The organism is Bacillus inaquosorum KCTC 13429 (genome assembly GCF_000332645.1).
Lineage (GTDB): Bacteria > Bacillota > Bacilli > Bacillales > Bacillaceae > Bacillus > Bacillus inaquosorum.
Genome location: NZ_AMXN01000008.1, coordinates 1 through 57,671, shown reverse-complemented (window position 1 = coordinate 57,671; position 57,671 = coordinate 1). Strand labels below are relative to the sequence as shown.

The window sequence follows — 57,671 nt, the reverse complement described above, 5'->3', positions numbered from 1 at the left end:
CGCATGATACGTATGCCAATGATGATCAAGAGTCTACATGGATGAGTGATGACGATATTCGTTTAGGCTGGGCAGTCATTGCTTCTCGCTCAGGCAGTACGCCTCTCTTCTTTTCCAGACCTGAGGGCGGCGGAAATGGTGTGAGATTCCCAGGGAAAAGCCAAATAGGCGACCGCGGAAGTGCTTTATTTGAAGATCAGGCTATCGCTGCGGTCAATACATTTCACAATGTAATGGCTGGACAGCCTGAGGAACTCTCGAATCCGAATGGAAATAACCAGATATTCATGAATCAGCGCGGCTCACATGGCGTTGTGTTGGCAAATGCAGGTTCATCTTCTGTCACCATCAATGCTTTAACGAAATTACCTGATGGCAGCTATGCTAATAAAGCTGGGGATGGTTCATTTCAAGTAACGGACGGTAAACTGACAGGCACGATCAATGCCAGATCAGTGGTTGTTCTTTATCCTGACAATATTGAAAATGTACCTCATGTCTTCCTTGAGAATGTCAAAACAGGAGTAACCCATTCTTTCAATGATCAATTGACGATCACCCTGCGTGCAGATGCGAATACAGCAAAAGCCGTGTATCAAATCAATAATGGGCAAGAGACAGCGTTTAAGGATGGAGACCAATTAACGATCGGAAAAGGAGATCCATTTGGCACAACATACAACATCACGTTAACAGGAACGAACAGTGATGGTGTAACGAGGGCCCAAGAGTACAGCTTTGTAAAACGAGACCCGTCTGCGGCCAAAACAATTGGCTATCAAAATCCGAATCATTGGGGCCAAGTAAATGCTTATATCTATAAACATGATGGAGGCCGAGCGATAGAATTGACCGGATCTTGGCCGGGAAAAGCAATGACTAAGAATGCAGATGGAATTTACACGCTGACGCTGCCGGCGGATACGGATACAACCAACGCCAAAGTGATTTTTAATAATGGCAGCGCCCAAGTGCCTGGACAGAACCAGCCTGGCTTTGATTACGTGCAAAATGGTTTATATAACGACTCTGGCTTAAGCGGTTCTCTGCCTCATTAAGGGCAAGCGATCAGAGGAAAAATCCCCAAGAAACCATCCTAGATGGTTTCTTTTTTTGTTCATAAATCAGACAAAACTTTTCTCTTGCAATAGTTTGTGAAATGTTGCACAATATAAATGTGAAATACTTCACAAACAGACATCAAAGAAAAACATACCCTGGAAGGATGATTAATGATGAATAAACATGTAAATAAAGTAGCTTTAATCGGAGCGGGTTTTGTTGGTAGCAGTTATGCATTTGCGTTAATTAACCAAGCGATCACAGATGAGCTTGTGGTCATTGATTTAAATAAAGAAAAAGCAATGGGCGATGTAATGGATTTAAACCACGGAAAGGCGTTTGCGCCGCAACCGGTCAAAACATCTTACGGAACATATGAAGACTGCAAGGATGCTGATATTGTCTGCATCTGCGCCGGAGCAAACCAAAAACCTGGTGAGACGCGCCTTGAATTAGTAGAAAAGAACTTAAAGATTTTCAAAGGCATCGTCAGTGAAGTCATGGCGAGCGGATTTGACGGCATCTTCTTAATCGCGACAAATCCGGTTGATATTCTGACTTACGCTACATGGAAATTCAGCGGCCTGCCAAAAGAGCGGGTGATCGGAAGCGGTACAACACTAGATTCTGCGAGATTCCGTTACATGCTGAGCGAATACTTTGGTGCAGCTCCTCAAAACGTGCACGCGCATATTATCGGAGAGCACGGCGACACAGAGCTTCCTGTCTGGAGCCACGCGAATGTCGGCGGAGTGCCAGTCAGTGAACTCCTTGAGAAAAACGATGCGTACAAACAAGAGGAGCTTGACCAGATCGTAGATGACGTGAAAAACGCCGCTTACCATATCATTGAGAAAAAAGGTGCGACTTATTACGGCGTTGCGATGAGCCTTGCCCGCATTACAAAAGCCATTCTTCATAATGAAAACAGCATTTTAACTGTCAGCACATATTTGGACGGACAATACGGCGCAGATGACGTGTACATCGGCGTTCCGGCTGTCGTAAACCGCGGAGGAGTTGCAGGCATCACTGAGCTGAACTTAAATGAGAAAGAAAAAGAACAGTTCCTTCACAGCGCCGGCGTCCTTAAAAACATCTTAAAACCGCATTTTGCAGAACAAAAGATCAACTAATCGCAACTATAGAGTAAAGGGCTGATTGTCAATGTGGGAGCAGTTGTATGATCCGTTTGGAAACGAGTATGTGAGCGCACTTGTGGCGCTCACTCCGATTCTCTTTTTTCTCTTGGCTTTAACTGTTTTTAAAATGAAAGGCATTCTTGCGGCATTTCTTACCCTAGCCGTCAGTTTCTTCGTCTCCGTTTTGGCATTTCATATGCCGGTTGAAAAAGCAATTTTTTCTGTTTTACTAGGAATCGGGAGCGGTTTGTGGCCGATTGGCTACATCGTTCTGATGGCGGTGTGGCTGTATAAAATTGCAGTGAAAACCGGGAAATTTACCATTATTCGTTCCAGCATAGCCGGCATTTCGCCTGACCAAAGAATACAGCTATTATTAATTGGTTTTTGTTTTAACGCGTTTTTGGAAGGCGCGGCCGGTTTTGGTGTTCCGATTGCGATTAGTGCGGCGCTGCTCGTCGAACTTGGTTTTAAACCGTTAAAAGCGGCGGCGCTCTGTTTGATTGCGAACGCAGCCTCTGGAGCCTTTGGTGCGATTGGAATTCCTGTAATCACAGGGGCACAGATTGGTGATTTGTCTGCTCTTGAGCTGTCACGGACATTGATGTGGACACTGCCGATGATCTCATTTTTGATTCCGTTTCTGCTTGTATTCCTATTAAACCGAATGAAGGGAATCAAACAGACATGGCCTGCCCTGTTGGTTGTGAGCGGTGTGTATACAGCGGTTCAGACACTGACAATGGCGGTGCTTGGACCGGAATTAGCAAACATTTTGGCGGCTTTATTCAGCATGGGCGGGCTTGCGCTCTTCCTCCGCAAATGGCAGCCGAAAGAGATTTACCGGGAGGAAGGAGCCGGCGAGACTGGTGAGAAAAAGGCATACAGTGCCGCTGACATTGCGAAAGCATGGTCCCCTTTCTACATTTTAACTGCGGCGATCACAATCTGGAGCCTTCCTGCCTTCAAAGCGCTATTCCAAGAAGGCGGACTGTTATACCAGACAACCCTGCTATTGAAAATGCCTTTTCTGCATCAGCAAATTATGAAAATGCCGCCGATTGCGCCATCTGCCATGCCGTTAGATGCAGTCTTTAAAGTCGATCTGCTGTCAGCGACTGGTACAGCGATTTTAGCGGCAGTCATCGTGACAGGGCTGTTCAGCAAAAATTTCTCTTATCGGGATGCCTTTGCTTCCTTGAAGGAGACAGGAAAAGAGCTGTGGGTGCCGATTATCACGATCTGCTTCGTAATGGGGTTTGCCAATCTGGCCAACTTCGCAGGGCTCAGCTCTTCAATTGGGTTGGCACTGGCGAAAACAGGAGATTTGTTCCCGTTTGTCAGTCCTGTTCTCGGCTGGATCGGCGTGTTCATTACCGGTTCTGTTGTCAGCAATAACGCTCTGTTCGGGCATTTGCAGGTTGTCACCGGAGCACAGATCGGTGCGGGTTCTGATTTGCTGTTAGCTGCAAATACGGCGGGCGGGGTGATGGCGAAACTCGTTTCTCCTCAGTCTATCGCCATTGCCGCCGCAGCGGTCGGCCAGACTGGCAAGGAATCTAAACTGTTTAAGCGTACAGTGGCGTACAGTCTGATTCTGTTATTGATCATTTGTATATGGACGTTTATTCTTGCAAGATTAGGATTGTAATCGAAAAAAGCAGTACATGTCAGCCATGTACTGCTTTTTTGTTAATTTGCTTTCTTCGCCATTTCCGCTGTTGTTTTCACTCTGGCTTTTCCCATAAACAAAACGGTAACCGCCGCGAGGACAATTGGAATCAAAGCGAGCAAAAAGACATATGTGATACTTGATGACATCGCGTCAATAATGCGATTCAGAATCGCCTCAGGAATTTGGGAACGTGTTCCTGCTTGGAAAATCTCCTGCGGGTCGCCGATATTTTGCGCGGCGCCTGAGCCCGCTGAGCCTTTCATGCCGCTGAAGCCGTCGCTCAGCTTGTTTGTGAATACGTTTGTTTGCACCGTTCCGAAAATGGTGACGCCCAAGGTCATGCCGAATGACCGCAAAAATGAATTTGTAGAGTTGGCCGTTCCCCGAAAACGAGGTTCAAGATCATTCATAGAAGCCGCCGGCAGCAGGGAGAAGTTAAAGCCTACACCAAAACCTGAAATCATCATAAAGACTGTCAGCCATACCCGTGCTGTGTCAGGCGTCATGTTGGAAAGAAGCAGCATGCCGATAAAGAAAGCGATAACAGATATCAGCATCAAATTGCGGAAGCTGGCCTTCGTTTGGAAGATCCCGCCGATCATGCTCCCGATGACTGATCCAATCATCATCGGCGTCAGAATAAAGCCCGCGCTTGTCGCTGAGCTGCCGTATACCGCCTGAACGAAAATCGGAATAAATACCGCTAAAATAATGAATGTTCCGCCATACAGGAAAGCGAGAATCTGCGCTGTGGCAAACAAACGGTTTTTAAACATCCAGAAAGAAATGATCGGCTCTTCCGCTTTTCTCTCCACAATAAAAAAGGCAATGAAGAAAACAGCGAATACAATAAACAGGCCAATGATCTGAATGGAATTCCAATCGTATGTTTTGCCGCCAAGCTCAAGGGCGAACATCAGGCATACAATGGATACGACTAAGGTAACCGCGCCGCCCCAGTCAATTTTCTGCTTTCTGGGCTCCAGAGATTCTTTGTAGTAGCGAATAATGAAAAACAATGACAATGCGCCGATCGGCACATTGATGTAAAACACCCAGTGCCAGCTGATCGAATCTGTAATGATCGCGCCTAACAGCGGCCCAAGAACACTGGATAATCCGAATACAGCACCGAACATGCCGGACATTTTTCCGCGTTTTTCCGGCGGAAACAAATCAAAGATAATGGTAAAGGCAATCGGCAGGAGCGCGCCGCCTCCAATCCCTTGAATGGCCCGGTAGATGATCAGCTGATTCATCGTCTGTGCAATTCCGCATAAAGCCGACCCGATTAAGAAAAAAATAAGTCCAAACAGGAAAAAACGTTTTCGGCCGTACATATCGGAAAGCTTGCCGTAAATCGGCATTCCAGCCATGACCGCCACCATATAGGATGCCGTCACCCAAGCAAATTTATCAAAGCTCCCAAGATCGGCTACGATGCTGCCCATCGCGGTGGCAACAATCGTATTGTCCATTGCAGACATCAAGATGCCCAGCAGGAGACCGAGGACCACAAATTTGGTGGAAGCCTGTTTTGCTGATGTTGTGTCCATTTGTTCTACCTCCTCTTACTTTTCTATGTAAGTTCTGATATCATGATAATAGTTTGATCATTGAATATCTCGATTATCAAGATAAATTCGATTCTATAGGGAGGACTGTCAGTTGTCAACAAGAAATTCCAGAAGTGAGTTGGAAAAGACTGCCGTTCAGCTTTTTCGGAAATTGGGCACAAGAACGGTTCTGTTTCATCAGGCAGCCGCTCAGGCTCTCGGTCTGTTTCCCACCGATTTGAAATCAGCTGACATCTTAAATGAAGCGGGACCGATGACGGCCGGAGAGCTGGGGAAAAAGACAGGCCTCAGCACAGGTTCTGTCACAGCGCTTGTTGATCGGTTAGAAAAAGCGGGGTATGTGGCTCGTGAAAAGGACCCGAACGACCGCAGAAGAGTCATGATCGTCCCTTTGACCGCTTCGAAAAAACATGTAAAGGATTTGTTCCGCTCTCTGTCAGAGTCGACGATGGATTTGTGCCGCGAGTATACGGAAGAGGAACTGGAACTCATTTTCAGCTTCGTAGGCAAAGCTGCCGATATCATGGAGGAAGAGCTTGAACGTTTGAAACAGTAAGCGAAATTGTGCATAGCTTGGCCCGTTCCCGAATAAATTGTACAAGTTACGTAAGAGAAGGGAGTACGGGCCGGTGAACATTTTTTTGAGCTATATTGTGCTGGGACTGTCCTTGTCTGCGCCTGTGGGACCAGTAAATGCGGCGCAAATAGACAAAGGAATTAAAAACGGTTTTTGGCATGCATGGATTTTTGGTTTAGGCGCCATGACAGCGGACGGACTGTACATGCTTTTTATCTATTTCGGGCTGTCGCAGTTTTTGACTGCTCCGTTTGTGAAAACGTTTTTGTGGCTCTTCGGCTTTTTTGTTCTGACCTATACCGGAATTGAAACACTGAAAAATGTCAGAGAACCGATGAATGTGCGAAGCTCACGGGGAAAAGCGTCATACAGGAAAACGTTCGCTTCGGGTTTTCTCATTTCACTGTCAAATCCATTGAGCATCCTTTTTTGGCTTGGGATTTACGGAAGCATACTTGCGAAAACAGCAGAGGCCTACAATATGAATCAGCTTCTTATCTATAGCTCCGGCATCATGATCGGCATTTTAATCTGGGATTTTTGCATGGCTATCACAGCCAGTATGTTCAGAAATCTGCTTCATGAAAAGCTATTGAGGGGATTGACCGGAATCGCTGGTGTATCCCTCCTTGTATTTGGCTTTTACTTCGGTTATCAGGGCATCAAACAGTTACTGGGCTGATTCATGAAGGACAGTCACCTGCCGCCTCCAGTTTTAATATAGTATCCAGATGATACTGGAGGTGGATCAATGGTGAATGGGATTTACACCAAAAGTTTTCTGGAACGTAATCAAGAAGAGCTTCCTGAATGGCAAAGAATCGCTTTTGAGCTGCTGGCAGAAACTGTGGCGGATGACGCGGATACGTTTCCATGCATTCCCGGACGCCAGTCATTTCTGAATGATCAGCTTCGCATTGCTTTTGCCGGAGATCCGCGGGAAAACCGAACGGCGGAGGAACTGGCTCCATTGCTTGCGGAGTACGGAAAGATATCGCGGGACACTGGAAAGTATGCATCTCTCGTTGTGTTGTTTGATACACCGGAAGATTTGGCTGAGCACTATTCGATTGAAGCGTATGAAGAGCTGTTTTGGAGCTTTTTAAATAGACTGAGTCATCAAGATGAAAAAGAGTGGCCGGAAGACATTCCGGCCGATCCCGAGCATTATAAATGGGAGTTTTGTTTTGACGGTGAGCCATACTTTATTCTGTGCGCTACACCGGGGCATGAGGCGAGAAGAAGCCGGAGCTTTCCCTATTTTATGATCGCGTTTCAGCCAAGGTGGGTGTTTGATGACCTAAATGGTTCAACTGTATCCGGCCGGAACATGAGCAGGCTGATCCGATCCCGTTTAAAGGCCTACGATCAAGCTCCGATTCACCCGCAATTAGGCTGGTACGGAGGAAAGGATAATCGCGAATGGAAACAGTATTTCCTCCGTGACGACGAAAAACAGGTATCGAGGTGCCCGTTTTCTTATTTAAAGAACATGTTCAACAAAATGAAATAAATCACGAGCTGGCAGGGCGGTCTTTATGTCCCTGCTTTTTTTGATAGATCATGGTAACGACGGCAATAATCGCGAGAAAACCTATGCTCACAAAAAAACCGGGCCGGCTTGATTTTTCAAACAATGTACCTGACACAGCCGCAGCAATCAGAATCATCGCTAAATAAATTTGCGTTTTCCCCATTCCCTCAGGATCAGTCAGCTTTTTGCTGGAGAACAGGATAAACAGCCAAGTGTATAAAAGCATAAGCCCCGCTGCTGTCGTCATGTGCTCATAAATGTTTTTGGGCAGCACCAAGGACAGAATAATGGATAAGACAAGGCCCGCAAACGTCAACCCCAGTGCCGGCCAGCATATTTTTTTACCTTCCTTTAAGGTAAAGCATTTCGGCGCGTCGCCGTCATCAGCCATCGTACAAAGCAATGTCGTAACCGCAAATAGCGAAGCGACGAGGGTCGAGAACCCGGCGATAATGAAAATCCCGTTAAAAATATCGAGAATGATCTCAAGGTTGTATCCTTTTAACGACGTAATGAACGGGCTGTCCTGTTCTGTAAACTTGTGTAACGGAACCAAAAGCAAAGCCAGCCCGATTGAAATAATATAAATAATCGCAAGCGTCGCCAGCATCAGTTTTCCTGATTTAGACGCTTCCTCTGGTTTCTTTAAGTGAACCGCCATCAGCCCCATGACCTCAATTCCGCCAAAGGCGTAAAACGCGTAGATTAAGCCTGTCCACAGCCCCATGGCGCCGAAAGGGAAAAATTCACTCGTCTTATTTGGAACCTGTACATCAGGCCTTCCGCCGGACAGGATGCCGCATAATGCCAGGATGGCAATGACAATAAACATAAAAATAGCGGCTGTTTTGATAACTGCCAGTACATTTTCAGTCTTCTCAAAAACAGACAGTCCGGTGAAAATAATGAGAAGCCCAAGTACCGCGTAGATTGAAGCAAACACCCATAACGGCACCTGAGGAAACCAATGCTTCGTAAATAGTGAAATGGCTGTCAGCTGGCTTCCGGTAATCAGCATTTCTGATGTCCAGTACACCCAGCCGTTACTGAAGCCGGCCCATCTTCCGAATGCTTTCCTCGCATACGAACAAAACGAGCCTTTTTCAGGATGTTTTGCAGACAGCTTGGCAAGCTGTTCGAATACAAAATACGTACCGATCGCTCCAATTAGAAATGAAAGCAGAACGGAAAAACCGCTTTTCACTATTGCGATGCTGGAACCGAGAAAAAATCCAGTTCCGATTGTGCATCCTATCCCGATTAATGACAGCTGCCACCAAGCTAAATTTCCTTTTTGCTGATCTTGTTTTGTTTGACTCATAATCATTTCAACCCCTTTTATCTAAGGTTAGATTGCGACCCGCCCGAAGCTTATATACATCGGATTTTTGCCTCTTTTTACATGGAGAAGGCGGCGAACGCTTATACTAATGGAAAAAAGGAGCGAGCCGATGACACAGCGATATATCGTAGAGCCGAAGAAAGGGCTTGGGCTGAAGCTGAAAAAGGGGCAGATTTTGAAGGTGGTTGATGTTGAGGGCCAGCAGGTTGCTGATTTTGTCGCGTACCATGCCAAGGATTTTTATGAACACCTTGATCAGGGAGCGACGATTGATGCCAATCATTCCATTCATGTGAAGGTCAACGACCATCTCTATTCCAATCTGTACAAACCGATGCTGACGCTGATTGAGGATACGGTCGGCAAGCATGATCTGCTGCTTCCCGCCTGCCGTCCTGATATGAACAGGCTTTTATACGGCAAGCAAAAGGATGAGTTTCAGGATACGTGCTATGACAATATGAACCGTGCGCTTGAGCAATTTGGCGTGCCGAAGCCCCACATGCATTACCCGTTTGCGATTTTTATGAATACTGTCCTTGATCAGAAAGGGAACCTGTCTGTGGAAACGCCGCTTTCAAATGCCGGGGATTATGTAAGGCTGCGGGCGGAAATGGATTTGGTTGTCGCGTTTTCGTCCTGCCCGATAGAAAAAGGTAAGTGCAATGGAGATAGTGTAACGTCAATACGGGTGGAAGTCAGCTGATCTCTCTTGTTCACTGTGAATGAAGACCTGTGCTATATTTAATAGGGATACATAACTGTCATGATTCATTTTCATCAACTTGGGGAAATGATCAAATAAGAAACAGCGAAACTGTACAGGAGGAATGATTGGGATGAGCATGCAGGAAAAGATTATGCGTGAATTACATGTGAAGCCCTCAATTGATCCAAAGCAAGAAATTGAGGACCGAATCCATTTTTTAAAACAATATGTAAAGAAAACCGGCGCTAAAGGCTTTGTATTGGGAATCAGCGGCGGACAGGATTCAACTCTTGCGGGGCGCCTTGCCCAGCTGGCGGTGGAAAGCATTCGCGAGGAGGGCGGAGACGCTCAATTTATCGCGGTCCGTCTTCCGCATGGCACACAGCAGGATGAAGACGATGCACAGCTTGCTTTGAAGTTTATTAAGCCGGATAAATCATGGAAGTTCGACATTAAATCGACCGTCAGCGCTTTTTCTGATCAATATCAGCAGGAAACGGGCGATCAGCTGACTGACTTTAATAAAGGGAACGTAAAAGCAAGAACAAGAATGATCGCTCAATACGCGATCGGCGGACAAGAAGGCCTTCTTGTCATTGGCACTGACCACGCAGCTGAGGCTGTCACTGGTTTCTTTACGAAGTACGGTGACGGCGGAGCCGACCTCCTGCCGCTGACTGGATTGACGAAGCGTCAGGGAAGAAGCCTGCTGAAAGAGCTGGGTGCACCGGAACGCTTATACCTAAAAGAACCAACTGCCGATCTGCTCGACGAAAAACCGCAGCAGGCGGATGAGACAGAGCTTGGCATTTCCTATGAGGAGATTGACGATTATCTCGAAGGAAAAGAAGTATCAGCGAAAGTGTCAGAAGCGCTGGAAAAACGCTACAGCATAACTGAGCATAAACGTCAGGTTCCGGCGTCTATGTTTGATGACTGGTGGAAATAAATAAAGAAAGCCCGCTCCGAGAGCGGGCTTTTGTCATGTGCAGGGTCTTTATTTGATGCGGATATGATTCAGCTTTACCATCAATCTGTCGGTGAACCTTCGGAGGCTGCCTCTCGTATCAGGGTCTAATGTAAGCTTGGCTCTCGCGGCAATGGTTTCTGCCGCATCCTGAATCGACATGTTGTCTGTTTGGAGGTGATCCGCAAAGACTGGTGATGACAATCCTTCAATGCAGCGGTCGATTTGTTTGGCGGCCCATGAGTTTTGTCCTTCTGCTCTTGTGCGCAGCCGTTTTAACAAGGTTTTCTTTGAAGCCATTATTGTAAAGTGGTGAACCGTCTGGCCGTCATGTCTGAGCCTGCCGATGATCTCATTAAAGTATTCAGGGTGTACAATCGTCATAGGCACAATGATGATGCCGCGGTATGTATCGGTCAGGGAGGCAAGCAAGCTGTAATTGAACGCCCGCCACAAGGGATAGCTTTGAAAATCGTCCTCCGCGATCTCCGGAGGTATCATGGAGCGCATCGCAAATCCCATTTTTTCAGGATCATACACGTACGACGGTTTCAGCCTTCTGTGCAGTTCGAAGGCTGTTTGTGTTTTTCCGGAACCGAAAGCCCCGTTTATCCAAATGATCATCTCCATTTCTCCCTTCTCACTTATGATACAAAAAAAGACCCTTCGAACGAAGAGTCAGCAGGAAAAACAATAAAAGCAGTGAGCTTGAAAGGTTTTAATGCTTTTTTGCGTCGAAGTATTAAAATATCTGTGGAAATGTTGTACAATGAATGTCATTCAGGCAAAAACGTTTGAACGGAAAAGGACGGGCAAGCCGGTATCTATATAAATATTCGCAAAATAAGCATATAATGAATATAAAATTTCATTCCTTAGGAGGATTTCGCCGAAGATGAACGCTAAACGAGCCATCCCAGTAAGAGAAAGAAATATCGTCCTGATCGGATTCATGGGTGTAGGAAAAACGACAATCGGCCAATTGGTCGCTAAGAAATTATATAGAGATTTTATCGATATTGACCAAGAGATCGAAAAGGATTTCAAGATGACAATTCCTGAGATGTTTGAGGAAAAGGGAGAAGACTTTTTCCGGAAAACGGAGAAAGAATATATTTTAGACATCTGCCATCATAAACGATTCAAAATCGTATCTCTGGGCGGCGGGTCTTTTAAACAAGAGGAAATCAGAAAGTGCTGTCTGGAAAACTGTCTCGTGCTTCATCTGGACCTGTCATGGGAGAACTGGAAGCAGCGCGCGGACTTATTGATCGAGAGCCGCCCTGTGCTGCATAACCGTTCAATGGATGAAATGGAACAGCTGTTTAACGAAAGAAAAGTCATTTACGACAAACACAATTCAAAAGTGGCGACAGACAACCTTTCTCCTGAGGAGGTCGCCGATTATATTGTAGAGACATTAAAAATCGGCTGGGATCTTTATCAGCCAATGTAAAAAGCCGTGCGGTGCGCACGGCTTTTTTTATCATTTTACGCCTTGTATCAAAATGGCTTTTAAGCAAAAGGAGTCGGGCTGTCCGTTTTGTTTCAATTTGATGGAGAACGTATCACGTGCTTCTTCTGATGCCTGATGTAAATGGCTGATAATCTGTTTTTCCCGATCGGCGGGGGTTCCGCCACGTTTGATCCAGCTTTCGTATTGAATCGGCAAATTCCACTTTTGGATGTCTTGATAGCTCAGCTGATTGGCGGTGAACATTGACTGCCATTCTGATAATGAGTCTTCCCGAACATGGGAAGGGTCTCGGAGCTGGTTCAAATGATTGACAAACTCATCAAGAACGGGATCTTCAGGCGCGTAATGATCGACCAAGAGAAAACGTCCGTTCTTTTTCAGGACGCGTGCAACTTCGCTGACGGCTTTGCGGACATCTGAAAAATGGTGGGCCGCGTATCGGCAGGTGATGATATCAAATGAATCGTCGGGGAAGGGGAGTGACTCGGCCATTCCTTGCTGAAAGCGTACGTTTCCCGCTCCTTTTTCTTGCGCAAAGGAGGACGCAACCTCAACCATCTCTTTCGTCGCATCAATACCGATGCATTCCTGCACATATGGAGAAAATGCCAGCGCCGTATGGCCAGCACCCGCTCCGATATCCAGCATCCGCTGCTCCGCCCGGCATTCTGCCGTTTTGATCATCAACCCCAAATCTTCGCCTTCAGCAAATACCTTCTCATCCCGATACATCTCGGCGTTAATAGAAAACGGTGTTTCATTTGTCATGTGAACCAGCCCCTTTTTTTGTAAATGATGATATGGATTATGTTAGCAATTTCTGTTATGATTCGTCCAAGATATAAAAATGATAAAAACGATAGGATCAACCTATGGAGGCTGAAATGGATATTAAAGTGATGGAATACGCAGCGGAAATCGCCCGGCGCCAAAGCTTTACAAAGGCAGCAGAGCATCTTCATATCGCTCAGCCATCTCTCAGCCAGCAAATCAAAAAGCTTGAGACTGAGCTGGGGCTTACCCTTTTTCACAGATCCCACGGCTCTGTTACGCTGACACCCCACGGCCGGCGTTTCATTGAAAAAGCCGAGGACATTATTCGTTCCAGAGATGATTTGCTCCGGGAGATGCAGGAACGGTCGCAGGGGCTCGGACACAAGCTTTCCATTGGGATTCCCGCTGTAACGGGGAGATATATCTTTCCGCCTCTGCTGAAGCAGTTTTTGGCCCGTTATCCTCATGTGGAGGTTCAGCTTGTTGAAAAAGATCCGGTATCTTTAGAAGAGATGACGGCAAAGGGAGAGGTTGACCTTTCTGTTTTATCCTTGCCGATCGAGGATGAACGGCTCGCCATTACACCGTTGCTCACGGAACCGATTGTTCTCGCAGTGCCGAAGGAAAAACAAAGGTGGATGCCGCCGGAAATGATCGCGCTGATTGAGAAAGCGCTGGAGGGAGAGGAGGGCCGCAAGCCGTGCGTGCCGCTTGAAATGGTGAGGCACGTGCCTTTTATTCTGTTAAAAGAAGGCTTCGGTTTTCGCAGGACAGTTCTCGATCTCTGTGCGGAAAGCGGCTTTAAGCCGAATACAGCTTTTAAGACGAGCCATATTGAAACCGCCCAATCCCTTGTGGCCAATGGTTTAGGTGTGACAATGGCGCCGAATATGGTCAGAAGGGATAAAGATCCTGGTGTGATCTATTTATCTATTCAATCCGCGCCATCACGAACCCTCGTCTTTGTATTTTTAAAGAACCGCTACGTCAGCTTGACAGCTCAGGCCTTTATGGAACTGAGCCGGGAAAGTCTTAAACAAACGTTTGATGAAGGCAGTCTGGGAAACAAAAGTGAAAATATTTAGAAAACAGGTTCTGAACGTGGTAGTATAGGAATACAAACTAAATCTTATAAAACAAAGGAGAATAATCGGAAATGCAACTATTCGATATGCCGCTCGACCAATTGCAAACATATAAGCCTGAACAAACAGCACCGAAAGATTTTTCTGAGTTTTGGAAATCGTCTTTGGATGAACTTGCGAAAGTCCAAGCAGCACCTGATTTACAGCCGGTTGATTATCCTGCTGATGGAGTAAAGGTGTACCGCCTCACATATAAAAGCTTTGGAAATGCCCGCATTGCCGGATGGTACGCGGTGCCTGACAAGGAAGGCCCGCATCCGGCGATCGTTAAATATCACGGCTACAACGCAAGCTATGACGGTGAGATTCATGAAATGGTGAACTGGGCGCTCCACGGATACGCCGCATTCGGCATGCTTGTCCGCGGCCAGCAGAGCAGCGAGGATACGAGTATTTCTCCGCACGGTCACGCTTTGGGCTGGATGACGAAAGGAATTCTTGATAAAGATACATACTATTACCGGGGCGTTTATTTGGACGCCGTCCGGGCACTTGAAGTGATCAGCAGCTTTGACGAAGTTGACGAAACAAGAATCGGTGTGACAGGCGGAAGCCAAGGCGGAGGCTTGACCATTGCCGCAGCGGCTCTATCAGACATTCCGAAAGCCGCGGTTGCCGATTATCCTTACTTAAGCAACTTTGAACGGGCCATTGATGTGGCACTTGAACAGCCGTACCTTGAAATTAATTCCTTCTTCAGAAGAAATGGCAGCCCGGAAACGGAAGAACAGGCGATGAAGACACTTTCATATTTCGATATTATGAATCTCGCTGACCGAGTGAAGGTGCCTGTTTTGATGTCGATCGGTCTGATTGACAAGGTCACGCCGCCGTCCACCGTGTTTGCCGCATACAACCACTTGGAGACAGAGAAAGAGCTAAAGGTGTACCGCTACTTCGGGCATGAGTATATCCCTGCCTTTCAAACGGAAAAACTTGCTTTCTTTAAGCAGCACCTTAAAGGCTGATTAAACGGGAAAAGCCGCCGCGTATCATCAGGCGGTTTTTTTCTGCAAACTGCCGGAATGAGAACAGACTGGAGACGAATAGATATGAAACAAAGGATCATTGATGAATTAAAACGAATCGAGCAGTCATACGGAGTCAAAATCGTATATGCCGTTGAGTCAGGAAGCCGCGCATGGGGATTCCCGTCGCAGGACAGTGATTATGATGTCCGCTTTATTTATGTGCCGAAAAAGGAGTGGTATTTTTCAATTGAGCAGGAGCGGGATGTGATTGAGGAACCGATTCACGATTTGCTGGATATCAGCGGCTGGGAGCTGAGAAAGACGCTGCGCCTCTTCAAAAAATCAAACCCGCCGCTCCTTGAATGGCTGTCCTCAGACATTGTGTATTATGAAGCATTTACGACCGCAGAGCGGTTAAGAAAACTGCGGATGGAGGCATTTAAGCCTGAAGCAAGCGTGTATCACTATATCAATATGGCGAGAAGGAACGTCAAGGATTACCTTCAAGGGCAAGAGGTCAAAATCAAAAAATATTTCTACGTGCTTCGGCCTATTTTGGCTTGCAAATGGATTGAAAAGCACGGAACCATTCCGCCAATGGATTTTACGGTTTTGATGGATGAACTTGTTACTGAACCCGAACTGAAGGCAGAAATGGAAACCTTGCTTGAACGGAAAAAAAGAGGCGAAGAGCTTGATCTCGAAGCGAGAATTCATGTCATTCACCAATTCATTGAAACGGAAATCGAAAGAATCATGGAAGCAGCAAAATCGCTGAAAGCAGAAAAAAAGGATATGACACCTGAATTGAATCGTTTGCTTTTGAATACGGTTGAAGAAGTGTGGAAGGATGGAGGAAGCTGATGTTTTTTGTCGCTTCCTTTTCTCCTTTATTCGACAGAATGTCCCCCGACTTTCTAACTATCTGATTGTGGCAAACCCACAAAAATTATCAGAATCTTTGTATTTTGAGAATATTGTGAACCGCGGTTTTGTCCATTTACAATAAACTCATACAAATACTTCTTAGATTGCGGGGTGTTGAGGTTGGAAGTGATCACAAGAGATTTTTTCTTATTTTTATCCAAAAGCGGCTTTCTCAATAAAATGGCAAAGAACTGGGGAAGCCGGGTAGCAGCGGGTAAAATTATCGGCGGGAATGATTTTAACAGTTCAATCCCGACCATTCGACAGCTTAACAGTCAAGGCTTGTCAGTTACTGTCGATCATTTAGGTGAGTTTGTGAACAGTGCCGAGGTCGCACGGGAGCGTACGGAAGAGTGCATTCAAACCATTGCGACGATTGCTGATCAGCAGCTGAAATCACACGTTTCTTTAAAAATGACGTCTCTAGGTCTCGATATAGATATGGATTTGGTATATGAAAATATGACGAAAATCCTTCAGACGGCCGAGAAGCATAAAATCATGGTCACCATTGACATGGAAGATGAAGTCAGATGCCAGAAAACGCTTGATATTTTCAAAGATTTCAGAAAGAAATATGAGCATGTGAGCACAGTGCTGCAAGCCTATCTGTACCGGACGGAAAAAGACATTGACGATTTGGATTCTTTAAACCCGTTCCTTCGCCTTGTAAAAGGAGCTTATAAAGAATCAGAAAAAGTAGCTTACCCGGAGAAAAGCGATGTCGATGAAAATTACAAAAAAATCATCCGGAAGCAGCTCTTAAACGGTCACTATACAGCGATTGCCACACATGACGACAAAATGATCGACTACACAAAGCAGCTTGCCAAGGAAAATGGCATTGCCAATGACAAGTTTGAATTTCAGATGCTGTACGGCATGCGGTCGCAAACCCAGCTCAGCCTCGTAAAAGAAGGTTATAACATGAGAGTGTACCTGCCTTACGGCGAAGATTGGTACGGCTACTTTATGAGACGCCTTGCAGAACGTCCGTCGAACATTGCATTTGCTTTCAAAGGAATGACAAAGAAGTAAAAAAAGGAGAGATTATCATGACAACACCTTACAAACACGAGCCATTCACAAATTTCCAGGATCAAAACAACGTGGAAGCGTTTAAAAAAGCGCTTGCGACAGTAAGCGAATATTTAGGAAAAGACTATCCGCTTGTCATTAACGGCGAGAGAGTGGAAACAGAAGCAAAAATCGTTTCTATCAACCCGGCTGATAAAGAAGAAGTCGTCGGCAGAGTGTCAAAAGCTTCCCAAGAGCACGCTGAGCAAGCGATTGAAGCGGCTGCGAAAGCATTCGAAGAGTGGAGATACACATCTCCGGAAGAAAGAGCGGCTGTCCTGTTCCGCGCTGCTGCCAAAGTCCGCAGAAGAAAACATGAATTCTCCGCTTTGCTTGTAAAAGAAGCAGGAAAGCCGTGGAACGAGGCGGATGCTGATACGGCTGAAGCGATTGACTTCATGGAGTATTATGCGCGCCAAATGATCGAACTGGCAAAGGGAAAACCGGTCAACAGCCGTGAAGGCGAGAAAAACCAATATGTCTACACGCCAACTGGTGTAACAGTCGTCATCCCTCCTTGGAACTTCTTGTTCGCGATCATGGCAGGAACAACAGTGGCGCCGATCGTTACTGGAAACACAGTCGTTCTAAAACCTGCCAGCGCAACACCTGTCATCGCTGCGAAATTCGTTGAGGTGCTTGAAGAGTCCGGATTGCCGAAAGGCGTAGTCAACTTTGTTCCCGGCAGCGGAGCGGAAGTCGGCGACTACCTTGTTGACCATCCGAAAACAAGCCTTATCACATTTACGGGATCAAGAGAAGTGGGTACGAGAATTTTCGAACGCGCGGCGAAAGTTCAGCCAGGCCAGCAGCACTTAAAGCGTGTCATCGCTGAAATGGGCGGTAAAGATACGGTTGTTGTCGATGAGGATGCGGATATTGAATTGGCGGCTCAATCCATCTTTACATCAGCGTTCGGCTTTGCGGGACAAAAATGTTCTGCAGGTTCACGTGCAGTTGTCCATGAAAAAGTGTATGATCAAGTGTTAGAGCGTGTCATTGAAATTACGGAATCAAAAGTAACAGCAAAACCTGACAGTGCGGATGTTTATATGGGACCTGTCATTGACCAAGGTTCTTATGATAAAATTATGAGCTATATTGAGATCGGAAAACAGGAAGGGCGTTTAGTAAGCGGCGGTACTGGTGATGATTCGAAAGGATACTTCATCAAACCGACGATCTTCGCTGACCTTGATCCGAAAGCAAGACTCATGCAGGAAGAAATTTTCGGACCTGTCGTTGCATTTTCTAAAGTGTCAAACTTTGATGAAGCTTTAGAAGTGGCAAACAATACTGAATACGGTTTGACAGGCGCGGTTATCACAAACAACCGCAAGCACATCGAGCGTGCGAAACAGGAATTCCATGTCGGAAACCTGTACTTCAACCGCAACTGTACAGGCGCTATCGTCGGCTATCATCCGTTTGGCGGCTTCAAAATGTCCGGAACGGATTCAAAAGCAGGCGGGCCGGATTACTTGGCACTGCACATGCAGGCAAAAACAATCAGTGAAATGTTCTAAAGCGGGACTAAATGGGCATCCTCCCTGCGGGGATGTCCATTTCATCCATATACTATAAAAAAGAGGAGGAAGTGCCATAGAAAACACACAGCTGATTATCTCGATTTGTATTTATATGGCGTGGATGCTGCTGATCGGCTACTTTGCTTACAAGCGCACGTCGAATCTGACGGATTACATGCTGGGAGGACGTTCCTTAGGTCCTGCTGTAACCGCTCTCAGTGCGGGCGCTGCCGATATGAGCGGCTGGCTGCTGATGGGGCTCCCGGGCGCCATGTTTTCAACAGGTCTGAGCGGGGTTTGGATTGTGTTCGGACTTTGCCTTGGAGCATGGGCGAACTGGCTCTATGTTGCGCCGCGGCTGAGAACCTATACTGAAAAAGCGGGGAATTCCATTACAATTCCAGGATTCCTTGAAAATCGCTTTGGAGATCAAACAAAGCTTCTCAGACTGTTTTCAGGAATTGTGATTTTAGTCTTTTTTACGTTTTATGTATCGTCCGGAATGGTATCCGGCGGCGTCTTATTCAACAGTATTTTGGGGATGGATTATCACACCGGATTGTGGATTGTGACTGGTGTTGTTGTGGCATATACCCTGTTTGGCGGCTTTTTGGCAGTCAGCTGGACAGATTTTGTTCAGGGGATCATTATGTTTGCCGCACTCATTCTTGTTCCGATCGTTACGTTTTTCCACACGGGAGGAGCAGGTGATACAGTTGCTGAAATCCGCTCTGTGGATCCAGATATGTTTAATATTTTCAAAGGAACAAGTGTCCTTGGCATTATTTCTTTGTTTGCCTGGGGTTTGGGCTACTTTGGCCAGCCGCATATCATTGTGCGTTTTATGGCGATAACGTCTGTCAAAGAGATCAAAAGAGCGCGCAGAATCGGAATGGGCTGGATGATTTTGTCCGCAGTCGGCGCAGTGCTGACCGGTTTGGGCGGAATCGCTTATTACCATCAGCGCGGCATGACACTGAAGGACCCAGAGACGATTTTTATTCAATTAGGGAATATTTTGTTCCATCCGCTTATCACAGGTTTTCTGATTTCAGCTATTTTGGCTGCGATTATGAGTACAATTTCTTCCCAGCTGCTTGTGACATCAAGCTCTCTGGTAGAAGATTTGTATAAGTCGATGTTCAGACGTTCAGCTTCTGATAAAGAGCTTGTGTTTTTGGGCCGTTTGGCTGTTCTGGCTGTTTCAATCATCGCGTTACTGCTGGCTTGGGAGAAAAACAATACGATCCTTGGATTGGTCAGCTACGCGTGGGCGGGCTTCGGTGCGTCATTCGGGCCGGTTGTACTGCTCAGTCTGTTTTGGAAACGAATGACCAAATGGGGGGCACTCGCCGGCATGATTGTGGGAGCAGCAACTGTAATCATTTGGGCGAATGCCGGTCTTTCGGACTTTCTGTATGAAATGATACCTGGTTTTGCTGCGAGTCTATTATCTGTTTTTGTCGTCAGTGTATTGACGCAGGCTCCGTCACAAGCTGTCACAGACCAGTTCAACGACTACCACGATACAATGTCTCAATAAAGATCGAAAGGAGGAGGAAGGGGTTGTCCCTTTTTCCTCTTTTCTCCTTTTAAGCGGACGTTTTTTCTTTTGGAAACAAACGTATTTTTTTCTATACAAAAAGCCCCCGTATGGATATGATTAAAGTAAAAAAGTATAGGAGAAAAAGGTATGGAAGAGCTTTTAGAGAGAGTTTTTTCATTTTCAGATGTTGATAAGCTGATTGATTTTATCAGTTATGAACTGCAGAAACCAGTCATACTGGAAAGCGCGGATTTCTTTTTGTTAGCCTATAATTCTTACTATATTAACCATTTTGATTCTGCCAACCAGCAGACTATTTTTTCAAAAAAATGTCCGGTTCAGATTTTTGAGAGGTTTCTGAAGGACGGAATCATTGAAAAACTGAAAACAGAACCTGAGCCTTTTCGCGTCAATAAAATTGAAAGCATTGGGTTAAACCAGAGGGTGGTCGTGAGTGCGAAGCACAAAGGGGAAGTTATGGGCTACATCTGGGTTCAGGAGCTGGACCAAAACCTGACGGACGAAGAGCTCGACTTTTTGTATGAGACCTCTTTTCATGTCGGGAAAATCATTTATAAAACGAACAAGCTGAAACAGGAAAAGGAAGAAAAAGCAGAGGATCTCATCAAACGGGCCATCTATCAGCAATTTATCTCTGAGAAGGAACTTAGACGGGAAGCCGAAAGAATCAACACCGTGCTGCCTTCGATGTTTTCAGTTGTCATCCTGCACGCCGCAAATGGGGATGGGGAAGCGGTTGAGGATTTAAAGGAAAATATCAGGTCGTACCTGAATTTACGGGATAAAGTCAGTCATGTCTTAACGATCGAATCAAATATTGTCATCGTCGTAGCGAGTTTTTCCCAAAAAAGCTCCGTCTCCTCGGCAGCTTCAGAATTTATTAACAAGCTGTTAACACATTTTCACTTTCAAAAAATACCTACCCCTATTTATATCGGTATCGGAAACGAATATGATCACCTTTTAAAACTAGGCAAGAGCTACACAGAAGCACTTGAAGTCATCAAAGCCGCAGAAATCACCGGCAACCAGGAAAACATTCCATATGAATATGCCAAACTCGGCATTTACCGCTATTTAGAAAGCATTGAACAGAAAAATGAGTTTTTAGAATACGAGAATAAGGATTTGGCTTTATTAAAAGCAAAGGACCAAGAAAGCAGCACCGAGCTCCTGAAAACGCTGGAAGTCTATCTCCTCAACAACTGCAAAACAAAACCAGCAGCAGAACAGCTGTTTATTCACCAAAATACATTGAATTACCGCATCAAACAGATTACTGAAATGACGTCGATTGATTTAAGCGATTTCAGAACGCGATGCCAGCTCTATCTGGATTTGATGCTGATGAAAAAGAAATAAAAAAAGAAACCAGTACTTGTACTGGTTTCGTCTTCACTTAAAATCCTCTGTAAACGTACGGATCATCAGGCTTTTTAATGGTGTTCCAGTCAGTCACTTTCACAACAGGGAGCGTTGATTTGAATGGCTGATAATATTCTGAGGCCAGCGTGCCCTTAATTTGAATCCATTCATCATCCTTGATGTTGATGTCCTTCGGAAACTCCACAAGCATCCCGTACACGCCGGAATCAGCGATACAGTGAATGATGCCAAACCTCAATACGAAAAGCTGATTTTTGTTAATTGCGTTTCCTTTGTACGCAAATCCATGAAATTCAATCGTCCGCCCGAGAAATTCACCCGGATAGTTATATATCGTTTCCATTCCTTTTAGAAAATCATCATCGGTCAGAGAAATCTCTTTCTTGCTGGAATACTTATTAAACAGCTGTTTCATCTGTTTGTCATAGCTGTCTTGCGCGTAATAAAGGCTGGCATCAGGCCGCAAATACTGTGTTTGGGAGTAATGATCCCCGCTCTCCATCGCCTTAAACGAAAACCCTTTTGTTTTAACAATGGATGAGTCAAGCGTCGCAATCGGGAAGAAGATGCCCGACACTAAAGGGAAAATAAAAACAAGATAAATCAAATAACGCTGATAAAATGGTTTGTTTTGTTCATGTTCGTGATCATGGCCGCACCCGCAATCATGATCATGGTGATGCCCGCCTTTTTCAGGCGACTTGATAAATACATATGCTTGAACGACTGTCAGAATAGCCAGCAGGAAGATCGCAATAAAGGAAAGATAGGCATATTTCATATTGATATATTTTGTTAGATTTCCTGAGGCATGCAGATGATAAAAGAAAAACGTAAATCCCATCAGCACCAATAGACGAAACATCCAATCACCCCTTTACCAGTAGTGATCCCACTAAGACAATCACGACAATGTACGTAATCAGCAGGAAAACAAATCGTTTTTTGAAGGCTGCAAGCATCATCAATAGATTCTTAATATCCACCATCGCGCCAAAGACGAGAAAGGCGATTAACGATCCTAATGAAAATGTGCTGCTGAAGGAAGATGCAATGAACGCATCGACCTCTGAACAAAGCGACAAGACAAACGCCAGTCCCATCATCACGAGGGAAGAGGATACATCATTCTGCCCGATCGCAAGCAGAGTGGATGTTTTGACATACGTCTGCATAGCAGCAGCGATAAAGGCGCCGATGATTAAATATTTCCCAACGGAGAAAAATTCATCAATCGCGTGACGCAAGGTCCCTCCCAGCTTTTGAAGCAGGGTGTGGTGATGATGATGGTGATGCCCGGATTCATCAGGCTTTAAAAGCTGATTATCCTTAAATTGATAGGATAAGATGATCCCAATGATCACCGAAACGGCGAGCGCCAGTCCGCCCCGGTAAAAGACAACGCTCCATCTATTCCCAAACGCAATATAAGTGGAAAATAAAACGATAGGGTTAATGATAGGCGCGGTCAGCATGAAAGCGACGCCCGCATGCAGAGGAACCCCCTTTAACAGAAGCCGCCTCGTAATCGGGATGATACCGCATTCGCAGGCGGGAAATAAAACCCCGGCCAGCGCACCGAATAAAACGGCGAGAAAGCGGTTTTTCGGCATGATCCTCGCAATCATTTCTTCAGAAACAAATATTTGAATGATTCCGGAAAGTATGACGCCAATCAGAATAAACGGAATGGCTTCTATTAAAATGCTGATAAAAATAGAATTCAGCTGAAGAAAAGATGATTGTGCTGTCACAATAAAACCTCCGCTCATGTTAAGCTGCCTCTTATGTTACCAGAAAAAAGGCACTGCTTGTTTGACGGAGGAGGGGGAAGGATTGTTTCACCTTGTTTAGGATTCCAAAAATTCGAGTATGATTCTGTCTGTTTCAGCAGCTTCTTTCCCAAGCCAAATCAGGTGCCCCCATGAGTGAATCAAACAGAGAGCAGCGTCAGGAATGTGTTCTTTTGCATGATGTGCATGTGACAAGTCGACAAATCCATCGTAAACGCTTTGCATTATCAGTACGGGGCATGTGATGGCCTGCAGCTCTTTTGAAGAGACAGCGGCGGTTTGTGGCAAGTCGAGCAGAAATCCTTCACCTGAGCGCTGCCTGCTGTTCATTTTTCGAAATGCTTCTATGTCTTTTTCATCCATCATGGACTTGATTCGCTGAAACGAAAGCGTGCTGAATTGCGGACTCATAACTCGAAACATCAAACGCGGGAAGGCGTTATTCAGAGAAGAAGCCAGCTTCCACAGCCACTTTTCCACCGGAGGGCGGAAGAGGATTCTCCCAACTTTGTATTCCGTGTCTTGAGGGGTGAGCCATTCTTTGGTGATCGCGGATTGCAGGGTCAGAGTGTTTGTCCTTTCTGGATGATGTGAGGCAAAGCATATGCCGCTCGGGCCGCCTGCTGAGATGGCAATCACATGGACGCTGTCGATTTGTAAATGATCTAACAGCTTCACATAGAAACGGCAGGCGTCGGCAAGACTTTTTCCAATCTCTTTTGACGTTCGTCCGTAGCCGGGCCTTGAAGGCGTGATGATGGAGTACCCATGCTCGACCAGCGACGTGTACCCGAATTCCTCGTAGCAATTTGAATGCCCGCCATGCATGACCATAATGGGGGCTCCCTTGCCTGTCACAGAATATTCTAGTGTAAGTCCTTCGAAAGTGATCGTTCTGACTCGTCTTTTCATCTGTTTCTCCCATTTGTTTTTTGCCTATTATAGGGTTTTCAACAATTTACCACAAGAAGAAGAAATGAATAAACAAAGGCACGTAAAATATGATATACTTTGTATTGATATTCATTCTCAATTAAAATGATTTGATATAGATGTGTACGGGAGGCAGGACGGATGGCTGAGAATCAAGAGGTATATGACGTTACGATTATAGGCGGAGGGCCGATCGGGCTGTTTACGGCTTTTTACTGCGGGATGCGGGAGCTGAAAACGAAAGTGATCGAATTTTTGCCGCGGCTTGGAGGGAAGGTGTCTTTATTCTTTCCTGAGAAAATCATTCGCGATATCGGCGGAATACCGGGGATTGCGGGAAAGCAGCTGATCGAGCAGCTGAAGGAGCAGGCGGCGACGTTTGACCCTGACATCGTGCTGAATCAGCGCGTGATCGGTTTTGAACGTCTTGATGACGGCACTATTGTGCTGACAGGTTCTGAAGGAGAAAAGCATTATACACGAACCGTCATTTTAGCTGTCGGCATGGGGACACTTGAGGTCAATGAGTTTGACAGTGAGGATGCGACCCGGTACGCGGGCAAAAATCTTCATTATGGGGTGGAGAAGCTTGATGCGTTTAAAGGCAAGCGGGTCGTAATATCAGGCGGCGGAGATACTGCGGTCGATTGGGCTAATGAGCTGGAACCGATTGCAGCGTCTGTGACTGTCGTTCACCGGCGCGAGGAATTCGGCGGAATGGAAAGCAGCGTGACGAAAATGAAACAATCATCGGTACGGGTGCTTACTCCTTATAGGCTGGAGCAGCTGAGCGGCAATGATGAGCGAATCCAAAGTGTGACCGTTTGTCATACTGCGTCTGGCCATAGGGAAGACGTAGAGGTTGATGAGCTGATCATTAATCATGGGTTCAAAATTGATCTCGGGCCGATGAAGGAGTGGGGGCTGGAGATTGAAGAAGGCAGGGTGAAAGCTGACAGACATATGCGGACGAATCTTCCGGGCGTGTTTGTAGCGGGTGATGCGGCTTTTTATGAAAGCAAGCTGAGATTGATTGCCGGCGGCTTTACGGAAGGCCCGACAGCGGTCAACAGCGCGAAGGCTTATTTGGACCCTAAGGCCGAGAATATGGCGATGTATTCAACCCATCACAAAAAATTGGTGCATAAATAAAACAGCCCTTGAGAAAAGGGCTGCTTGCAATCAGCTGTGAAGGAGCTTTTTTTCCGCCTGTTGATTCTGAATGAGAGCAAACAATTCCTCCTGTTCTTGGACAGCTGTGAATCCATAAATGCCGGCAGCTGAGTCATCGCCTATGCAGACGATGGGAGGTCGGCTTGCTGACGGTTCCGGCGAGATGCTAATTTGTTCTCCTGCGCTGATCAATTGCTGAACGGATGGTTTGCTCGGACAAATGATCATGTGCAACGGAGATTCACTGATGGTTCGCTGAATCATGTGGGTGAACCGGTCATCTATAACATTTTCATGGGTGACATAAAGCGAACAGGGCTTCTGCGTCTGCATGTTTTCCACTGCATGGCGGCTCCCGACAACAAGACGTTTTTCAGATTCAGGCTGACTGGCGGAGACGCGAAAACCTCGTTTTTCAAGCTCTTGCTCTGCATGTTCAGATGCCGCACTCAGTCCGGCTGTCAGCTGGCGGATGTCGATTTTCTTGGAAGCAAGTGTTTGGAAAAATTCACAAACCGCACGGCGCGATGTGAAAAAAATGTCTTCAAAGGTGCCGATTCTTTGAAGAATCTCTTCATTGACAGGCATGTTCTCAGTCCGCCATTTCGGCCATTCGATGACATCGGCACCGGAATCGCGCAGCTTGTCTGCAAGCGGGTCTTCATCTTCGCCATGAGTGACAACCATCATGTGCTGTCCGATGAGTGGTTTGCTTTCAAACCAGCTGTGTGTTTGAAAGTTGACGATATCTCCGATGACGATAATCGCAGGGTTTGTGATCTGGTGTTCCTGAACTTTTTGCTGAATGTTCTCGAGCGATCCTTTCACACTCCGCTGTCGGCCCCACGTTCCCCATTGGACCACAATGACAGGGACGGAAGGAGATTTTCCGTACGCAATGAGCTGCTTGCAAATATAAGGTAAATTCTTGACGCCCATGTAAAAGACAAGGGTTTGAACGCTCCGGGCAAGTCCTTCCCAGTCAAGATTCGGCGTTCCTTTTAACGATTTATCATGCGCCGTAATCATGGCAAAAGACGATGCGAAATCCCGGTGCGTGACAGGGATGCCCGCATATAGCGGCGCTGCAATTCCAGAGGTGATTCCCGGAACCATTTCATAGCGGATGCCGTGCTCATGGAGAGCATCTGCTTCCTCGCCGACTCTGCCGAATACGCTCGGATCTCCGCCTTTTAAACGGACGACGGTTAACCCCTTTAATGCTTTTTCAACCAGCAGGGCGTTAATTTCTCTTTGTTTCATAAAATGGCGGTCTGGCAGTTTTCCGCAATAAATAAACTCGCAGTCCGGTGATGCAAATTCGAGCAGCTTCGGGTTGGCGAGCCGGTCATATAAAATGACATCTGCTTCCTCCAGCGCCTGTTTTCCTTTAATGGTGAGCAGCCCTGGATCGCCGGGGCCGGCTCCCACGAAATATACGATTCCGTTCTTCATGGTCATGTCATCCTTCCGTCACTGTAAAAAATGAAGGATCACTTGAAAAGTGATCCGGTCTTTTGATCAATATACGAGATAAACATGTTCTCCTTCGATCAGCGTGTCGTATGTTTTGACGCATCCGTGATCAGGTTCTTGGACAATTCCGTCTTCCAAGGAGATTTTCCAGTCGTGCATCGGGCAGAAAACATATTCGCCGCTGACGATGCCTTCTGCCAGAACGCCGCCCTTATGCGGACAGCGGTTTTCGATGGCGCGGATGCTTCCATTTGAAAGCTTGAAGACTGCAAGCTCCTTATCTTCAATATACACTGTTTTGCCTAATTGTTCAGGCAATTCTCCAATTTTTCCGATACATACTTTTGTTACGTCTTTGTTCACCATGTCCGTTCCTCCTCAATGTTTTTTTGTCATTATGATGTCGTCACGACATTTTCAAATAATTCTTTAGAGGTTTGTTTGTTTTCCAGGAAATTCTTCCACGGATCCTTGTGGACAGAGAGTGTTTCATTCATTCGGTCGTTCAGCTCCTGCCGTTTTTCCGGATCGTTTAACACGGATTGGACATGGGATAAACCGACGCGCTCAAGCCATGCGGAAGTACGCTCCAGATAGTTTGCGGTTTCCCGGTAATATTGCAGGTAAGCGCCTGCGTATTCTAAGACTTCTTCATTTGTTTTCACCTTCATCAGCAAATCACCGGCGCGCAAATGGGTTCCGCCGTTCCCGCCGACGTAAAGCTCCCAGCCTCCGTCAATGCCGACAACGCCAAGGTCCTTAATGCCGGATTCCGCACAGTTCCGCGGGCAGGCAGACACGGCCATTTTGACTTTATGAGGCGTGTTCAGCCCTTCGAATTTTTTCTCAAGCGCAATGCCCAGTGCCATGGAGTCTTGTGTGCCGAAACGGCAGAATTGCTCACCTACGCACGTTTTTACTGTGCGGAGTGTCTTTCCGTACGCGTAGCCTGACGGCATATCAAGATCTTCCCATACCTTCGGAAGGTCTTCTTTTTTCACGCCGATGAGATCAATTCGCTGGCCGCCGGTCATTTTCACGAGCGGGATCTCATATTTGTCGACGACATCTGCGATCTTGCGCAAATCTGTGGAGTTGGTCACGCCACCGTACATCCGGGGAACGACTGAGTATGTTCCGTCTTTTTGTATGTTGGCGTGCATTCGTTCATTAACAAAGCGGGATGTCCGTTCATCCTCGTATTTGGTTGGATTGATCATGCCTAAGTAGTAGTTCAGAGCAGGCCGGCATTTGGAACAGCCTTCTGGTGTTTTCCAGCCGAGCACATTCATGATTTCTCTGGTATGTGACAGCCCTTTGGCTTTGATTTCTTCTACGACTTCATCTCTCGACAATGTGGTGCAGCCGCAAATCGCTTCTTTTTGCGCTGACGCATCAAAGTCTGATCCGAGCGTATGCTGGAGGATTTCTTCTACGAGCGGCTTACAGCCTCCGCATGAGCGGGATGCACCGTTGCATGCTTTGATCTCGTCCGTTGACGAGCAGCCCTTTTCCTGTATGGCTTGAATAATGTCACCTTTTGACACGCCGTTGCAGCCGCAGATGATTTCATCGTCGCTCATCCCTGCGGTAATGCTTGTGCCTGCTTCTTGGTTGAGAGGCTGTAAGATTGATATTTTAGAGGTTTCAGAGATATCGGCTTCTTTTTGAATCATAGAAAACAGGCGGTTGCCCTCGCTGCTGTCGCCGAATAAAACAGCACCGACAATTTGGTTGCCTCTCAGGACGATTTTTTTATAGATGCCGTCCTGCTCATCGAATACTTTAATCGCTTTTTTGTCCTCTGATTCATCAAAGTCACCGGCAGAGAAGACCTCGACGCCTGATACCTTTAACTGAGTAGAGAGAACGGAGCCTTCATACGGTTTTGTTTCGATGCCGCACATATGCTTCGCCAGCACTTTGGCCTGTTCATAGAGCGGCGCCACGAGCCCGTATGCGATTCCCCGGTGCTCAGCACATTCACCGACTGCATAAATGTGCGGGATTTCAGTTTGCATATAATCGTTGACAATGATTCCGCGGTTAACCGGAATGCCGCTTTCGGCTCCAAGTACTGTATTCGGGCGGATGCCGACAGCCATGACGACTAAATCAGCTTCAATGCTTGTGCCGTCTTTGAATCGGACGCCTTCGACACGGTCATCACCGACAATTTCTTCGGTTTGCTTTTCAAGTAAAAAGGTCATTCCTTGTTTTTCTAACTCGTTTTGCAGCAGGCGTCCTGCTGTTGCATCAAGCTGGCGTTCCATCAGGAATGGTGCGAGATGGATGACGGATACCTCCATGCCGAGATTCAGCAGTCCGCGCGCGGCTTCCAAACCGAGCAGGCCTCCGCCGATGACGGCTGCTTTTTTATATTGTTTTGACGCGGCGAGCATCGTGTCTGTATCTTTGATGTCCCGGAAAGCCGTGACGCCTTTTTTGTCTGCGCCCGGAATCGGAAGGATAAAAGGGACAGAGCCTGTCGCCAGGATCAATTCGTCGTAAGGCTGGATTCGGTCCGCGTCTGTGATGACCGTTTTGTTTTCTGTGTCCACTTTGATGACTGTTTCATTTGTATACAATTGAATATTGTTTTCTTCGTACCAGTCCCAATCATTTAACGTAATATCTTTGATGTCGGTATCGCCTTGAAGCACTTTTGACAATAGGATTCGGTTGTAGTTGGGATGCGGTTCGGAACCGAAAATTGTGATCTGAAATTCATCTTTTGCAACACTCAATATCTCTTCAATGGCCCTTACCCCGGCCATTCCATTTCCAACAAGGACTAGCTGTTTTTTTCCCATCAGATGATCCGCTCCTTATCAATGTTTTTTCCAGCGTAGCACAGCAAAAAGGAATATTTAAGATACATGTTATAAAATGTAACAAAATATACGAAAAGTTCTAAAAATTTTATGAAAAATTAAATAGGTTTGATTCGGACCGCGCATATCTTAAAACCGGGCATTTTACAGGCTGGATCTAAGGCTTCTCCGATTAAATCATTCACGTTTTGAGCATCCGCCCAATGGATGGGAACAAAAACGGTGTCTTTTCTGATTTGTTCCGATAATTTGCTGCGGACAGTGATGCTTCCCCTCGGGGATTCTATTTTTACGAGAACACGGTCTTCAATATGGAAAGACGCCGCTGTTTGCGGATGGATTTCCATAAATGATTCAAAATGTCTCGCGGCAAGGGCGGCGCTTTTTCTCGTTTGGACGCCTGTTAAGTAGTGAGACATGACCCTGCCTGTCGTTAAATACAACGGATAATCGGCTGTCGGCTTCTCTTTTGGAACAGCCGGTTCGTTTGGAATCACACTTAATGCCGCTTTTTGGTCCGGATGTGCAAATGAGTCCGCAAACAAGCGCCCGGTTCCGGGGTGATCAGGTTCCGGACACGGCCAGTGAATGCCGCCTTCACGTCTGAGCCTGTCATATGTGATGCCTGAATAATCGGCAATTCCGCCTCGGCTTGCCTCTCTTAATTCATTAAAAATATCCTCTGCTGACGTGTAAGAAAAGTAACGGCCTTTCCCGAGAGCGGATGCGATCTTACAAATGATCTGCCAATCATGCTTTGCTTCTCCGGGACACGGCCGGCTTGCTTCTCTTAATGTCACGCGGCCTTCGACATTTGTCATGGTGCCCTCATCTTCTAAGTAAGAGGAGGCGGGCAAAATCACATCAGCGTATGTTGCAGTTTCAGAAATAAACAAATCGATTGCGACAAAGAAAGTCAGTTTTCTTAATGCTTTTTTCACGAGATTTGCATTTGGACTGGAGACAGCAGGATTGGAGCACATGAGGAACAGTCCTTTGATGTCGCCGTCATTGATTTTTTCCATCATTTCATAGGCTGAGACACCTTTTCGCGGGAGTTCATCCTGATGGATTCCCCACACTTTCGCAATATGCGCCCGGTGTTCTTCATTTTCGATAGAACGGTAGCCTGGAAGCTGATCGGCTTTTTGGCCATGCTCTCTGGCGCCTTGCCCGTTGCCTTGTCCGGTGATCGCCCCGTAGCCCGAGTAAGGTTTGCCGATTTTTCCTGTGATCAGCACCATGTTTAAGAAGCCTTTCACAGCCGCTGTTCCATCGGTTTGCTGTTCGATCCCGCGGGCTGTAAACAGCATGCCGGACGTCTCCTTGGCAAACTTCACGGCCGCTTTTCGCATGTGCGCCAGCGGGACACTCGTCTGTTCGGCGATATCATTCAGGCTCAGCGCGTCAGTATGCTGCTTCAGCTCCTCGAACCCACTTGTTCGTGATCGAATGAAATCCTCGTTAATGAGCTGTTCGTCGATGATGATTTTGACGAGACCGTTGGCAAGAGCGGCGTCTGTGCCGGGTTTGATTTTCAGATGAAGATCGGCGATTTTCGTTGTCGCGGTTTCACGGGGATCAATGGCAATGATGTAAGCTCCGTTTTCTTTCGCTTTTTCAAAATATGGCATAATCGTAGGCTGGCATTCCGCAATATTGGTGCCGGCCAGTATGATCACACGGGTGTGGGGGATGTCTGATAATGGATTCGTTAAGCCTCTGTCCGCGCCGAATGTTTGGTTGGCTGCCGTTGCTGCGGCGGACATACAAAGTCTCCCGTTGTAGTCGATGTATTTTGTCTGTAAGCCTACCCGCGCGAACTTCCCTAACAAGTACGCCTCTTCATTTGTAATCGAGGCGCTTCCGTATACAGCCATGGCGTCATGTCCGTGTTCAGTTTGGATCATTGTCACTTGGTCTTTGATATGATTCAGTGCTTCTTCCCAGGAAACAGGCATAAACTCGCCGTTTTTCTTCAGCAGCGGCCGGGTGATGCGGGAGGAGTTCAGGGCATGCTGGTGGGCGTTCAAGCCTTTCATGCATAACCGGCCCTGTGTCGTAGGATTATCAATCCCAATCGCTGTGTACTTTTTTCGTGTGACGATGGTTTGTTCCACGAGCTGCATTTTGCACTGCATGCTGCAAAACGGGCATTGGGTGTCATACGTTTTTTCTGATTGGATGTCTTGCTGTTTCTCGCGGAAATATCTAAGCAGTCGTTCAGTCAAAATGCCTCATCCTTTCTTATGTTCGCCTGCCTCTATGGGCGGGTTTTGAATCAGTGACAGGTCAATTTGGAGGCTTTCCATCAGCTGTGTCCTTAGATCCTCTTCAAATAGCACTTCTCTGATATGCACGATCCCGAGACGGTCCATCCACTGATGTACGGCTTCCTCGTAATGAGCCGTTTCACGATAATATTGGATCAGTCCTTTGATCATGCCGGCAGTGCTGTCTGCGTTGTCTGTCACGCAAAACAGGGCTCCGGTACGGGCATGAGTTCCCCGGACACCGCCGATGTAAATGTCCCAGCCAGCTTTTGTCCGAATCGCGCCGAAATCTTGTATGGCGGCATCGATGCAGTCTGTTTCACATGATAAGCTGATAGAAATATAGGCGGGCATGGAAAGCATCTCAAGATGTCTCTCGATCTGGGCTGCAAGCTGCTGAATCGATCGGTTTTGTCCGCATGTACATGCTTTGACACTTTGCAGTGCGCGGCGGTGTTCATTGGAGCAAACGGGCATTTTCAGGTCTTTTTTGATGTTCGGGAGATCCGCAGGTTTGATCCCGGAAAGCTTCAGTCTTTGGCCGTGAGTGATGGATACGCCAGGGATGCTGTATGCCTCGATGATGTCAGCGATATTTCTTAGTTGCTCCGCGTTCGTCAGCCCGCCGTACATTTGCGGAACCAAGGTGTATGTATCTTCGGCGGCTGATTCAGGCTGAACAAAACCAGGGTGTAGCATTTCCAGGTAGTATTGAATCGCCGGGACACACTTGCTGCATCCGTTTTTCGTTTTCCAGCCAAGCTGGCTCATCGCTTCTGCCGGATCAGTGCATGGTCTGCGCTGAAGCTCAGCAATGATGTCGTCTTCCGTAAAATCGGTGCAGTCGCAAAACGCAGGTGGGCCGGCGGGCTCTGTATATTCGCCGCTGGTCATGTGCTTCAAAAGATCTTCAACGAGCGGCTTACATCCTCCGCAGGAGCCGGATGCTTTGGTGCAGTGCTTGACTTCCTCAACAGTTGTTAAGCCTTTCGTGTGCACCGCTTCTTCAATCCCACCTTTTGTCACTGAGTTGCATTGGCAAATTGTTTCACTGGAGGGCATGGATTCAAATAATGTGTCGGTTTTCTCGGGTTCGATGATCTGCTTTTTGACAATGGAGATGTCTCTTTGTTTGAGCAGGCTGTCGAGAAATCGTTGCTTGTCACGTGTGTCTCCGAATAAAATAACGCCGGCCAGTTTGTCATCCTCAAAGAGTGCTTTTTTATAAACGCCGGCTTGCTCATCGTAGATGTTGATGCTCGTCGTGCGTTCATCTTCGTGAATCTTTCCGGCTGACCACACATCAATTCCAGCTATTTTTAAAGCTGCAGATGGTGCTGAGCCTTGATATCCCTTACATAGAACGCCGCAAATATGTTTGGCGAGAACATTTCCCTGCTCATAAAGCGGGGCTGCCAAACCATATACCGTTCCGTTATGCTCGGCGCATTCCCCGACGGCATACACATTCGGTTCGCTCGTCTGCATGTAGTCATTCACGATGATCCCGCGGTTTACTGCAATTCCGGCTGATACAGCCAATTCAATATTCGGCCTCACGCCAGCCGCCATCACAATCAAGTCTGCTTTCAGTGAAGATCCGTCTTTAAAACGGATTCCGTCTGCCCGCGAGGTGCCAGAAATGGATACGGTGTCTTTCTCTAAAAGAAAGGTTAAGCCTTTTCGTTCCAGCTCCGTCTGCAGCAGCCGCGACGCCGTTTGATCGAGCTGTTTTTGCATGATGCCGGCGGAGTGGTGAATGACGTTGACATCCATGCCGAGATGCTGTAAACCGACAGCAGCTTCCAGTCCTAATAAGCCGGCTCCGATCACCGCTGCCTTTTGATAGTGTTTGGCCATGGTCATCAACGCCTGGCAGTCTTCTATTGTTCGAAACCCGTATACGCCTTCTTTGTCTGCCCCGGGGATGGGGAGAATATGAGGGGAGGAGCCTGTTGCCACAATTAATTTGTCATAAGACAGCGTGCGCTTCCGATCCGTGATGACCCTCTGCTGATCTGTATCAATTTGGACAACCGTTTCGCCCGTGTAAAGGGTAATCCCATGCTTGGCGTACCAACCCTTGCTGTTTAATGTAATGTCATCGAGTGACGCCTCACCCTGCAATACAGAGGATAAGAGAATGCGATTATAGTTGGGATGCGGTTCGCTTCCGAAAATGACAATCTCGAACATTTCGCGATTCAACTTCAATACTTCTTCAATACAGCGGATTCCGGCCATTCCGTTCCCTGCTAACACCAATCTTTGTTTCTTCATGTGCCAGACCTCCTTTGATTCTCCTATTAAAAATTATGTCACAACGCATTGTTAACGCATTAAACGTGTCACAAAAACTTACACATGTCTTTTCCAGAAAAAAATGGTCATATATCCTTAATTCAGAAAATTTAAATTAATCAAGGGTCAAGAAAGGGGAAACTTATGAAGCTGTCGGAACTGAAAACTAGCGGTCATCCACTCACTTTGCTCTGTTCCTTTTTATACTTTGATGTGAGTTTTATGATATGGGTTATGCTTGGGGCGCTGGGTGTTTATATTTCTCAGGATTTTGGCCTGTCTCCTTTTGAGAAAGGGCTTATCGTGGCTGTGCCGATTTTATCAGGATCTGTGTTTCGTATCATTTTAGGAATATTAACGGACAGAATTGGACCGAAAAAAACGGCAGTGATCGGGATGCTGGTGACAATGATTCCGCTGCTTTGGGGGACATTTGGCGGCCGGTCGCTGCCCGAGCTGTATGCCATCGGAATTCTGCTTGGCGTGGCGGGGGCAAGCTTTGCCGTTGCGCTGCCTATGGCAAGCCGTTGGTATCCGCCACATCTGCAGGGGCTTGCGATGGGGATCGCCGGCGCAGGGAACAGCGGCACTTTGTTTGCAACCCTGTTTGGCCCGCGTCTTGCAGAGCAGTTCGGCTGGCATATTGTCATGGGAATTGCGCTTATTCCTTTGCTGATCGTCTTTGTACTTTTTGTATCCATGGCAAAGGATTCTCCTGCACAGCCGGCGCCGCAGCCGCTCAAAAACTATCTCCATGTGTTCAGGCAAAAGGAAACATGGTTTTTCTGCCTGCTGTACAGCGTCACATTCGGAGGATTTGTCGGGCTATCAAGCTTTTTATCTATTTTCTTTGTCGATCAATACCAGCTCTCAAAAATTCACGCTGGTGATTTCGTTACATTATGCGTGGCGGCGGGGAGCTTTTTCCGGCCTGTCGGGGGCTGGATTTCGGATCGTGTCGGCGGCACGAAAGTTCTTTCTGTATTGTTTGTCATCGTGGCCCTGTGTATGGCTGGAGTCAGCAGCCTGCCGTCTCTTTCAATGGTCATCGTTCTTTTGTTTGTCGGAATGATGGGGCTCGGAATGGGGAACGGAGCCGTATTTCAGCTCGTACCGCAGCGCTTCCGCAAAGAAATCGGCATGGTGACCGGAATTGTCGGCGCGGCCGGCGGCATAGGAGGATTTTTTCTGCCGAACATCTTAGGATCGCTAAAACAGATGACAGGCACATATGCTATCGGTTTTATCACGTTTTCCTGTATCGCGCTGCTGGCGTTTGCGCTCGTGCTTGCCGCAGGCTATTACTGGAGAAAAAGCTGGAGCACGGAAAGCAGCCCCGCTGATATTTAGGCTTTGACGGACACGCATGTGTGCGTGTCTTTTTTATTTTCTCTTGATTTTCATCAGTGAACCCATCAAAATAAATAGTAATTATTACGATTTGTTAATGAGAGGAGTTTTCTGATTGAATCAACATACGCCGCTTCCGGGAAAACCGGAACGTCTTCAATACTTTGGATCGGTCAGTCCGATAAAAGGCGAGAAACCTGTAGAAAAAGAGAAAATGAAGGATCTGCAAAATATCAGGAAGGATTATTTTTTTGACATTCAGCATGTAGGTGTCGCTAATGTATTCCATCCGGTCACAATCACTTCTGCTATGACGCCTGCTGAGCAAACAACGGCTGCAAAATTTACAATGACTTGTGATTTGCGGAGAAATCAGAAGGGGATTAACATGAGCCGGTTAACAGAGCTTCTGCATGTCTATCATCAAAACGGCTGGATTCTCTCATTTTCCTCACTTCAGCAATTTACGAAAGAGCTTGCGGAAAACATGGGCCAGTCCTCTGCTTCAGTCGAAGTGCGGTTTCCATGGTTTTTCGAACGGAAAAGCCCGAAGCTTGAGAAAGCGGGTCTGATGCATGCTGACATATTGATGTCTGTCACCTATCGCGAAGATCAGCCGTTTGAACAGCGTGCAGGCATTTCAGCGAAAGTAACGACTCTGTGCCCTTGCTCCAAGGAAATCAGTGAATACAGTGCCCATAATCAGAGGGGAACGGTCAGCATTTGGGCTGATATTCATCCGGCCGCATCGCTGCCAAGCGATTTTAAAGCCGATTTGCTTCACGCCGCAGAATCAAATGCCTCTGCGAAACTGCATCCGGTGCTGAAGCGCCCTGATGAAAAAGCCGTGACGGAAACAGCATATGAAAACCCGAGATTTGTTGAGGATCTCGCCCGGCTGATTGCCGCGGATTTGTATGAGCTTGAATGGGTGTCAGCCTTTGAGATTGAATGCCGCAATGAAGAATCGATTCATCTCCACGATGCCTACGCGAAGCTGCGTTTTTCGAAACAGGTGGATAGAATATGAAACCGCTCATTATTAATTGTTGCAGTTCTTGTGCCGGCCAGCCTGCTGTCAGCGTGTTCTTATCATACGTAAGAACACGCAAGTTTAAATACGAAGAAAACGGACGAGCACATAACGGCTGCCCGAAAACCAGAAAAAACAAGCATTGATTGGACAAAGCCTTCAGGCGGTGAATACCCGGATATCAAGCAGAAGCATGTCTGGATTGATGTGGACGTGAAGGAACAGAAGGCTTACATCAAAGAAGGGAGCAAAACCATCTATACAATGATTGTCTCGTCAGGACTTGATCAAACAAAGGATGATGCTACGCCAAAGGGCACCTTTCATATAGAGCCTGAACGGGGAGAATGGTTTTTCTCTGAAGGATATCAGGAAGGCGCGGAATATTGGGTCTCATGGAAAAACCATGGCGAATTTTTATTTCATAGTGTGCCGATGACAAAGGATAAAAAAGTCATCGAAAAAGAGGCACAAAAACTTGGGGGGAAGGCATCTCACGGATGTATCAGGCTGACCATTCCAGATGCGAAATGGATATATGAAAACATCCCCGAACATACAAAAGTTGTGATCAGCTGAACTAAAAGCGGTTGACAAAAAGGAAAAAAGAACATACGATTTAAATCGTAACAATTACGTTTTGTAGAGAGGAGATTCTCCCATGTATAAATGGCTGATCATTGGCGGCGGCATCCAAGGCACTACCTTGGCTGTGCATCTGGTGAAAAGCGGAAAGGCATCGATTAAGGATCTTGCTGTCATTGATCCCCATGAACGGCCTCTTGAATGCTGGAAACGAAACACAGGCCGCATTCAGATGAAATACTTGCGCTCTCCATCGGTTCATCACGTGGACACAGAGCCGTTCAGTCTGCAAATGTATGCGGATAAAAGCCAATGGCCGGAAGTGTTCTTTGGAAGGTATAAGAGGCCCTCGCTGTCGCTCTTCAATCAGCACTGCGAGACTGTGCTGGATGAGATACATATTGAGCAAGCATGGAAAACAGGCACAGTGACAGATTTGAGAAGGACAAACGGGTTGTGGGAAGCGGAGACAGATGCCGCCGGAACAATTACGGGTGAAAGAGTGGTTTTAGCCATGAGTTTTTCTCATCAGCCTTCATGGCCGGAGTGGGCAAAACCATTTCAGAATGACGGCATCTATCATGTGTTTGATAGAGATGTGGACGATGTAAGGAATGAAAGTGTGCAAATGGCAGTTGTAGGCGGGGGGATAACGGCGGCTCATTACGCCATAAAACTCGCAGATGACGGCCATGATGTCACGATGCTAGTGAGGCATCCGTTCCGAATCTATGACTTTGACAGTGATCCGGGCTGGCTTGGTCCGAAATATATGAAAGCATTCAGTAAAACGTCAGACTATCAAAAGAGAAGGCAATGGATCACAAGCGCGAGACATCGCGGCTCTTTTCCAAAGGACATTTCAAGAACGCTTGCTGTCTATAGGGAAGAGGGCAGAGTAAAAGTTATTCAGGATGACATTGATTCTTGCCAAAAAACAGTTGACGGTAAGATACAGATACACGGTAAGAACAGCGAATCGCCATACGAATATGAGCGTATCGCACTGGCAACAGGTTTTACCTCGGACATCAGCCGGTTCGAGTGGGTACAGAGAGCGGCGCAAGCCGAGCAACTGCCTTATGCAGGCTGCGGTTTTCCGATTGTCGGACAGGATTTGCAATGGGGAAAAGGATTATACGTAATGGGAGCCTTTGCTGAATTAGAAATCGGGCCGACAGCGAGAAATATTTCCGGAGCGCGAAAAGCTGCTTACACCATTGCACATACGGCGAAGCATACATTTTAAATCGTAATCATTCTATTTTATAAGGAGGACATTACCATGAAAAAAATTCCGGTTACCGTACTGAGCGGTTATCTTGGAGCGGGAAAAACAACATTGCTGAACAGCATTTTGCAAAATCGTGAAGGCTTAAAAATAGCAGTCATCGTCAACGATATGAGCGAGGTGAACATTGACGCGGGCTTGGTGAAGCAGGAAGGAGGCCTTTCAAGAACAGATGAAAAGCTTGTGGAAATGTCAAACGGCTGTATTTGCTGTACGCTTCGTGAAGATTTATTAATTGAAGTCGAGAAGCTGGCAAAAGAAGGGCGGTTTGATTATATCGTAATCGAATCAACGGGAATCAGTGAACCGATTCCGGTGGCCCAGACTTTTTCTTATATCGATGAAGAGATGGGAATCGACCTTACAAAATTCTGTCAGCTGGATACGATGGTGACAGTCGTTGATGCCAACCGTTTTTGGCATGATTATCAGTCAGGCGATAGCCTTCTGGACCGCAAAGAAGCACTGGGGGAAGGGGATGAAAGAGAAATTGCCGACCTCTTGATCGATCAAATCGAGTTTTGCGATGTTCTGATCTTAAATAAATGTGATTTGGTCAGCGAGCAAGAGCTCGAACAGCTTGAAAAAGTGCTTCGCACACTGCAGCCAAGGGCCAAATTCATTCGTTCTGTTAAAGGAAATGTAAAACCCCAAGAGATTTTACATACAGGGTTATTTAACTTCGAGGAAGCGAGCGGATCTGCCGGCTGGATTCAAGAACTGACGGCAGGACATGCGGAACACACCCCGGAAACAGAAGAATACGGCATCTCTTCATTTGCGTTTAAGAGACGGTTGCCGTTTCATTCTACACGGTTTTATCGCTGGATGGATCAAATGCCAAAGAACGTGGTTCGCGCAAAAGGAATCGTCTGGTGCGCATCTCATAACAACCTCGCTTTGCTGATGTCGCAAGCCGGGCCGTCGGTTACGATTGAGCCTGTATCCTATTGGGTGGCGGCGCTGCCTAAGCTTGAGCAGGAGCAAGTCAAACAGCAGGAGCCGGAAATTTTGGAGGACTGGGATCCAGAATTCGGTGACCGCCTGACACAGCTGGTGTTTATCGGAACAGACTTGGATGAAGAAGCAATCACGAAAGAGCTTGATCAATGCCTGCTGACTGAGTATGAATTTGATTCCGACTGGTCGCTCTTTGAGGACCCGTTTAAATGGAAGCTGAATCAATAGAAAAAAAGCCGTCTCCTGCGGAGCGGCTTTTTTTAATGAAACGTTTGTTTAAACATAGTGAGCGTATTTTTTCTCAAGGATATTCTGAAAAACGGCCGCTGCTGAGCAGATTGCCCAATAAATGAGAGCAGTCAGAATATACATGGTCATGTAATCAAACTCTCTGCCTCCGATGATTTTCGCATGCTGGAGCAATTCCGGCACTGTAATCATCGCAGCGAGAGAGGACGCTTTGATTAAGTCGAGCAATACATTGGCAAGCGGAGGCAGCGCAATACGGATCGACTGCGGCAAAATGATGCCTCTCATCGTCTGCCAATAGGAAAGTCCGAGCGAGGATGCGGCTTCCCACTGTCCTTTTTCAACAGATGAAATGGCTGAACGGTTAATTTCCGCAATGTAGGCGGCGCTGTTAAGGCTAAAGCCAATTAAAGCGGCCGTGACAGCGGAAAATTCAATGCCGATATAAGGAAATCCGAAATAAAGGATAAACAAGATCACCAAAATCGGAACGCCCCGCATAAATGAGATATAGAGCTTCGCCGGCCATCTTAACAAGGCAAGCTGAGACATTCTGGCGAGTGATATGAACAGGCCGATCACCGTTCCCGCAAACATGCTCACAAAAGAGATGAGCAGCGTATACCCAATGCCTCTTATGACATAAGGAAACGATTCAATTGCCAGCTTCGTGTTAAAAATATATTCCCACTGAATGCTATTAATCATGGCGTCCGATTACAAATCAACGTCCTGAACGTCGACATCCAGTTTCTTTGATACATCTGCTTTATTGAAGAATTGTTTCGACAGCTTAGTCAAAGTGCCATCCTTGCTCATTTCTTTCAATGTTTCGTTCATCTTTTTCTGAAGTGCTGCATTGCTTTTTTTCATGACAAGCGCCTGTTTGTTCGGCATGTACTTGATGTCAGGGTGGATCGTAATGTTGAGATCCGGGAATGCTGCGAGCGCAAGTGTCTGCAGGTAATAGTCGTTTAAAATGACATCAGTGCGTCCGTTGGCGACATCTTTTAAATACTGCTCGTTGGTCGCATTATCATAAATCACTTCTTTGGCGCCGTATTTTCTCGCAACATCCATGTAAACTGTCGTTGCCGCGCCAGCTGCTTTCTTCCCTTTTAAATCCTTTAGCGTTTTAATCCCTGATAAATCGTCTTTTCGGACAATTGCTGTGCCGTATGAATATTTATATGGAGTGGAAAACGCGAACTTCTTCTCGCGGTCCTTTGTCACATCGATGTCATTTGCGGCTGCGTCAACCTGTCCGCTGTTCACCGCTGTCAGCATCCCGTCAATGCCCATCTCCTTGAACTCAACCTTCAGCCCCAGGCGTTTTGTCGCTTCACGAACGACTTCAACCTCGTAGCCTGTCAGCTTATCGGAACCAGAATCGGTATCGTGGTAAGAAGTAGGATAAAGCGTGCCGGATGTAGCGACAACGATTTTCCCTTTGTCTTTGATCTGTTCCCAGCCTGTATCCTTGGAACCGGCTTCATTTTTGCCGGAACAGGCTGCCAATATAAGAAAGAAAGCCATTGTAAAACTGAATATAACGGCTTTGGATTGCATGAATGATTTCACCTTTGTTTCCCCCAATCTGTTAATCAACTAAAAAGATAGCATTGAACATAAGGGGTTGCAATATGTTGATGATGTTTTCAAAAAGTTCGAATTGTGTGTACAAAAGCGTGTGAGCGTTTAAAAGCGGCTATGAAGGGAAGGAGTGATAAAAAAGGAGTTGTCTAAGGATGAAAGCACTGACACATCAAGGGAAAGAGCATGTGAAAGTGAAGGAAGTAGCAGGCCCCGAAATTAGCCAATACTGTATGAAATGGTGAAGAAGCATGTAGTTGATCTTCTGCATAATTTAAGTCTTGCTGATGTCCATAAGGCATATGATATATTCAATAAGAAAAAAATGGAAACCATCAAAGCTATATTGAAAACATAATGGGGGAGTCAAATGAATATTTACAAACCAGCCGGATTCTGGATCAGACTGGGTGCTTCATTGCTGGATTACATTATTGTCTCGGTGCCTCTTTTGCTGATCTATTGGCTGATTACAGGAAAAGACCCGAATGACAGCATGTTCATCAGTTTGATTGTTCTGCTGTACTCTATTTTGCTGCCGGTGTTTTGGAACGGCTACCTTATCGGAAAAAGAATCTGCGGAATCAGAATCGTAAAAAAAGACGGATCACAAGTCAGCCTGTTAACGATGTTTTTGCGGGTTATTGTTGCCGGTCTGGTTTACGGCATCACCTTCGGACTCGGCTTGATCGCCAGCCTGATTCTGATCGGCGTGCGAGAAGACAAAAGAACACTGCATGATTTAATCGCGGGAACGTATGTCACTTACGCGTCACCGGGTGAAGAAGAACTTGATAATGACGAACAGATCAGAAAGAGCGAATAATGGTTCGCTCTTTTTATTTTGTATGCATAAAAAATGAAATGCAGCAAAACATATGAAAAATAGGATTGGAGGAATAAATTGGATGAAACGAATAAAAATCAATATCATCACAATGTTCATAGCCGCGGCTGTCATTTCTCTGACCGGCACAGCGGAAGCCGCTGAAAAACAGCAGCAGCCTCCCGCTAATGTTTCACTGACAGATCAGCAAAAGAAAGAAATTGAACAGCTGGAAGCAGACATACTAAAAAAGCGTAAAGACGTAATCTCAAAATATGTGCAATACGGCGTCCTGCCTAAAGAAAGAGGAGAACACATCAAAAATCACATGGACAAACACTTTGAAATGATGAAACAAAACGGCTTTGTTCCAAAGCCCCATCCTCATGCGCATAAATTTGAAAAAAGGCATTAAGACGGTAAGCATCCAATGGAAATTGGGTGCTTTTGAGTTTTTTGCAAATGAAAATATTGGCTGAGCTGTTCCGCGACTAATATCGAGTTGATCTGAAACGCGTTTCATAACCTATGATAGGTTTATCAATAGTTCAGGAGTGATAAACACTATGATCCACCAGCATCCAGAATCTTTTCCGAAACATTTTTTGTGGGGCTCTGCTTCGGCAGCGTACCAGATTGAAGGCGCTTGGAACGAAGATGGCAAAGGTCCTTCTGTATGGGACGTGTTTACGAAAATACCGGGCAAAACGTTCAAAGGAACTAATGGCGATATTGCGGTTGACCATTATCACCGTTATAAAGAAGATGTCGCTTTAATGGCTGAAATGGGCTTAAAAGCGTATCGATTTTCCGTCAGCTGGCCGCGGATTTTTCCAAAAGGAAAAGGAGAGGTCAATGAAGCAGGCCTAGCGTTTTACGATAACCTGATTGATGAGTTGCTTTCTCATAACATCGAGCCGGTTCTGACTTTATATCACTGGGATTTGCCTCAGGCGCTTATGGACGAGTATGGCGGCTTTGAATCAAGAAATATCATCGAGGATTTTAATAACTATTGTATTACTCTTTATAAACGTTTTGGAGACAGAGTAAAATATTGGGTTACGTTAAACGAACAAAACTACAATTTTAATCACGGATTTATTACAGCCATGCATCCGCCTGGAGTGAAAGATAGAAAACGATTTTACGAAGCAAACCATATAGCGTTCCTGGCTAATGCGAAGGCCATTGAATCTTTTAGGGAATATGTGCCTGAAGGCAAAATAGGTCCAAGCTTTGCTTATTCTCCGGCATATCCTTTATCTAGCCATCCAGAAGACATACTGGCTTTTGAAAATGCTGAAGAGTTTATGAACAATTGGTGGCTTGACATGTATTGCTGGGGAACCTACCCGCAAATTCCTTTCCGCTATTTAGAAAAACAGGGCTGGGCGCCGACAATCAAAGCGGGAGATATGGAGCTGCTTGCCAAAGGGAAGCCTGATTTTGTAGGTGTCAATTATTATCAGACCATCACCTACGAACGAAATCCGCTTGATGGTGTGTCAGAAGGAAAAATGAATACAACAGGACAAAAGGGGACCAACCAGGAAACAGGGATACCCGGAGTATTTAAAACGAAAAAAAATCCGCATCTGACAACGAGCAACTGGGATTGGACAATTGACCCAATTGGATTGCGTATCGGCCTTCGACGAATTACAAGCCGCTATCAGCTTCCAGTGTTTATCACAGAAAACGGTTTGGGTGAGTTTGATAAGGTTGAAGACGGCACTGTACAGGATGATTATCGAATTGATTATTTGCATTCGCATCTTGAGCAATGCAGACAAGCCATCAGCGACGGTGTCGATTTGATAGGCTATTGCAGCTGGTCGTTTACTGATCTGTTAAGCTGGCTGAATGGCTACCAAAAAAGATACGGATTTGTATATGTCAATCGCGATGAAGAAAATACACATGATTTAAAACGTTTGAAGAAAAAAAGCTTTTATTGGTATCAGGATGTAATCAAGACGAATGGAGAAAGTTTATAAAGAGTCCCTGAGAGTCACTCTCTCAGGGATTTTTCATTACACAGAAACAGCATCAATAATATAAGTGTCGGCGTGCAGATCTGACTTTTCAGCCGGCACAGTCCAGCATGTCAATTGATAGTCCCCTTTAGGAAGATCAAAGGACAGCCTTTTAGACATAATGCTTTCAATCTCAATTCCGTTTTCTGTGACATGAAAAGGAACAGTCACTTTTTTTTCGTAGGAGTTTACAGTTTCTGAACTGTTAAGGCGCAAAAGAATAAATGCCTTTGTATTTCTCTGAGCCTCAAAGGAAATTGCTCCGTCCGCCGCAGCATATCCTTTTTCAATCGCTTCGTCAGTCCAATCCATGACAGGAGGTGCGGAATCCTTTTGAAATACAGTAAATTGATGATATGAAATCGACAGTTCTTGCGGCTTCCATGACTTGATCAATGTGCTGTTCCTCCTCTTTTAACTGTTTACTGAATCGTGAATAAAACCTTTGTGCCGTCAGGGTAATCGGTAAGCTGATGCCCGACCCAAGAACCTGCACCGCGGTTGTCAGTGGGAGAAATATATTCTACAGAAGCTCCCTCACCGCCTTCTTTGCACATGGCCATTGGCCATTCATCTCTGTCATACCCCGTTTTAGGCGGTACGTCTTTTAATGATTGCTCACGGCGTTCCTCAGCTCCGTCCCTGTCGATGGTACACACATCTGAGTGCCCCTCATTTATCGCATCCTTTATATGTTTTGCCGTTTCGGGATAACGGTCAGAAGGGAAGGCGATTGTTTCGTCATATTCTTTCGTTTGAGACGTTTTTTGATCAGCTGAGAAAAAGTCTCCCTTTATCAGGCTGACAGCTGCAGCTGCTATGACGACGATGACGAGGAGTATCGTTTTTATGATGTCCATCGTGATGTTCACCTCCCGCAATTAGCAACTTTAAAAACTGATCCAAGAGTAATCCAGAAAGCGTTTAGTGTAAAGGTTAAAATTTTATGTTTTACACTCAGTTTATTGCAGAAATCGTAATTTTAGCTGGTCGAAATATTTGTTTTCAGTAAAATACCGTTGCCAATTTACAATAATGATAGTAAGTCATCGGCCGTTTTCAGGTTGATCAATCATTTTAAATTGGCTTATGATACCAGTAAGCTCCTCAGCTAATTGAGATAGCGTTTCAGAAGCTGCAGTAATCTCTTCCATCGCAGCAAATTGCTCTTCTGTTAATGCAGCGGCCTGCCGGGTATTATCTGTAGATTCTTTAATGTCAGCCGTATTGGCTGCAAAGGAATCGTTTATTTGATGCGCACTGGCTGAAATGTTTGATACAGATGCTGATAAATCACTGATCTCGGCGCTGATTTCACCTGTTGCGGCTGCAATTTCCTTAAATGCATCTTTTGTGCGCTGGATCATGGTGACACCTTCGGCAGCCTCTGTTTTTACATGCTCAACTGACCTTGCAGATTGGTTCATATCTTTTTGTATCTCTGTAATTAATGTTGAAATTTGTCCTGCAGACTGTTGAGACTCTTCCGCTAATTTACGTACTTCATCGGCAACAACAGCAAAGCCTTTGCCATGTTCACCGGCTCTGGCAGCTTCAATCGCTGCATTCAGCGCAAGCAGGTTTGTCTGATCGGCAATTTGGGTGATGACGGATAAAATTTGTTCAATTTGTTTAGAGCGGCCGTCCAGCTGCTGTATGATTTCTCCGCTTTTCTGAATCGAATGGTGTATCGCATCCATTTGTGCCTGTACATCTGCAATTTCCTTTTGCCCGATGTCGGCTTTTGATTGCGCAAGCTGTCCTTTGTCAGCGATAGCAGCCGTGTTTGAAGAAATATCCCGTATGTCTGCTGAAGCTTGTTTCAGTGAGCTTTCACTGCTTTCAATTCTAGTCATCTGATGCTGGGCTCCATTTGCAATGTGCTGTACAGCTTCTGTGATCTTTTCTGAAGCTTGATTTGTTTCCTCTGCTCCGGCTGAGAGCTGCTGGGAGGCTGACGCAAGCTGAAGAGCTGATTGCTGCACGGTTTGAATGGTATTGTTCAGTTTCATTCTCATCTTATTGTAATAGACGCTGAGTTCTGATAGCTCGTCACCGGATTTGTCTGATACCTCTATTGTCATATCTCCGTTTCCAGCACTTTCAAAGGCGCATTTTAAAGCGTTGAGCCGCTTATTGATTCTTCTGGTGAAAATCAGGACAAGGATGACTGATACAATAATGACGATAGCAAGAACGATAGCGAATTGAGTGAAGAGTGACTTGGTAAGCGATGCTAATATGCTTTGGTTGGCTCCGGTATACAGCATGCCGATGATGTCCCCGTTTTGATCTTTTAAAGGCATGTATGCCGTCTGATAAGAGGAGCCTGCCACGTCTGCTTGTCCGTAGAATCGTTTTCCGCTCTTTAAAACAGCGTCAATAACTTCAGAAGAAGCCTGAGTGCCGACAGCTCTTTCGCCGCTCTTCATGACATTGGTTGCAACACGAGTATCTCCTTGGAAAATGGTAACCGTATCACCTGTTTTTTCACCAAGCAGATCAACAATATCTTCATTTCCGTTGATTTGGATCTTGCCTTTATACAGCTTATTGTTTTTTACCTGCCAGTCCCCTGAAATGACATCATCAATATAAGCGCTGCTTAAAGCGAGATCGCCTTTCGCTTTTTCAGTCGCCATTTGTTTCATGCTTTCTGTAATTTCCTTAAGCATTACAGTACCGACTGATACCGAAAACAAAAGAATAATCACGAAAACCATGCAGAGAATTTTTGTTCCTAGCTTAAGCTTTAGTTGTTTTATCAACATAATTCCTCCTTTTTGTGATTTGTAGGTCATATTACTTATCGGGTTTTTGGGTTTAAAGCTTTATTTAGAAAATAATAAAACCGGCCTGATCTACAGGCCGGTTGTGTGACGCTATTCAAGGTTTGCGTGGTGGGTGAACATGGTTTCAGAATCGAGTCCTTTTTTCTCCATGAGTTTTAAAATCACTGCATCATAGAATAGCAGCAATGTTTGCTCAAATAAGGAACCCATTGGCTGAATGGTTTTATAGCTTCCGTTTGACCGGTCTTTAGGGGACCCGGGCATTTTGACGATGAGATCCGCTTGTTTTCCGATGCTTGATTCCGGATTGATGGTTAAAGCGGCAACGATCCCGTGTAAGCTTTTTGCTTTTGCTGCTGTATGGATTAAGCTCTTTGTCTCGCCGGATCCTGAGCCGATAATGACGAGATCTCCCTCGCGGAGCGGCGGAGTGAGAATCTCACCGGCAATATGAGCGTTGAAGCCCATGTGGATCAATCTCATCGCGAAGGATTTTGCCATCAGGCCAGACCGCCCCGCCCCTGCAGTGAAAATTTGATGGGACGAAAGAATGTGATCGGCGAGCTGATCAGCTTCTTCATTAGAAATATAAGCCGCTGAACGGTGTAACTCGTTTAGAATTTCCGTTACGAATTCAGTCGTTTTCATATGATTTATCCTTGGGCAATAAGCTGTTTCATTTTTGAAGCTGTTTCCGCTTTATCGGCTGCGCTTGTAATTCCGCCCCCAACAATGACAAGGTCAGGATTTTGTTTGATCACTTCTGGCAGTGTATCAAGTTTGATCCCGCCCGCAATTGCGGTTTTTGCGTTTTTAACGGTATTTTTGATTGTCGTTAATTCTTCGAAAGAGTTTTTGCCCTCTGCTTGAAGATCATATCCAGTGTGGACGCAGATGTAGTCAACACCAAGTGCGTCAATTTCTTTCGCACGGGATTCAATATCTTTCACGTTAATCATGTCTACCAAGATTTTCTTCTTCTGTTTTTTGGCTTCTCCTACTGCGCCTTTAATCGTTGCATCGTCTGTAGCCCCTAAAACGGTGATAATGTCAGCGCCTGCTTCAGATGCTTTCATGATTTCATATCCGCCGGCATCCATGATTTTCAGGTCTGCTAAAACCTTCAATTGCGGAAATGCTTCTTTTATTTCTTTAACGGCTCTAAGGCCCTCATTAATGACAACCGGTGTTCCGATCTCAACCACGTCGATGTATTGTTCCACTTCTTTGACGAGCTCGATGGCTTCCGGGATGTTGACGAGGTCTAATGCCAGCTGTAATTCCATTGTTGATCCACTCCCTTTTTCGAATTATTTTTCATTCTATAGGTTCACTCTTTTGATGAGAAGTAGGCACTTTGAAGTCAACTAGTTACTTGGAGGATACTGTGAGTAGAGGCAATCAGATTTCTTTCGCTTGGTTTTAGGAGTGAGTATAATAAAAAGGAGTCTGCAAAAAAGTAAGTAAGTGATGATACGTATCTAACATACAAAAAATATACTAAGGGGGGATTTCTTTTGAGCCGGATGGACGACAAAAGGTTTAATTGTGAGAAGGAATTAACGCTTGCGGTGATCGGCGGTAAATGGAAAATGCTCATTTTGTGGCATTTAGGAAAAGAAGGCACGAAACGGTTCAATGAATTAAAAGCTTTGATTCCTGATATTACGCAGAAGATCCTCGTGAATCAGCTGAGAGAGCTTGAGCAGGATATGATTGTTCACAGGGAAGTGTATCCGGTTGTCCCGCCGAAGGTTGAATACTCCTTGACCCCGCAAGGAGAAAGCCTGATGCCTATTCTTGATGCCATGTATGAGTGGGGGAAAGGCTATATGGAGCTGATTGACATCGATAAAAATGTCATAAAGGAATCATTGTAGGCGCTCTTGAATAAGGGTGTCTTTTTTTTGCCTGTTTTTCGGTTTTTGCGCGGTAAACATATGGGATGTAAAGATTGTAAATGGCTTTCAACAATAAATGGGATGAAGCGGAAAGGATCATTTTAAAAATTTTTATTTTTCTGTAAATAATGTTTAGTGGAAATTATTGCGGCATCCCGCAAAAATATCCCAGTAAATAAACTGGAATCTTTCGGTATCCCGCATGAAACTTTTCACCCATTTTTCGGTGATAAAAACATTTTTTTCATTTAAAGTGAACGGTAGTAAGGTAAAAAAATATTGAAAACAATGAATAATTAGCCAAAACTGTATCATGTTTGGATGAGGGATCTTGCGGTCTTTATTTGCTTGTGTTAAACCCCGCAATGATGATTGATGGCAGTTGTTTTGACAGCGGCAATCTGTTTTTTTGTTAGGATGCACTGCTTTTTAAACGTAGTACTTTGGGCTTTTTCGGCTGTTAGTTCATAAGGATTAAAAGCTTATATGGATAAGAAAGGGAAAATATGCTGCACATGTTCACTGGTTATTGAAGATTAGGGGAGGTATGACAATATGGAAATAACTTTTTACCCTTTAACGGATGCACAAAAACGAATTTGGTATACAGAAAAATTTTATCCTGACACAAGTATTTCAAATCTTGCGGGGATTGGTAAGCTGGTTTCAACTGAAAAAATTGATTGGAAGCTTGTGGAGCAGGCGATTCAAGCGTTTATCCGCAGAAATGACGCCATGCGCCTTCGTTTGCGTCTCAATGAAAACGGAGAGCCCGTTCAATATATTAGCGAGTATCGGCCTGTTGATATAAAACATACTGACACCACTGGAGATCCGAATGCGATAGAGTCTATTTCACAATGGGGCCGGGAGGAAACAAAAAAACCTCTGCCGCTGTACGATTGTGACTTGTTCCGTTTTTCCTTGTTCACCATAAAGGAAAATGAAGTATGGTTTTACGCAAATGTTCATCACGTGATTTCTGATGGAATTTCCATGAATATTCTCGGAAATGCGATTATGCACATTTATTTAGAATTAGCCGGCGGCTCAGATACAAAAGAGGGCATTTCGCATTCATTTATCGATCATGTTTTATCTGAACAGGACTATGCTCAATCAAAACGGTTTGAAAAGGACAAGGCGTTTTGGAACAAGCAATTCGAAACGGTGCCTGAACTTGTTTCCCTGAAACGGAATGTCTCTGCAGGAGGAAGTTTAGAGGCTGAGCGGTTTTCTAAAGATGTGCCTGAAACGCTTCATCAGCATCTTCTATCGTTTTGTGAGGAAAACAAGGTCAGTGTTCTTTCAGTGTTTCAATCGGTGCTCGCCGCCTATTTGTACAGAGTCAGCGGCCAGAATGATGTCGTGACGGGAACCTTTATGGGCAACCGGACAAATGCGAAAGAGAAGCAGATGCTTGGCATGTTTGTATCAACGGTTCCGCTGCGGACGAACATTGACGGCGGGCAGGCGTTCTTAGATTTTGTCAAAGACCGGATGAAGGATCTCATGAAAACACTTCGTCACCAAAAGTACCCGTATAATCTCCTGATCAACGATTTGCGTGAAACAAAGAGCTCTCTGACCAAGCTGTTTACGGTTTCTCTTGAATATCAGGTGATGCAGTGGCAGAAAGAAGAGAATCTGGCCTTTTTGACTGAACCGATTTTCAGCGGCAGCGGATTAAATGATGTATCGATTCATGTAAAGGATCGATGGGATACTGGGAAACTCACCATTGATTTTGATTACCGCACTGATTTATTTTCACGTGAAGAAATCAAAATTGTTTGTGAACGCATGATTACGATGCTGGAGAACGCATTATTGCATCCAGATCATACCATTGATGAATTAACGCTGATTTCTGAAGCGGAGAAAGAGAAGCTGCTTGTGAGGGCCGGCGATGAATCTGTCAGCTATCGTAAGGATATGACGATTCCAGAGCTGTTCCAAGAACAGGCTGAGCAGCTTTCTGATCATCCAGCGGTTGTATTTGAAGATCGCACATTGTCCTATCGAACGTTACATGAGCAATCTGCACGCATCGCCAATGTGCTGAAACAGAAAGGCGTTGGCCCTGACAGTCCTGTTGCGGTTCTGCTTGAACGCTCTGAACGGATGATTACGTCTATCATGGGGATTTTAAAAGCCGGCGGAGCCTATGTGCCGATTGATCCCGCTTTTCCTGCGGAGCGCATTCAATATATTTTGGAGGACTGCGGAGCGGACTTCATCCTGACTGAATCGCAGATTGAAGCTCCTGCGGCCGATGCTGAACTGATTGATTTTGATCAGGCGATTGCGGAAGGTGCTGGCGAAAGCCTGAATGCAGATGTAAACGCACGGAACCTTGCCTACATTATTTACACATCGGGAACAACCGGACGTCCGAAAGGCGTTATGATCGAGCATCGCCAGGTTCATCATTTGGTTGTGTCTTTGCAGCAGACGATTTACCAAAGCGCCAGCCAAACACTGCGGATGGCATTGCTTGCGCCGTTCCACTTCGATGCGTCAGTGAAGCAGATTTTCGCGTCGCTTCTTTTGGGACAAACCCTTTATATTGTACCGAAGAAAACAGTGACGAACGGATCTGCCCTAGCTGCGTATTATCGCAGGCACTGCATTGAGGCAACGGACGGAACACCGGCCCATCTGCAAATGCTGATAGCAGCTGGCGATTTTGAAGGCTTAAAGCTGAAGCACCTGCTGATTGGAGGAGAGGGTTTATCGTCTGTCGTTGCGGACAAGCTGCTGAAGCTGTTTAAAGAAGCCGGCATAGCGCCGCGTTTGACCAATGTGTACGGGCCGACCGAAACGTGTGTGGACGCATCTGTTCATCCGGTTATCCCGGAGAATGCTGTTCAATCAGCGTATGTGCCGATCGGGAAAGCGCTGGGGAACAACCGCTTATATATTTTGGATCAAAAAGGCCGGCTGCAGCCGGAAGGCGTGGCGGGCGAGCTTTATATCGCGGGCGATGGTGTAGGCCGAGGTTATTTACATCTGCCTGAATTGACGGCTGAGAAGTTTTTACAAGATCCATTCGTACCAGGCGATCGGATGTACCGGACCGGAGACGTGGTGCGCTGGCTTCCAGATGGAACAATCGAATATTTAGGAAGAGAGGATGACCAGGTCAAAGTCCGCGGATACCGGATTGAGCTTGGGGAAATTGAAGCCGTTATTCAGCAGGCGTCTGACGTTGCGAAAGCCGTTGTTTTGGCACGTCCTGATGAACAGGGAAATCTCGAGGTCAGCGCATATGTTGTGCAGAAGCTTGGAAGCGAATTTGCTCCAGCCAGTCTGCGGGCACACGCGGCCAGACAGCTTCCTGACTACATGGTGCCGGCTTACTTTACAGAAATCACAGAAATTCCGCTCACGCCAAGCGGCAAAGTCGACCGCCGCAAGCTGTTTGCACTAGAGGTGAAGGCAGTCAGCGGAACGGCCTATACGGCGCCGCGAAATGAGACGGAAAAAGCAATCGCAGCCATTTGGCAGGATGTGCTCAATGTTGAAAAAGCGGGGATCTTTGACAATTTCTTTGAAACGGGCGGGCATTCATTGAAGGCAATGACGCTTTTAACAAGGATTCATAAGGAAACAGGCGCTGAGATTCCGCTTCAATATTTGTTTGAGCATCCGACAATTGCCGCTCTTGCAGAGGAAGCCGATCACAGAGAAAGCCGGGCATTTGCAGCGATTGAACCTGCTGAAAAACAGGAGCATTACCCGCTTTCATTGGCACAGCAGCGAACATATATCGTCAGCCAGTTTGAGGATGCGGGAGTCGGATACAACATGCCGGCGGCAGCGATTTTGGAAGGGCCTTTAGAGATTCAAAAGCTGGAGCGGGCATTTCAAGGGTTAATCCGCCGCCACGAGTCTCTGAGAACGTCATTTATTCTTGAAAACAACACGCCTAGACAGAACATTCATGACAGTGTCGATTTCAAAGTCGAGTTGATGGAAAGAGGCGGCCGCTCCGATGAGGAAATTATGACTTCATTCGTCCGGAGATTTGATTTGGCGAAAGCGCCGCTGTTCAGAATCGGCTTGATGAAGTTAGAAGAGAACCGTCATATGCTGCTGTTTGACATGCACCATTTGATTTCTGACGGTGTGTCCATCGGCATTATTTTGGAGGAGTTAGCACGGTTATATAAAGGCGAACAGCTTCCTGAGCTTCGTCTTCAGTATAAGGATTATGCCGTGTGGCAAAGCAGACAGGCTGCTGAAGGGTACCAGAAGGACCGGGCGTATTGGAAGGAAGCCTTTGCGGGCGAGCTTCCGGTGCTTCAGCTTCTGTCCGATTACCCGAGACCGCCTGTTCAAAGCTTTGAAGGAGACCGGGTGTCAATCAAGCTGGATGCGGGGTTGAAGGATCGCCTAAATCGTTTGGCTGAACAAAACGGCGCCACTTTGTATATGGTGATGCTCTCCGCGTACTATACGCTTTTATCAAAGTATACAGGACAGGATGACATCATTGTCGGCACGCCGTCAGCGGGCAGAAACCACTCCGATACAGAGGGCATTGTCGGGATGTTCGTCAATACGCTCGCGATTCGCAGCGAAGTGAAGCAGGATGAGACGTTTACCGATTTGATCACGCGTGTCCGCACACAGGTGCTGGATGCTTTTTCTCATCAGGATTATCCGTTTGAGTGGCTTGTTGAAGATTTGAACATTCCGCGTGATGTAAGCAGACATCCGCTGTTTGACACGATGTTCAGTCTTCAAAATGCGACAGAGGGCATTCCGGCTGTCGGCGATCTGTCTTTGTCTGTTCATGAGACTAACTTCAAGATTGCAAAATTTGATTTGACGATGCAGGCGAGAGAAACCGATGAGGGCATTGAGCTTGATTTAGACTACAGCACGAAGCTGTTTAAACAAAGCACGGCAGTCAGGCTGCTTACGCATTTTGCGCGTTTGCTTGAAGATGCTGCTGCTGAGCCTGAGAAACAGATTTCTGAGTACAAACTTCTTTCCGAAGAGGAGGCTGCTTCGCAAATTCAGCAGTTCAACCCGGAAAGAACACCTTATCCGAAAGACAAGACAATTGTTCAGCTGTTTGAAGAGCAAGCGGCGAAAACGCCAGACCAGCCGGCACTTCAATATGAAGGCGAATCACTTACCTATCGTGAGCTGAATGAACGGGCCAATCGGTTAGCGCGCGGCATTCTTTCTTTTGGGGCAGGCGAAGGCAGAACAGCGGCTGTCTTATGCGAGCGGTCAATGGACATGATTGTGTCGATCCTCGCGGTATTAAAGACAGGTTCGGCTTATGTTCCGATTGATCCGGAGCACCCGATTCAGCGGATGCAGCATTTCTTCCGCGACAGCGGAGCGAAGGTGCTTCTCACTCAGAAAAAATTAAAGGCTTTAGCAGAAGAAGCGGAATTTAGCGGCGTTATCGTGCTTGCAGATGAGGAAGAAAGCTATCATGCCGATGTGCAAAATCTTGCACTGCCTCTTGATTCTGCGGCGATGGCCAACCTGACGTATACTTCCGGAACGACAGGAACACCGAAGGGAAATATCGTGACGCATGCTAATATTCTGCGCACGGTGAAGGAAACGAATTATCTCAGCATTACAGAACAGGATACGATTCTCGGACTTTCCAATTACGTATTTGACGCGTTTATGTTTGATATGTTCGGTTCTTTGTTAAACGGTGCCAAGCTTGTGCTGATACCGAAAGAAACAGTTTTGGATATGGCTCGCCTGTCTCGCGTTATTGAGCGGGAGAACATCAGCATTCTTATGATTACAACCGCTTTGTTCCACCTGCTTGTGGACTTGAATCCAGCGTGCTTGTCAACGCTGCGAAAGATTATGTTTGGCGGGGAGCGGGCTTCAGTTGAGCATGTAAGAAAAGCTTTGCAAATTGTCGGAAAAGGCAAGCTCCTTCACATGTACGGGCCGTCTGAAAGCACGGTTTTCGCGACGTATCATCCGGTTGATGAATTGGAGGAGCACACGCTGTCTGTTCCGATTGGAAAACCGGTCAGCAATACGGAAGTATACATCCTTGACCGGGCGGGACACGTGCAGCCTGCCGGGATCGCCGGGGAGCTATGCGTCAGCGGCGAAGGGCTCGTGAAAGGCTATTACAACCGTCCTGAACTGACTGAGGAGAAATTCGTTCCGTATCCGTTTGCATCCGGCGAACGTATGTATAAAACGGGTGACCTTGCCAGATGGCTGCCGAATGGCGATATCGAATTTATCGGGCGGATCGACCACCAGGTGAAAATCCGCGGACAGCGCATCGAGCTTGGAGAAATCGAACATCAGATGCAAACCCACGACCGCGTGCAAGAGAGTGTTGTGCTTGCAGTTGACCAAGGCGCGGGAGACAAACTGCTCTGCGCGTACTTTGTCGGAGAGGGAGAAATCTCATCTCATGAGCTGAGAGAGCATGCGGCGAAGGATCTGCCGGCTTATATGGTTCCTGCGGTGTTTATCCAAATGGACGAGCTGCCGCTGACCGGGAACGGAAAAATCGACCGGAGAGCGCTGCCGCTTCCTGATGCCAACGTCTCAAGAGGTGTTTCATATGTTGCGCCTCGCAATGAAACGGAACAAAAAGTCGCAGACATTTGGGCGCATGTGCTTCAGGCTGAACAAGTCGGCGTTTATGACCAATTCTTTGACATCGGCGGACATTCATTAGCAGGTATGAAGATGCTTGCCTTGGTTCATCAGGAACTGGGCGTTGAGCTGTCACTCAAAGATCTCTTCCAGTCACCGACGGTTGAAGGCTTGGCACAGGTGATTGACTCTGCTGAAAAACGGACAGTCATCAGCATCAGCCCTGCAAAGAAACAAGATACGTATCCTGTTTCTTCACCGCAAAAACGGATGTACGTGCTCCAGCAGCTTGAAGGAGCGGAAACGAGCTATAACATGCCGGCGGTTCTGCGCCTTACAGGTGAGCTTGATGTTGAAAGGCTCAACAGCGTGATGAAGCAGTTGATGAAGCGTCATGAAGCCTTTAGAACCACGTTTGAAATAAAAGATGGAGAAACGGTGCAGCGAATCTGGGAAGAGGCTGAATGTGAGATGGCATATTTCGAAGCCGCAGAAGAAGAGACAGAGCGGATCGTTTCTGAGTTTATCAAGCCTTTCAAAATCGATCGGCTTCCGCTGTTCAGAATGGGGCTGATCAAGCATTCAGACACTGAGCATGTGCTGTTGTTCGATATGCATCATATTATTTCTGATGGTGCGTCTGTCGGCGTGCTCATTGAGGAGCTTTCAAAGCTGTACGATGGAGAAACCCTTGAGCCGCTCCGCATTCAATACAAGGATTATGCCGTGTGGCAGCAGCAGTTCATTCAGTCTGAGCTTTACAAGAAGCAAGAGGAGCATTGGCTGAAGGAGCTGGACGGAGAGCTGCCGGTGCTGACGCTACCGACTGACTATAGCCGGCCTGCCGTTCAAACATTTGAGGGAGACCGCATTGCATTTTCATTAGAAGCGGGCAAAGTTGATGCCCTGCGCAGACTCGCAAAAGAAACGGATTCCACAATGTACATGGTGCTTCTCGCTTCATACAGTGCGTTTTTATCAAAACTGAGCGGGCAAGACGATATCATCGTCGGTTCACCGGTAGCCGGACGATCCCAAGCGGACGTCAGCCGCGTCATCGGAATGTTCGTCAATACGTTGGCGTTGCGCACGTATCCGAAAGGTGAAAAGACGTTTGCTGACTATCTTAGCGAAGTGAAAGAAACGGCACTCAGCGCTTTTGATGCGCAGGATTACCCGCTTGAGGACTTGATCGGGAACGTACAGGTTCAGCGTGACACCAGCAGAAATCCGTTATTCGATGCAGTATTTTCAATGCAAAATGCGAACATCAAGGATCTAACGATGAAAGGGATTCAGCTGGAGCCGCATCCGTTTGAACGGAAAACGGCTAAGTTTGACATCACGCTGACAGCTGACGAAACCGATGGAGGGCTTACGTTCGTACTCGAATACAATACAGCGCTGTTTAAGCCGGAAACGATTGAACGATGGAAGCAATACTGGATGCAGCTTCTAGATGCTGTCACAGGCAATCCGAACCAGCCGCTTTCCAGCCTGTCACTTGTGAATGAAACAGAAAAACAAACGCTTCTGGACGCCTGGAAGGGCAAAACGCTGCCTGTGCCGACAGACAAAACCGTTCATCAGCTATTCGAAGAGACCGCTCAGCGCCACAAAGACCGCCCGGCTGTCACATTCAACGGACAGTCATGGACGTACGGGGAGCTGAATGCGAAGGCAAACCGTCTTGCGCGGATTCTGATCGACTGCGGCATCAGCGCGGATGAGCGCGTCGGCGTTCTCACGAAGCCGTCGCTGGAAATGTCCGCTGCGGTGCTCGGCGTCTTAAAGGCGGGGGCGGCGTTTGTGCCGATTGATCCTGATTATCCGGATCAGCGGATTGACTATATTTTACAAGACAGCGGAGCGAAGCTTCTCTTGAAACAGGAAGGCATTTCAGTTCCGGATAGCTTCTCAGGAGACGTCATTCTTCTCGACGGGGATCGCACGATTCTAAGCCTGCCGCTAGATGAAAACGATGAGGAAAATCCAGAGGCGGATACAAACGCGGAGAACCTCGCGTACATGATTTACACTTCTGGAACGACCGGACAGCCGAAAGGTGTCATGGTCGAGCACCATGCGCTTGTGAACCTGTGCTTCTGGCACCATGACGCGTTCAGCATGACAGAGGAGGACCGCAGTGCAAAATACGCGGGCTTTGGATTCGATGCCTCCATTTGGGAGATGTTCCCTACCTGGACAATCGGCGCCGA

General features: G+C 46.4%; 45 protein-coding genes and 1 pseudogene (1 of these 46 running past the window's edge). 27 read left to right on the top strand and 19 right to left on the bottom strand.

From position 1 onward, the window contains the following. The 3 genes from amyE to BSI_RS03635 form a co-directional block, all read left to right on the top strand. Nucleotides 1–1,058, top strand: the 3' portion of a protein-coding gene (gene amyE / locus BSI_RS03625; protein ID WP_003241207.1) for an alpha-amylase. It extends 922 nt beyond the left edge of the window; the window shows 1,058 of its 1,980 coding nt (coding positions 923–1,980); the start codon falls outside the window, past its left edge; it ends in the stop codon at nucleotides 1,056–1,058. Between the two features lie 174 nt (nucleotides 1,059–1,232). Continuing rightward, a complete protein-coding gene (locus BSI_RS03630) occupies nucleotides 1,233–2,198 on the top strand; it encodes an L-lactate dehydrogenase (protein WP_003241205.1) in 966 nt (321 codons plus the stop codon). 31 nt (nucleotides 2,199–2,229) lie between these two features. Then, on the top strand, nucleotides 2,230–3,855 hold the full coding sequence (locus tag BSI_RS03635) for an L-lactate permease (RefSeq protein WP_003241203.1): 1,626 nt from the start codon (nucleotides 2,230–2,232) through the stop codon (nucleotides 3,853–3,855). Between the two features lie 41 nt (nucleotides 3,856–3,896). Here BSI_RS03635 and bmr3 read toward each other — a convergent pair whose 3' ends face one another. Next, nucleotides 3,897–5,435, bottom strand: a complete 1,539-nt coding sequence (gene bmr3 / locus BSI_RS03640; protein ID WP_003241200.1) for a multidrug efflux MFS transporter Bmr3 — start codon at nucleotides 5,433–5,435, stop codon at nucleotides 3,897–3,899. A gap of 112 nt (nucleotides 5,436–5,547) precedes the next feature. Here bmr3 and BSI_RS03645 point away from each other — a divergent pair, with 112 nt between their 5' ends. The 3 genes from BSI_RS03645 to BSI_RS03655 all read left to right on the top strand — a co-directional run bounded on the left by BSI_RS03645 (nucleotide 5,548) and on the right by BSI_RS03655 (nucleotide 7,546). Next, entirely contained in the window at nucleotides 5,548–6,012 is a 465-nt protein-coding gene (locus BSI_RS03645) for a MarR family transcriptional regulator (RefSeq protein WP_003241197.1), read from the top strand. A 73-nt stretch (nucleotides 6,013–6,085) separates the two neighbouring features. Next, on the top strand, nucleotides 6,086–6,715 hold the full coding sequence (locus tag BSI_RS03650) for a LysE family translocator (protein WP_003241196.1): 630 nt from the start codon (nucleotides 6,086–6,088) through the stop codon (nucleotides 6,713–6,715). A gap of 69 nt (nucleotides 6,716–6,784) precedes the next feature. Next, complete coding sequence (locus BSI_RS03655) at nucleotides 6,785–7,546, top strand: YqcI/YcgG family protein (RefSeq protein WP_003241194.1); 762 nt, start codon at nucleotides 6,785–6,787, stop codon at nucleotides 7,544–7,546. 1 nt (nucleotide 7,547) lies between these two features. Here the strand turns inward: BSI_RS03655 and BSI_RS03660 are convergent, their stop codons facing one another. Beyond that, on the bottom strand, nucleotides 7,548–8,888 hold the full coding sequence (locus tag BSI_RS03660; RefSeq protein WP_032732283.1) for an amino acid permease: 1,341 nt from the start codon (nucleotides 8,886–8,888) through the stop codon (nucleotides 7,548–7,550). Between the two features lie 130 nt (nucleotides 8,889–9,018). Here BSI_RS03660 and BSI_RS03665 point away from each other — a divergent pair, with 130 nt between their 5' ends. Together BSI_RS03665 and nadE are read left to right on the top strand one after the other, a co-directional pair. Continuing rightward, nucleotides 9,019–9,615 carry a DUF1989 domain-containing protein gene (locus BSI_RS03665; protein WP_003241190.1) on the top strand — a complete coding sequence of 199 codons (597 nt, stop codon included), beginning with the start codon at nucleotides 9,019–9,021 and terminating at the stop codon, nucleotides 9,613–9,615. 133 nt (nucleotides 9,616–9,748) lie between these two features. Then, a complete protein-coding gene (nadE, locus tag BSI_RS03670) occupies nucleotides 9,749–10,567 on the top strand; it encodes an NAD(+) synthase (RefSeq protein ID WP_003241188.1) in 819 nt (272 codons plus the stop codon). 48 nt (nucleotides 10,568–10,615) lie between these two features. On the opposite strand, the gene tmrB is transcribed toward nadE, so the two are convergent. After that, nucleotides 10,616–11,209, bottom strand: coding sequence for a tunicamycin resistance ATP-binding TmrB (tmrB, locus tag BSI_RS03675; RefSeq protein WP_003241186.1), 594 nt, complete (start codon nucleotides 11,207–11,209; stop codon nucleotides 10,616–10,618). A gap of 271 nt (nucleotides 11,210–11,480) precedes the next feature. Between tmrB and BSI_RS03680 the strand changes: the two genes are divergently transcribed. Next, on the top strand, nucleotides 11,481–12,041 hold the full coding sequence (locus BSI_RS03680; RefSeq protein ID WP_003241185.1) for a shikimate kinase: 561 nt from the start codon (nucleotides 11,481–11,483) through the stop codon (nucleotides 12,039–12,041). Between the two features lie 30 nt (nucleotides 12,042–12,071). Here the strand turns inward: BSI_RS03680 and BSI_RS03685 are convergent, their stop codons facing one another. Next, on the bottom strand, nucleotides 12,072–12,830 hold the full coding sequence (locus tag BSI_RS03685) for a class I SAM-dependent methyltransferase (RefSeq protein WP_003241181.1): 759 nt from the start codon (nucleotides 12,828–12,830) through the stop codon (nucleotides 12,072–12,074). Nucleotides 12,831–12,946: 116 nt separating this feature from the next. Here BSI_RS03685 and BSI_RS03690 point away from each other — a divergent pair, with 116 nt between their 5' ends. From BSI_RS03690 to putR, 7 genes are all read left to right on the top strand, one after another. Further along, complete coding sequence (locus tag BSI_RS03690; protein ID WP_019257415.1) at nucleotides 12,947–13,921, top strand: LysR family transcriptional regulator; 975 nt, start codon at nucleotides 12,947–12,949, stop codon at nucleotides 13,919–13,921. A 71-nt stretch (nucleotides 13,922–13,992) separates the two neighbouring features. Beyond that, entirely contained in the window at nucleotides 13,993–14,949 is a 957-nt protein-coding gene (gene cah / locus BSI_RS03695; RefSeq protein ID WP_003241178.1) for a cephalosporin C deacetylase, read from the top strand. A gap of 84 nt (nucleotides 14,950–15,033) precedes the next feature. Further along, nucleotides 15,034–15,816 carry a nucleotidyltransferase domain-containing protein gene (locus BSI_RS03700; protein WP_003241177.1) on the top strand — a complete coding sequence of 261 codons (783 nt, stop codon included), beginning with the start codon at nucleotides 15,034–15,036 and terminating at the stop codon, nucleotides 15,814–15,816. Nucleotides 15,817–16,005: 189 nt separating this feature from the next. Continuing rightward, complete coding sequence (putB, locus tag BSI_RS03705; RefSeq protein ID WP_003241176.1) at nucleotides 16,006–16,917, top strand: proline dehydrogenase PutB; 912 nt, start codon at nucleotides 16,006–16,008, stop codon at nucleotides 16,915–16,917. 17 nt (nucleotides 16,918–16,934) lie between these two features. Then, nucleotides 16,935–18,482, top strand: a complete 1,548-nt coding sequence (gene pruA / locus BSI_RS03710) for an L-glutamate gamma-semialdehyde dehydrogenase (RefSeq protein ID WP_003241175.1) — start codon at nucleotides 16,935–16,937, stop codon at nucleotides 18,480–18,482. Between the two features lie 91 nt (nucleotides 18,483–18,573). Further along, a complete protein-coding gene (putP, locus tag BSI_RS03715) occupies nucleotides 18,574–20,028 on the top strand; it encodes a sodium/proline symporter PutP (RefSeq protein WP_080030897.1) in 1,455 nt (484 codons plus the stop codon). 150 nt (nucleotides 20,029–20,178) lie between these two features. Further along, nucleotides 20,179–21,414: a proline utilization transcriptional regulator PutR gene (gene putR / locus BSI_RS03720; protein ID WP_003241173.1), complete on the top strand. Its 1,236-nt coding sequence runs from the start codon at nucleotides 20,179–20,181 to the stop codon at nucleotides 21,412–21,414. A gap of 37 nt (nucleotides 21,415–21,451) precedes the next feature. Here putR and BSI_RS03725 read toward each other — a convergent pair whose 3' ends face one another. From BSI_RS03725 to BSI_RS03735, 3 genes are all read right to left on the bottom strand, one after another. Then, the gene (locus BSI_RS03725; RefSeq protein ID WP_003241171.1) at nucleotides 21,452–22,303 is read right to left on the bottom strand and encodes a TIGR03943 family putative permease subunit; all 852 of its coding nucleotides are present in this window, start codon (nucleotides 22,301–22,303) and stop codon (nucleotides 21,452–21,454) included. A gap of 4 nt (nucleotides 22,304–22,307) precedes the next feature. Then, entirely contained in the window at nucleotides 22,308–23,192 is an 885-nt protein-coding gene (locus BSI_RS03730; protein WP_080030903.1) for a permease, read from the bottom strand. Between the two features lie 96 nt (nucleotides 23,193–23,288). Continuing rightward, entirely contained in the window at nucleotides 23,289–24,143 is an 855-nt protein-coding gene (locus tag BSI_RS03735) for an alpha/beta fold hydrolase (RefSeq protein WP_003241165.1), read from the bottom strand. Between the two features lie 162 nt (nucleotides 24,144–24,305). Between BSI_RS03735 and ffoR the strand changes: the two genes are divergently transcribed. Further along, entirely contained in the window at nucleotides 24,306–25,316 is a 1,011-nt protein-coding gene (ffoR, locus tag BSI_RS03740) for a ferredoxin--NADP(+) reductase (protein ID WP_003241163.1), read from the top strand. 30 nt (nucleotides 25,317–25,346) lie between these two features. Here the strand turns inward: ffoR and cobA are convergent, their stop codons facing one another. The 5 genes from cobA to nirB all read right to left on the bottom strand — a co-directional run bounded on the left by cobA (nucleotide 25,347) and on the right by nirB (nucleotide 34,200). After that, complete coding sequence (gene cobA, locus BSI_RS03745) at nucleotides 25,347–26,798, bottom strand: uroporphyrinogen-III C-methyltransferase (protein ID WP_080030896.1); 1,452 nt, start codon at nucleotides 26,796–26,798, stop codon at nucleotides 25,347–25,349. 60 nt (nucleotides 26,799–26,858) lie between these two features. Next, nucleotides 26,859–27,179, bottom strand: coding sequence for a nitrite reductase small subunit NirD (gene nirD / locus BSI_RS03750; RefSeq protein WP_003241158.1), 321 nt, complete (start codon nucleotides 27,177–27,179; stop codon nucleotides 26,859–26,861). 29 nt (nucleotides 27,180–27,208) lie between these two features. Beyond that, on the bottom strand, nucleotides 27,209–29,626 hold the full coding sequence (gene nasD / locus BSI_RS03755; protein ID WP_003241157.1) for an NADPH-nitrite reductase: 2,418 nt from the start codon (nucleotides 29,624–29,626) through the stop codon (nucleotides 27,209–27,211). 119 nt (nucleotides 29,627–29,745) lie between these two features. Continuing rightward, nucleotides 29,746–31,878 carry an assimilatory nitrate reductase catalytic subunit NasC gene (nasC, locus tag BSI_RS03760; protein ID WP_003241155.1) on the bottom strand — a complete coding sequence of 711 codons (2,133 nt, stop codon included), beginning with the start codon at nucleotides 31,876–31,878 and terminating at the stop codon, nucleotides 29,746–29,748. Nucleotides 31,879–31,884: 6 nt separating this feature from the next. Then, nucleotides 31,885–34,200 carry a nitrite reductase large subunit NirB gene (gene nirB / locus BSI_RS03765; RefSeq protein WP_003241153.1) on the bottom strand — a complete coding sequence of 772 codons (2,316 nt, stop codon included), beginning with the start codon at nucleotides 34,198–34,200 and terminating at the stop codon, nucleotides 31,885–31,887. 165 nt (nucleotides 34,201–34,365) lie between these two features. Between nirB and BSI_RS03770 the strand changes: the two genes are divergently transcribed. The 5 genes and pseudogenes from BSI_RS03770 to zinU all read left to right on the top strand — a co-directional run bounded on the left by BSI_RS03770 (nucleotide 34,366) and on the right by zinU (nucleotide 39,668). Continuing rightward, a complete protein-coding gene (locus BSI_RS03770; protein WP_032732281.1) occupies nucleotides 34,366–35,571 on the top strand; it encodes an MFS transporter in 1,206 nt (401 codons plus the stop codon). 115 nt (nucleotides 35,572–35,686) lie between these two features. Further along, nucleotides 35,687–36,601, top strand: a complete 915-nt coding sequence (gene folE2, locus BSI_RS03775) for a GTP cyclohydrolase FolE2 (RefSeq protein ID WP_003241149.1) — start codon at nucleotides 35,687–35,689, stop codon at nucleotides 36,599–36,601. A gap of 15 nt (nucleotides 36,602–36,616) precedes the next feature. Next, nucleotides 36,617–37,183: pseudogene (locus BSI_RS0121560) on the top strand (L,D-transpeptidase). Between the two features lie 82 nt (nucleotides 37,184–37,265). Next, on the top strand, nucleotides 37,266–38,438 hold the full coding sequence (locus tag BSI_RS03780) for an NAD(P)-binding domain-containing protein (RefSeq protein ID WP_003241144.1): 1,173 nt from the start codon (nucleotides 37,266–37,268) through the stop codon (nucleotides 38,436–38,438). A 36-nt stretch (nucleotides 38,439–38,474) separates the two neighbouring features. Beyond that, nucleotides 38,475–39,668, top strand: a complete 1,194-nt coding sequence (gene zinU, locus BSI_RS03785; RefSeq protein ID WP_003241142.1) for a zinc metallochaperone ZinU — start codon at nucleotides 38,475–38,477, stop codon at nucleotides 39,666–39,668. A 48-nt stretch (nucleotides 39,669–39,716) separates the two neighbouring features. On the opposite strand, the gene BSI_RS03790 is transcribed toward zinU, so the two are convergent. Further along, complete coding sequence (locus BSI_RS03790; protein WP_003241140.1) at nucleotides 39,717–40,397, bottom strand: amino acid ABC transporter permease; 681 nt, start codon at nucleotides 40,395–40,397, stop codon at nucleotides 39,717–39,719. Between the two features lie 9 nt (nucleotides 40,398–40,406). Beyond that, nucleotides 40,407–41,270, bottom strand: coding sequence for a transporter substrate-binding domain-containing protein (locus BSI_RS03795; RefSeq protein ID WP_080030895.1), 864 nt, complete (start codon nucleotides 41,268–41,270; stop codon nucleotides 40,407–40,409). A gap of 382 nt (nucleotides 41,271–41,652) precedes the next feature. Here BSI_RS03795 and BSI_RS03800 point away from each other — a divergent pair, with 382 nt between their 5' ends. The 3 genes from BSI_RS03800 (at nucleotide 41,653) to bglC (ending at nucleotide 44,108) form a co-directional block, all read left to right on the top strand. Further along, nucleotides 41,653–42,108: an RDD family protein gene (locus BSI_RS03800; protein WP_003241134.1), complete on the top strand. Its 456-nt coding sequence runs from the start codon at nucleotides 41,653–41,655 to the stop codon at nucleotides 42,106–42,108. A gap of 82 nt (nucleotides 42,109–42,190) precedes the next feature. Continuing rightward, the gene (locus tag BSI_RS03805) at nucleotides 42,191–42,523 is read left to right on the top strand and encodes a YckD family protein (protein WP_003241133.1); all 333 of its coding nucleotides are present in this window, start codon (nucleotides 42,191–42,193) and stop codon (nucleotides 42,521–42,523) included. Between the two features lie 151 nt (nucleotides 42,524–42,674). Next, nucleotides 42,675–44,108 carry a 6-phospho-beta-glucosidase gene (bglC, locus tag BSI_RS03810; protein WP_003241131.1) on the top strand — a complete coding sequence of 478 codons (1,434 nt, stop codon included), beginning with the start codon at nucleotides 42,675–42,677 and terminating at the stop codon, nucleotides 44,106–44,108. 36 nt (nucleotides 44,109–44,144) lie between these two features. Here bglC and nin read toward each other — a convergent pair whose 3' ends face one another. The 5 genes from nin to hxlA form a co-directional block, all read right to left on the bottom strand. Beyond that, nucleotides 44,145–44,543 (bottom strand): DNA-entry nuclease inhibitor, encoded by a 399-nt coding sequence (gene nin, locus BSI_RS03815; protein WP_003241129.1) that lies wholly within the window; start codon nucleotides 44,541–44,543, stop codon nucleotides 44,145–44,147. Between the two features lie 26 nt (nucleotides 44,544–44,569). Then, complete coding sequence (nucA, locus tag BSI_RS03820) at nucleotides 44,570–45,019, bottom strand: DNA-entry nuclease (protein ID WP_162532063.1); 450 nt, start codon at nucleotides 45,017–45,019, stop codon at nucleotides 44,570–44,572. 174 nt (nucleotides 45,020–45,193) lie between these two features. Continuing rightward, nucleotides 45,194–46,918, bottom strand: coding sequence for a methyl-accepting chemotaxis protein TlpC (gene tlpC / locus BSI_RS03825; RefSeq protein ID WP_003241123.1), 1,725 nt, complete (start codon nucleotides 46,916–46,918; stop codon nucleotides 45,194–45,196). A 111-nt stretch (nucleotides 46,919–47,029) separates the two neighbouring features. Continuing rightward, nucleotides 47,030–47,587: a 6-phospho-3-hexuloisomerase gene (gene hxlB, locus BSI_RS03830; protein ID WP_003241122.1), complete on the bottom strand. Its 558-nt coding sequence runs from the start codon at nucleotides 47,585–47,587 to the stop codon at nucleotides 47,030–47,032. A 5-nt stretch (nucleotides 47,588–47,592) separates the two neighbouring features. Continuing rightward, entirely contained in the window at nucleotides 47,593–48,225 is a 633-nt protein-coding gene (gene hxlA, locus BSI_RS03835) for a 3-hexulose-6-phosphate synthase (protein ID WP_003241120.1), read from the bottom strand. 231 nt (nucleotides 48,226–48,456) lie between these two features. Between hxlA and hxlR the strand changes: the two genes are divergently transcribed. Together hxlR and srfAA are read left to right on the top strand one after the other, a co-directional pair. Beyond that, complete coding sequence (gene hxlR / locus BSI_RS03840) at nucleotides 48,457–48,819, top strand: transcriptional activator HxlR (protein WP_003241118.1); 363 nt, start codon at nucleotides 48,457–48,459, stop codon at nucleotides 48,817–48,819. A gap of 576 nt (nucleotides 48,820–49,395) precedes the next feature. Further along, nucleotides 49,396–57,671, top strand: an 8,276-nt coding sequence (srfAA, locus tag BSI_RS0121555; RefSeq protein WP_032732280.1) for a surfactin non-ribosomal peptide synthetase SrfAA, incomplete at its 3' end; no start/stop codon positions are given.

Bases quoted from the DNA above. Each gene is read 5' to 3' on its own strand.
- BSI_RS03630 (WP_003241205.1), top strand. From the start codon at position 1,233: ATGATGAATAAACATGTAAATAAAGTAGCTTTAATCGGAGCGGGTTTT.
- BSI_RS03635 (WP_003241203.1), top strand. From the start codon at position 2,230: ATGTGGGAGCAGTTGTATGATCCGTTTGGAAACGAGTATGTGAGCGCA.
- bmr3 (WP_003241200.1), bottom strand. From the start codon at position 5,435: ATGGACACAACATCAGCAAAACAGGCTTCCACCAAATTTGTGGTCCTC.
- BSI_RS03655 (WP_003241194.1), top strand. From the start codon at position 6,785: ATGGTGAATGGGATTTACACCAAAAGTTTTCTGGAACGTAATCAAGAA.
- BSI_RS03660 (WP_032732283.1), bottom strand. From the start codon at position 8,888: ATGAGTCAAACAAAACAAGATCAGCAAAAAGGAAATTTAGCTTGGTGG.
- BSI_RS03665 (WP_003241190.1), top strand. From the start codon at position 9,019: ATGACACAGCGATATATCGTAGAGCCGAAGAAAGGGCTTGGGCTGAAG.
- nadE (WP_003241188.1), top strand. From the start codon at position 9,749: ATGAGCATGCAGGAAAAGATTATGCGTGAATTACATGTGAAGCCCTCA.
- tmrB (WP_003241186.1), bottom strand. From the start codon at position 11,209: ATGATCATTTGGATAAACGGGGCTTTCGGTTCCGGAAAAACACAAACA.
- BSI_RS03680 (WP_003241185.1), top strand. From the start codon at position 11,481: ATGAACGCTAAACGAGCCATCCCAGTAAGAGAAAGAAATATCGTCCTG.
- BSI_RS03685 (WP_003241181.1), bottom strand. From the start codon at position 12,830: ATGACAAATGAAACACCGTTTTCTATTAACGCCGAGATGTATCGGGAT.
- BSI_RS03690 (WP_019257415.1), top strand. From the start codon at position 12,947: ATGGATATTAAAGTGATGGAATACGCAGCGGAAATCGCCCGGCGCCAA.
- cah (WP_003241178.1), top strand. From the start codon at position 13,993: ATGCAACTATTCGATATGCCGCTCGACCAATTGCAAACATATAAGCCT.
- BSI_RS03700 (WP_003241177.1), top strand. From the start codon at position 15,034: ATGAAACAAAGGATCATTGATGAATTAAAACGAATCGAGCAGTCATAC.
- pruA (WP_003241175.1), top strand. From the start codon at position 16,935: ATGACAACACCTTACAAACACGAGCCATTCACAAATTTCCAGGATCAA.
- putR (WP_003241173.1), top strand. From the start codon at position 20,179: ATGGAAGAGCTTTTAGAGAGAGTTTTTTCATTTTCAGATGTTGATAAG.
- BSI_RS03725 (WP_003241171.1), bottom strand. From the start codon at position 22,303: ATGTTTCGTCTATTGGTGCTGATGGGATTTACGTTTTTCTTTTATCAT.
- BSI_RS03735 (WP_003241165.1), bottom strand. From the start codon at position 24,143: ATGAAAAGACGAGTCAGAACGATCACTTTCGAAGGACTTACACTAGAA.
- ffoR (WP_003241163.1), top strand. From the start codon at position 24,306: ATGGCTGAGAATCAAGAGGTATATGACGTTACGATTATAGGCGGAGGG.
- cobA (WP_080030896.1), bottom strand. From the start codon at position 26,798: ATGACCATGAAGAACGGAATCGTATATTTCGTGGGAGCCGGCCCCGGC.
- nirD (WP_003241158.1), bottom strand. From the start codon at position 27,179: ATGGTGAACAAAGACGTAACAAAAGTATGTATCGGAAAAATTGGAGAA.
- nasD (WP_003241157.1), bottom strand. From the start codon at position 29,626: ATGGGAAAAAAACAGCTAGTCCTTGTTGGAAATGGAATGGCCGGGGTA.
- nirB (WP_003241153.1), bottom strand. From the start codon at position 34,200: ATGAAGAAACAAAGATTGGTGTTAGCAGGGAACGGAATGGCCGGAATC.
- BSI_RS03770 (WP_032732281.1), top strand. From the start codon at position 34,366: ATGAAGCTGTCGGAACTGAAAACTAGCGGTCATCCACTCACTTTGCTC.
- BSI_RS03780 (WP_003241144.1), top strand. From the start codon at position 37,266: ATGTATAAATGGCTGATCATTGGCGGCGGCATCCAAGGCACTACCTTG.
- zinU (WP_003241142.1), top strand. From the start codon at position 38,475: ATGAAAAAAATTCCGGTTACCGTACTGAGCGGTTATCTTGGAGCGGGA.
- BSI_RS03790 (WP_003241140.1), bottom strand. From the start codon at position 40,397: ATGATTAATAGCATTCAGTGGGAATATATTTTTAACACGAAGCTGGCA.
- BSI_RS03800 (WP_003241134.1), top strand. From the start codon at position 41,653: ATGAATATTTACAAACCAGCCGGATTCTGGATCAGACTGGGTGCTTCA.
- BSI_RS03805 (WP_003241133.1), top strand. From the start codon at position 42,191: ATGAAACGAATAAAAATCAATATCATCACAATGTTCATAGCCGCGGCT.
- bglC (WP_003241131.1), top strand. From the start codon at position 42,675: ATGATCCACCAGCATCCAGAATCTTTTCCGAAACATTTTTTGTGGGGC.
- tlpC (WP_003241123.1), bottom strand. From the start codon at position 46,918: ATGTTGATAAAACAACTAAAGCTTAAGCTAGGAACAAAAATTCTCTGC.
- hxlB (WP_003241122.1), bottom strand. From the start codon at position 47,587: ATGAAAACGACTGAATTCGTAACGGAAATTCTAAACGAGTTACACCGT.
- hxlA (WP_003241120.1), bottom strand. From the start codon at position 48,225: ATGGAATTACAGCTGGCATTAGACCTCGTCAACATCCCGGAAGCCATC.